The following is a 55,195-nucleotide window of genomic DNA, read 5'->3' on the forward strand; positions in this document are numbered from 1 at the left end:
GCGGGGCCGCGACCCTTCATCCGCTCGACGGCGATCTGGAACGTCGAGCGCTCCTCGACCGGCTGCGACACGATGTCGCGCGAGTCGTCGACGGGCTCCTCGACCAGATCGAGCGGCTGAGGGGCGGCGGTGAAGACCTCGATGCGCGCGGCCTCGCCGGACGTGTCGGCCGACTCGCTCGAGCGTCCACCGGTGAGCTTCGTCTTCGGGGTACCCGAGACGTAGGCGGCGCGGAATTGCACGAGGTTGTCGGTGTCGGCCTTGAGGTAACCCACACCTGGCTCCTGCGGCAAGGTGTAGGCGTCGGGGGTGCCGATGATCGTGCGGGACTCGGCGGCCGAGAACGTGCGCAGACCGATGCGGTACGACAAGTAGGTGTCGAGACCGCGCAGCTTTCCCTCCTCCAGACGCTGCGAGGCCAGCAGCAGGTGCACCTGGAGCGAACGGCCGACGCGGCCGATGTTGATGAAGCTCTCCACGAACTCCGGCTTCGCGGCCAGAAGCTCGCTGAACTCGTCGGCCACGATCAGCAGGGCCGGAAGCGGCGCGAGGTCGGTGCGCCCGCCGCGGCGCGCCTTCTCGTAGTCCGACACATTGGCGAAGTTGCCGGCGGCGCGCAGCAGCTCCTGGCGGCGGACGATCTCGCCCTGCAACGCGTCCTGGAAGCGGTCGACGAGGGCCAGCTCGCTGCCGAGGTTGGTGATGATCGCCGAGACATGGGGCATCCCCGCCATCCCGGCGAAGGTCGCGCCGCCCTTGAAGTCGACGAGCACGAAGTTCAGCTGCTCGGGGGAGTGGGTCAGCGCGAGTGCGAGCACGAGCGTGCGCAGCACCTCGGACTTCCCCGAACCCGTGGCGCCGATCATCACGCCGTGCGGGCCCATACCCTGTTGGGCGGCTTCCTTGAGGTCGAGCACGAGCGGCGCGCCGGTCGTGTCCTGACCGATCGGCACGCGCAGGCGGTCGCGTTCCAGGCGCCCCGACCAGGTGCGGTCGAAGTCGATCTCGCGCACGTCGGGCATGCCGAGCAGCTCGACGAGTTCGCGCTGACCCTGCTGGGCGCCGGGCGTCTCAGCGAGCGCCGCCGGGTTCGAGTACAGCGGCATGAGCCGGCGCGCGGTGGCTTCGGCGATGGCGATCGAGGTCGTGTCGGGGGTGAAGGTGCGTGAGCCCGACACCACGTCGATGAGCTCGGCGTGGCGATCGGATGCGGCTGCTTCCGGCATGACGATGCGCAGGACGTCGGGGTTCTCGAGCTCTCCCCAACGGCCGGGCAGCTCCACCACGGTGACGCCCAGCATCCCGTCGCCGCCGACGACCGGGTCGCCCATCGGCAGCTGCACTCCGTCGACGACGAGGATCACGTGCGGCGTCGCGCCACCGCCGCGAGCGAAGCGCGCGCGTTCCCGGAGCCCCGCGGGCAGCAGGTCTTCGAGCTCGTCCAGCGACGAGGCGATCATGCGGGCGGGGCCCAGCTTGTCGCTCGAGCGAGACGAGAGAGCGTGCGGCAGCCACTTGGCCCACTCCCAAGCGGGCAGCTGGTCGGGTCCGGCGAGGATCGCGACGACGACATCCTCGGGATCCTGCAGGGTCGCCGCACCCACGACCATGGCACGGGCAAGGGCGCGCACCGCATCCTCGTCAGGGCCGACGACTTCGATGCGTGCGTAGTCGGTCAGGGTCACGCCCAAGGGCAGATCCGGCTGGATCTCGTGGGTGAGCATGAACCGGTGGGCGGCGGACGCGGCGACCGGATCGAGCTGGGCGAGCGGCGGAAGCTCGGGAGCCTCGAGCGAGATGCACAGCGGCTGATCGCATGCGCCGATGCGGGTGAGCAGGAAGTTCTCGTCGCCGGGCTGGCGCTCCCAGACGCGGGTGCGCTCTTCGGCGATGAACGGCAGTGCCGAGGGCGAGGGAGTGACCCACGCGCCGTGGCGGCGCTGCTTGCGGGCGGCCGTGCGGACGGTCTCGCGCAGGTCGCTGAGGTAGGCGAGGTACTCGCGTCGGTTGCCGAGCACCTGGGCGTTGCGCTGTGCGCGCTGGCGCCATCCGTTGACCGCGACGAAGCCGAGGGAGGACAGCAGGAACATGCCGCCGGTGATGAAGCCGGTCGGGCCCGCGTTGGAGATCGTCACCATCACGATCGCGCCCACGCTGCCGAGCATCGGCAGCAGGGAGGTGAGCATGCTGCTGCCGCCCTCGTTCGGAACCAGCTCCGGCGGCGGCTGCACGACGATGCGACCACTCGGCACGGACGGCGGGGCCAGGCGTGGTCCCTTGCTCACGAAGCGGCTCCGATCAGTCGGCTGACGGTGAAGATGCGGTTCCCGATCCGGATGCGGGTGTCATCGTCGACGAAGGTCCGTGCGTGCGGCGTGAGAGGTGCCACCGTGCCGTCGTCGTCGAGGAGCTCGGTTCCGTTGGTCGAACCCGTGTCGGTGACCCAGAGGCCCGCGTGATCGAACTCGAGGCGCAGGTGGGTCTTGGAGACGCTGGAGTCCGGATCGCTCACCGTCACCAGAAGGTCGGTCGGCTCTGTCTGTTCGGGGCTGCGGCCGAGGTTGACGGCTACGGGCAGAGGCAGGCGGGCGCGCTGGCCGGTGTCGAAGATGAGCAGCAGTTCGCCGGTGGGGCGCTCGCCCGACTCGGGCTGATCCAGCAGCGGTGCGGCCGCGGTGGGGCCCGCCCATCCCGCGACGGCCGCGGCGGGAAGCGGAGCATCGGGCGCCGTGAGGGGAGCCGCGGGCGGCTCGGTGGGCGCGGGCGCGGCGATCGGTCCCCGGGCTCTGCTGGATTCGACCGGTGCGGGCGACCAGGGACGTGCGATGACGGTCGGGGAGGGGACGGCGACGATCTCGTCGGCACCACGCCTTCTGCTCCGACGCTCCGCTGCAGGCCGCCGCGGCACCGCGATCACGACGGTCTGCGCTGCGCGGTCGGCCCAGGATCGTCGCAGCCCGGAGCGGTCGGCGGATGCGGAGCCCTCGACCACCCATGCTCCCGCGCCGAACACCAGGGAGCCGATGCCGACCAGCAGACCGCGCACGAAACTGCGGCCGGCGCCGGGTGAGTAGGGGGCATCCAGGCGCGCGACGCGCAGCCCGAGCAGCGCCTTCCCGGGGCCGGACCCGGTGCGGGCCTGGAGCACCCACAGTGCCAGGATCGCTTCGGCTCCCACGAGCAGGCCGAATACGGCGGAGCCGCTCACGACGGCGACCGTGACCGTCGCTGCGACAACGAGCGCGATGTCGATCGTGAAGGCGGCGAGTCGTGCTCCGACTCCGGCGGGTTCGCCCGTGAACTGCGGCGGCAGACTCATGCGCCCATCATTCCACGCAGGATATCGATGCTGTCGGCGGCCAGCAGGCCCGCCGGCAGCGACAACGCGATCGCGATCCACTCGATGACGTCTCCGAAGCGCGACCAGCGCAGGGACTGCGCGCCGCGGCTCGTGGGGATGATGACCAGCGCGGCGATCGCCCCGACGGCCAGGAGGATCCCCGCCAGCACGGTCAACAGCACGGGGTTCGCCTCGCGGGTCGCCGTCAGCACCATGACGACGGCGACGGCGCCCGCGGCGAGCCGCGGCAGCCACCGCAGCAGGGGGATCGAGAAGCGACGTGCGCCGAGCAGCAGCGCCAGCACGACCGTGATGGCCAGGGCGATGCGGCCAGAGAGCACGAGCGGGTCGAAATCGTCCATGTCGGGCAGCGCGAAGGGAGCGCTCAGGGCGACCGCGACCGTGAGCACGAACGTGCCGGCCACGAGCCGGCCGGTCGAGCGCGCGACGAGGTCGCGGGCGTCGGCGGCGCCGATGGAGTGGATCTCCTCGGGCAGCTGCTGACGCACGCTCCAGCGCGTGGTCTGGTAGCGCTCGTAGTCGATGAAGATGCCGGGCGGCACATCGACGAGGGTTGCGAGCAGGATGCGCAGTGCCACGGGCGCGAGGCCGAGCGTGACGGCGGTGGGCGCGGAAAGCGGCAGCGAGAGGATGAGCGAGAAGCCCCAGACCCCGGCCAGCACGAGCAACAGGGTCGTCGCGGCCGACAGACGTGCGTGCAGCCCCGCGGGACGCCCGACGAGTGCGAGCATCCCCGCCAGCACCGCCGCCGAGAGCAGGCCGACGAACACCTGCAGCGTCGAGGTGGCGGCGGGGAACGCGGGCACGACGCCCGCGCCCGCGGCGAACGCCAGGGTGAGGACCGCGACGAGAGCGGCGTCCGTGCCGTTCGCGACACCCGTCGCGCGCACCGCGAGCGCCATTCCGGCAGTGATGGCGAAGGCCCCCATCGCGCCCGCGAGCGGCAGGCGCAGCGATTCGCGGACGGCATCGGGGGCGATGAGCGAGAACACCGCGAGCACGAGCGCGATGCCACCGAGCACCCACCAGGCGCCGGGCGCTTCGCCGCGAGAGCGGTCGCGGCGTCGGCGGCGGTCCTGCTTCACCTTCTGGGAAAGATCCACGAGCGCGAGCACCGTGCCGTCGCTGAGGTCATCCACCCGGAGCAGCGGGCTGACCTCGCGTCCGTCGACCTCGAGCAAGACGTCGCGGCCGACTTCCTGACGGATGCCGAGGCTGGCGAGCGCGTCGGCGATGCTGGCCGCGGGCGGGATGAGCAGATCGTGACGCGAAGCTCCGTCGACGATCGCAATCCGTCGGCGTTCCTCGGTGTCCGCGGGCGTCGTCACTGCTGCCCTCCAGCCGCGGTGTCTCGCCGCAGCGCCCGGTGTGCGCCTGCCATCGTCGTGCCGCCCCCACTTCTCACGTCTCGACAGCGTAACGTCCGGCGTCGCCCTGCGATGCCCGCGCGCGGATTGTCCACAGAAACGCTACGATTCTGCGCCCGCGTCGATCAGGCCTCCAGCGCCGTCGCGGCGATCGCGCGCGTGGCCTCCACGTCCCGCATCCACAGCGGCGCGACGACCGGCCGGATCCCGAGAGCGCCCACGGATGCGGCGGATGCCGCATCCTCCTCGGCCAGCAGCCAGGCGTCCAGCACGCCGCCGGTGCTGCGGCTGCCATAGTGGGCGGCCACCGCCGCCGCTGAGGTTTCGACGCCGATCGCGGCGAGGCAGACATCCGCCATACCCCGCACGACGCGTCCGCCGATGATGGGAGAGACGCCGACGATCCGTGCCGAGGTCGCGGCCAGCGCCTCGCGGATGCCGGGGACGGCGAGGACGGGCCCGATCGAGACCACGGGGTTGGAGGGGGCGAGCACCACGACGTCGGCTCGCGCGATGGCTTCGACCACACCCGGAGCGGGCGCGGCCGCATCCATTCCGGGGTTCTCGAATGCGCGGGGTGCGAGCGTGGCGCGGTGGCGCGTCCACCACTCCTGGAAGTGGAGTCGCCGGCCGTCCTCGAGGAGCACATGCGTGTCCACCTCGGCATCGGTCATCGGCAGCAAGCGGACCCCGAGCGGCCAGCGCTCCGACAGGCGGGCCACCACATCGGACACCGTCGCGCCCTCGCGCAGCCAGCCGGTGCGCGCGAGGTGCGTTCCGAGATCCAGGTCGCCCAGGGTGAACCACGGCCAGCCGGCCCCCCACGCCTGCAGCTCGGCGTTGACCCGCTCGCTGTCGCCGGCGCGACCCCAGCCGCGCACCATGTCGTTCTGGCCCGCAAGGCGGTAGAGCACGGAGTCGATGTCCGGCTGCAGGCGAACGCCCGACAGCCACAGGTCGTCGCCGGTGTTGACGATGATCGTCGCGGGGTCTGCGCCGCGGCGGCCCAGCTCCGCCCGCATCCCTTCGCTGAAGGTGGATCCGCCCACGCCGCCCGCGATGACGACGACCCGGGGCTGCTCGCTCTGTCCCATCCGACAAGTCTTCCAGAGCCGGGTTCCGGCTCGGGCACGCCGCATCGGGCGGGGCCGTTGCGCGGCCACGTATCGCGACAGTGGCGAGCACGCTCGCGTCGGGCGGCCCCGCCGAGTCGTGACCCAGCCCATAAGTCCCCGAGAACCCGTCACGTCCACGACCGGGCGCGATTACGCTGAGCGCATGCTGCCGTTCGGTTCCAAACGTCGTGAGGCGGATGCCGCCGCACGACGGGCCACGCGTCCGGAGTTCGAGGCTCGCGGGTGGCACTGGGAGGACGCCGCCCCGCCCCCGTCTATCGAGATCGCGGAGGCCGCCTTCCGCGCCACCCCGGCGAAGGAGATCTGGCCAACGGGGATGAGCGAAGTGGTCACCGGTCAGGCGCACGGTCACGACGTCACGGTCGCACGCCTGGTCGGCTATCTGCAGCGTCGCGGCAACAAGGGCAACGCGTGGGGCGACCGTTACGAGACGAACCTGATCTGGATGCGGCTGCCCGCGTCGTTGCCCGAGATCCGCTTCGGCGATCAGTCGCTGCGCGCCCGCGACGACTACGGCATCAAGCTGCCGCCGATCCCGCCCCTCGGCCCGGTCTGGCCGAGCACGCGCTGGAGCGTGGAGGGCTTCATCCCCGCCTTCGCACAGGACCTGCTCACTCCCGAGTTCGTTGCAGCCCTCGAGACCGCCCCCGAGCGGTCGCCGGTCGTGATCCGGGCGGGCGTCATCCTCACCTACGGCGCCGAAGCGCTCGACGTCGCCTCCGTCGACGCCCGAATCGCCCTGCTCGCCCGCCTCGTGGACGCTGTGCCCGCCGCTGCGTGGGGCCGGGCCGACGCTCTCGTCGCGGGCACGGGCGTCTTTCCTATCGTCATGAAGGACGGTGCGGCCCTCCGACTCGACGATCGGCTGATCGCACGCGACTGGAAGGGCTACGGTCTGCAGAAGGTCGACTGGCGAGACACGCCGACGGCCGAGGGCATGGTCTCGTTGAAGCTGGGCGAGGCTCGCGACTTGTGGGACGACGAACCGCCGAGTGCCGCGCCCACCGGGCTGACCGTCCGGTTCGGTCGCACCCTGCTGGCGGGCGCACCGATCGACCGCGGTATCCCGACCGTGAAGTCGACGATTCATCAACAGTGATGTCCAGCCCCCTGCGTGCGCGGACGCCGTTTGCCATGATGGTGTGCGTCCGTATCCTTCGCCACGACCAGGGGGTCGCGAATGTCTGATCACATCACCATCGACTTCGACCGGGTCGCGCAGTCGGTACAGGCGATCCAGCAGTCGTCGGCGGAGATTCGCAGAGTGCTCGACGAGATGGACGCCCAGCTCTCGCACCTCGACTCGGCGTGGCAGGGCCGCGCTTATCAGGCGTACGTCGGGATGCGGGTGCACTGGGAAGCCCAGATGCGTGCCATGCAGCGCCAGCTCGATGCGTACGCGCGGGTGATGGAAGAGGCCGGCGGCGCCTTCGCCGACCAGGAGCGCTCGCTGGCCCGCTCGTTCTGATCCGCGGCGTTCAGCGCTCGCGGATCTCCGACCCGTCGTCGTCCAACGAGGAGATCGGCGCGGCGAGACCGGCTCGGATCTCCGCGAGCATGGCGGAGCCGACCGCGCCACCATCGGCCTCGACGACGCTCTCGGCGGCGGCTTCCTCCAGGTTCAGAAGGGCCTGACGCAGCGTCGAGGTCAACAGCCGCGAGAGTCCGGCGGCCCCCAGGTCCAGTCCCCGCTGCTGGATGCGAACCTCCTCCAGAAGCCCGGATGACGCCACTCGGACGGTGACCTCTCCGCGAAGCGACGTGGCGGATGCGCCGCCACGTGCGGCCAACAACTCCTGCACCCGCTCCGCGGCGGCCCCCTGCTCGACTGCACGGGCGTACTGGGCCTGATGATCGGCGACCAGACGCCGGACGTCTTCGGGAACCCCGCTGAAATCGACAGAAGGATCCAGCATCACTTCTCTCCGTTATTGTTCTCGGCCGACGTGCGGACGGCGTCGACGATTCCCGGCAGATTGACGGTGATCTCCAGCGGTTCGGCGGCGCTGAGCACCTGAGAGATCGCCTTGCCGTTGATCTCGAACTCGTGCTGGAACATCGTCAGCTTGTCGACGATGTCGCTGATCTTCTTCATGACCTCTTGGATCTTCTCGACCCACTTGGCGACCTGAGGCACCCGCGTCGCGATCTTGCTGGAGCACTGCGCGACGACGGCGGGGAGGCCGACACCCACCGTGGCCATGGCGATGACGACCGCTTGGATCAGCTGCCCGACGAGGTCGGAGATGATGGACTTCACGATCTCGTAGACGATCTCCACGATCATCGCGGCATTGCGCAGACCGTTCGCGACGCCGTGGCTCGCCTGTGCGACGGACTCGACGATCTGCGTGAGCCCCTCTGCCAACTTCGCGTAGGCGTCGGCCGCGACGCCGGTCCAGCTCGCCAGGAGCGCCTGCACCGCGGGACCCCGCGCGCCGGCCACCTCCTCGAGGGCGCCGCCCAGGTTGTCCCATGTCTCACCCAGTGCGCGCACCATCTCGGGGCTGCCGGTGAGGAGCTCGAGTGCCTGGTGGAGCGGGGGCATGTAGTCGAGCAGAAAAGACGCGCAGGAGGAGGCGAGCGTCGCGATGGGGTTCACCATCATGTCCACCACGTCCAGCGCGGTGCCGGCGACGTCGAGGATCCCCCCGCCGATGTCGCCGCTGCCGAAGCTCTCCGCGGCGGATGCGATGTTGCCCGCGACCGGGACGGCATCGAGCACGGCGGCACCGCTGACTCCCTCATAGGACGGTGCGACAAACAGGTCTGCCATCTCAGCTCTCCACGCCGATCAATCGGCGGATCTGATCCGCCAGCTCGGAGTCCGCCGCCCGATAACCCAGAGCCGCGGCCTTCATCGCCATCGACTCCGCCTTCACGGCGCCCGAGAGAGCTGCCATTCCGGCCAGCGCGCTCACCTGCTGCATCGAGACGATCGGAACGAGGAACGAGCACAGCAGCCCGAACGCGGCCGGCTGCAAGGCCACGGCGGTGAGGGCCGTAGAGGAGACCTCTCCGATCCGCCCGCCGGCCTCATCGATCTTCGCCGCGTGCGTCTCCAGCGCCTGCGCCTGGACATCCAGTCTGGTCATCCCCGCTGCCCTCCGTTGTCATCGTCGGCTTCTTCGTCGCGGCTCGTGCTTCCGCGTTCGTACTCCTCGATCCGGTCGTAGAGCTCCTGGATCCGATCGCCCAGGTCTTCCCGCATCGGTGGCGCCGTGTGCGGTTGCAGCAGCGCGAGCCGTAGAGGCTCCGCCTTCTCCTGCACGTCCTGGATGGCGCGTTGGGTCGCTTCGAGCACCATCGCCGACACCTGCGCGCCGTCGTAGGCCAGCGCGTCGTCGTGCACAGTGATGTCGAGCGGGATGCCGTGATGGTCGACCGTGACCGTCACGCCCCCCTCCTCGCTCGATCCGATGCCCTGGAGCCGGGCGATCTCCGCCCCGACTTCCTCCGCTACCGCCGACAACTGCGCAGCCTGCGCCAGCTGCGCCGCGATGGCCGTGATGATCTGTGCGGCAGTTTCCACGCAGAGCCCTTCCTGGACACGATTTTCAGTGGGAGCCTACCCAGCTTCACGAAACGCCGTCGGGCCCTTGTGGATGCGGCCCCCCATGCGGCATAAGACCCGACCGTCGCGGCGGGTCAGCGTGGCGTCGCGCGTGGGTCAGCCCTGCGCCTCGGCGGCCGCACGCGCGGCGCCGGGGAGCGCTGCAAGAACCGCGGCGAGGGCATCGTCGTCGTGCGCGGCGGTGAGGAACCACGCCTCGTACACGCTCGGCGGCAGAGAGACTCCCGCATCCAGCATCGCGTGGAAGAACGCCGGATACCGCCACGCCTCCTGCGTCTGCGCGGCCGCGTACGACAGCGGCGCTTCAGGGAGGAAGGCCACGCCGAACAGCGAACCCGCCCGCGGGACGACGTGCGTCACCCCCGCCTGCGCCAACGCCCCCGACAATGCCGTCGCGACGGCGGATGCCGCGGCGTCGACCCGCGCGTACACCTCGGGGGTGGCCAGGCGCAGCGTTGCGAGGCCCGCGGCGACCGACAGCGGGTTCCCCGACAGGGTGCCGGCCTGGTACACCGGCCCCACCGGAGCAAGGGTGTCCATGACCTCGGCGCGGCCGCCGAGCGCTGCCAGCGGCATCCCTCCGCCGACGACCTTGCCGAACGTGAAGATGTCGGGGGCGTAGCGCTCGCCCGCATCCTGCTGCAGCCCCCAGAACCCCGCCGGATGCACGCGGAAGCCGGTCAGCACCTCGTCGAGGATGAGGAGCGCGCCGTGCCGATGGGCGATCTCGGCGAGAGCGGCGTTGAAGCCCGGCGCGGGAGGGACGACGCCCATGTTCGCGGCCGCGGCCTCGACGATCACGGCCGCGATGCGGTCGCCGTGCACCGCGAAGACCTCGTGCACCTGGGCCAGGTCGTTGTAGTCGATCACGAGCGTCTGGGCCGCGATGGGGGCGGGTACGCCAGCCGAGCCAGGAAGGGCGAGGGTGGCAACGCCGGACCCGGCCGCGGCCAGCAGTCCGTCCGAGTGACCGTGGTAGTGGCCGGAGAACTTCACCAGCAGGTCGCGGCCCGTGTAGCCGCGGGCGAGCCGGATGGCGGTCATCGTCGCCTCGGTGCCGGTGGAGACGAGGCGCACGCGGTCGATCGGTGCGGCGTCGCCCACGCGCACGCGGTCGGCGATCAGCGCGGCCAGCTCGACCTCGGCCTCCGTCGGCGCACCGAAGGAGAGCCCGCGGGCCGCAGCCTCCTGCACGGCCGCCACGACGTCGGGATGCGCGTGCCCGAGCAGCGCCGGGCCCCACGACGCGACGAGGTCGACGTAGCGGCGACCCGCCGCATCCGTCACGTACGGGCCCGACGCCGACGCGAGGAAGCGCGGCGCGCCGCCCACCGAGCCGTAGGCGCGCACGGGGGAGTTCACGCCGCCAGGGATGACCTCGCGGGCGTGCGCGAAGAGTTCGTCGTTACGGTCGGTCATGACTCGTCCTTCCGAGGATCTCGCCGCATCCGGTGCAGTCCGGTCCGCAGCCGGTGCGGGCGGATCGGGTGCGGTCTCAGCGGCTCTCGCGCAGCCACGCGGCCGCCTCGAGGGCCCAGTAGGTGAGGATGGCGTCGGCGCCGGCGCGGCGGATGCCGAGAAGGGACTCGGTGATCGCGCCGCGACGATCGATCCAGCCGTGCGCGGCAGCGGCCTCGATCATGGCGTACTCGCCGGACACCTGATACGCCCACACCGGGACCTCGATGGATGCGCGCACGTCGGCGAGCACGTCGAGGTAGGGGAGAGCGGGCTTGACCATGACGATGTCGGCGCCTTCGGCGACGTCCACGACGGCCTCGCGCACTCCCTCGCGGCCGTTGCCGGGGTCGAGCTGGTAGGTGCGGCGGTCGCCCTTCAGCTGCGAGTCGACGGCCTCGCGGAACGGGCCGTAGAAGGCCCCCGCGTACTTTGCCGCGTAGGCGAGGAGGACGGTGTCGGTGAAGCCTTCGGCGTCGAGGGCGGCGCGAACATGGGCGACCTGGCCGTCCATCATCCCCGACAACCCCAGCAGGTGGCTGCCGGCAGAGGCCTGCGCGATGGCCATCGCCGCGTAGCGTTCGAGGGTCTGGTCGTTGTCGACCGCGCCCTGCGGGGTGAGCACACCGCAGTGGCCGTGATCGGTGAACTCGTCGAGGCACAGATCGGTCTGCACGACGATCTCGTCTCCCACCTCCGCGACGACCGCGGCGGCGGCGACGTTCAGGATGCCCTCGGGGTCGTCCGCCCCGGAGCCGACAGCATCGCGGACGGTCGGCACGCCGAACAGCATCACCCCGCCGACACCGGCTGTCGCGGCATCCGTCGCCGCGCGACGAAGCGAGTCGAGCGAATGCTGCACGACACCGGGCATGGAGCCGATCGGCTGGGGTTCGCTCAGTCCCTCGCGCACGAACATCGGGAGCACCAGCTGGGACGGTGCCAGATGCGTCTCGCGGACCAGGCGCCGCACGGCGGGCGACTGGCGGAGCCTGCGCAGGCGATGTGTGGGAAAGCTCACGGCTGGAACTCGTCGGCTGCGTGCGGGAGCGCGAAGTGCGAGACCGCCTCGATGAGCGCGTCGACGGTCTGCCGGTCAGCCACGACCGAGACGCCGAGCCCTGCGCGCCGCGCATCGTTCGCGGTCTGCGGACCGATCGCGGCGATGACGGTCGACTCGGGGATGTCGGGGAACTGCAGCTGCACCTGTTCGGCGACCGACCCGCTCGTGACGAGGATCGCGTTGATGCGGCCTGACGCCACGTCGTGGGCGATGCGCTCGGTGACCGGCACGCCGACCGTACGGTAGGCGACGACGCTGCGCACGTCATGGCCGGCCTCGGTGAGCTTGCGGGTCAGGACGGGCTTGGCGATCTCGCTGCGCAGCGTCAGGATGCGGCGCGGCTCGGGCTCGAGCGCGATCATCTGCTCGGCCATACCGGCGGCGGAGTTGTCGCGGTCGGGAACCAGGTCGACGCGGTAACCGGCGGCCTGCAACGCCGCCGCGGTGGTCTCGCCGACGGCGGCCACCTTGGTGGAGGGGGGAATGACCGCGCGGTACGCGAAGAGCACATCCACCGTGGTGGCGCTGGTCATGGTGACCCAGTCGAAGCGGCCCGCGGCGAGGTCGGCGAGGGCGGCTTCGAGCGTCTGCTCGTCATTGGTCGGAGCGAAGTTGATGAGCGGCGCGACGACGGGCACGGCACCCTGCGAGCGCAGGGTTGCTGCCACCCCGTCACCCCAGGGGCCGCCGCGGGGCACGAGCACGCGCCAGCCCGTCAGGGGCTTGGCGGCTTCGTGCCGTCGGGGCTCTTCGTGCATGGCTTCGGCTTTCATGGTGAGACCTCGGCTGCTCCACGCTCGAGCAGCTCGCGTGCGACGTCACGCCCGGTTTCGCGTGCACCTGCGATCGGGTCGTCATCGCCGGCAGCTCTTGCACCATCGCCGCTGCCTGTCGGCCCAGCATACCCGTCCCTCACGCACAGGTTTCTCTCAGCTTCGAGCGCGCGACTTCCGTCCGCGGCGTAGACCGCGGCGCGCACCTGGAGCTGTTCGCCGTCGAGCACTGCGTGCACGCCGACCGGCGCCGAGCAGCCCGCATCCAGCCCTGCGAGCACGGCCCGCTCGATCGTCACCGCGATGCGGGTCGCGGCGTCGTCGAGCCGCCCGATGGCTGCGAGGAGGTCGGCCGGCGCGTCCAGGCGCGCTTCGACGGCGAGCGATCCCTGTCCCGGCGCAGTCGGCCACTGCGCGAGCTCGAGAGGCTCGGAGAAGAGGTCGCCGGTCGCGCCGCCGAGGCGCGCGAGTCCCGCCGCGGCCAGGATGACGGCATCCAGCTCACCGTCGCGCACGCGCGACAGTCGAGAGTCGACGTTGCCGCGCAGGTCATGCGCAACGAGTCCGGGGTTGCGACGACGCAACTGGGCGATGCGGCGCGGCGAACCGGTGCCGATGACGCTGCCGGCGGCCATCTCGGCGATCGGGGTGCCGTCGCGGGTGATCACGACATCGCGGGCGTCTTCGCGCCGAGGGGTGGCGGCGATCACGAGCCCGGGTGCCTCGGCGGTGGGCAGGTCCTTGAGGGAATGCACGAGCAGGTCGCACTGATCTGCGAGCAGCGCCTCGCGCAGACGCGTCGCGAACACGCCGCGCCCGCCGAGCTGAGACAGCGAGGCACGCGAGACGTCGCCTTCGGAGGTGATGGGAACGAGCACGACCTCGCGTCCGGACACCGTCGCGAGCAGGTCGGCGATCTGCTGCGACTGTGCGGTGGCAAGGGCGCTGCGCCGAGTCCCCAGGCGCAGTGGTGCGCTCACACCCGGCTCCGGCGTCGGCATTCGTGGGTCACGACAGAACCTCGGCGATGGCCGAGGTGGGGATGAGGCGGCCCGTGAAGAACGGGACCTCCTCGCGCACGTGGCGACGCGCCTCGGTGTAACGCAGCGCCCGCATCATGTCGACCAGATCGCTCAACTCATCCGCCTCCATGGGCAGCAGCCACTCGTAGTCGCCGAGGGCGAACGAGGCGACGGTGTTCGCGACCACTTTCGTGTACGCGGCGCCCTTGCGGCCGTGATCGGCCAGCATGGCGCGACGCTCCTCCTCCGGCAGCAGATACCACTCGTAGCTGCGCACGAAGGGGTAGACCGTGAGCCACTCGCGGGCGTGCTCACCGCGGAGGAAACCGGGCACGTGCGAGCGGTTGAACTCCGCGTCGCGGTGCACGCCCATCGCGTTCCACACCGGAAGCAGGTCCTGCAGCAGGTCGGTGCGGCGCAGGCGCCGCAGATCGCGCTGCAGGTCTTCGGCGACGGGGCCGTGCATCCAGACCATCAGATCGGCATCGGCGCGCAGCCCGCTGACGTCGTAGAACCCGCGGATGGTGACGCCGCCGGCCTCGATCAGCTCGACGAGAGCGGCGAGCTCGGTGTCGTCCGTCGCGGTGACGGGCTTCGCGGGGTCGCGGCGGAAGACCGCCCAGAGGGTGAACTGCGTGGACGTCGACTCGGGTGCGGAGCTCATGACCTCCAGTCTCACCCCGTCGTCGTCAGACGCCAAACGGCGGCGGCCGGTGCTATCCGCGATGCGTCGGTGAGGGGGAAGGGATCAGCGCACGTAGGCGCGGATGGCGCCCCACACGACGGCGCCGACGGCAGCCGCCGTGCCGATGACAGCAAGCGCCGCCGCCGCCGGCTCCTCGCGCGCGAAGCGGCGGAACTGGGCGATGCGACGTTCGGCCGCCGTGCCCACGCGGCGCGGGACGTTGGCCTTCTCCTCGATCGCGGCCAGCGTCGCCTTGAGCTCCGCACGCGCCTTCTCGACGGGGTCGGTGATGCCCAGGGGGACACCGGTGCGGGGAACGGGAACCGGAGCGGTCATTCGCCTGCCTCCTTCACGACGCGCACGTCTTCGGCGATGTGGGATGCGGGGTTGTCCTTGCCGATCCTGCGGAAGCGCAGGTACCCGAGCAGCGCCAGGACGACGGCGATGAGCAGCATCGCGCCGAACAGCACGAGGGCGGCGACCCACGGCTGCCACCAGGACGAGAGCCCGATGATGATGAACGCGCCGAGCGCCGGGATCGACCAGAACAGGATGAACAGGGCGCCGAGCATGAGGCCGCCGCCGATACCGGCGTTCTTGGCCGCCTTGCCGAGCCACTTCTTCGCGGAGTCGATCTCCGCCGTCACGAGGTTGCGGACGAGCTCGGGAACCTCGCCGACCAGGGTCAGCAGGCTCTTCTCCGACTTGTCGCGGAAGCCGCGGGGGGTGGTCATGTCACTTCCCGCCCGACGAGGAGCCGCCCGTGCTGCGCTTGGCGGCGGTGCGCTTCGCGGTCGTGGCGGGCGTGGACTTCTTCGCGGCCGATGCCGTGGTCTCTGCGGCGTCCGCGACATCCTCCGCCGCGTCGGCGCCGGCGTCGAGCGCCGCATCCAGACGCTGACCGGGGGTGCCGTCGGTCGTGACGGCCTTGGTGATCTTCACCGCGCCGCTGAACAGGGCGGTCGGGACCGCGAGCAGCGCGGACTTTCCCACCTCCTGCAGCTTGCCGACCTGCTTCTGCACGGGCGCCAGGTTCCACACCTTCTGCGCCTGCGTCTTGATCTGTTCGTAGCGCTCACGGCCTGCGCGCGTTCCGAGCACGTAGCCCGCTGCCAGTCCGATGACGAGTCCAGCTTTGCCCCTCATGGGGTCTCCTCACGTTCGGGGTGGATCAAGCGAGTGTGCGCCCAGCGTAGCGCTGTATGCCGTTCGGGTTATCCGGTTGACATGAGCGCTCACTCCTGAGAACGCGGCGACCCCCACAGCGCCGAACGGCGCAGTCGATCGGTCTCTTCGCGAGCGTCGGGGACGACCTGGGCGAGCCCGGTTCCCGACAGCCATGCGCCGACCGCGCCGAGGCCCGGAACGGCCCGGATGGCTCCGCGTGCGGCGGCGGTGTGCTCTGTGCGCCCGATCACGGATGCGGGTTGCGACTGCACCCACCGGGCGCGATGCGCACCCCGCACCGACGCCGGGTCGAGCCGAACGCCGAGGAGGGCAGACGCTTCTTCGAGCGCGAGCGCCGCGGCGGCATCGTCGCCGAGAGCGGCGGTGGCCGGGTCTTCGCCCTGAGCGCCGAACGAGACGCGGACGACGTGCACACCGGGGCCGGCCGCATCCGCGATCCACTCCCATTTCGCGCTCGCGTGGGTGAGCGCCTTCGCGCGGTGCGAGCCGGGCACCGTAAGCACGCCGGTTCCGCGCGGCGGGGTGTCCAGGCGCGGCTCGTGCACGACGAGGGTGACGATCTCGACCACCGGCGGCGCGCTGGTCATCGGCTCGAGCGCCGGAACCACCGGCACGAGCAGGCGGCGCGCCTCGTCCTCGGTGGTGGCGATCACCACGAGATCGGCTTCGAGGTGTTCCTGGTCGAGCCGCAGCGACCAGCGGTCGTCATCACGCTCGAGCACGGTCACGGCCGCATCCGTGCGCACCTCCACGCCCAGCTCCTCGAGGCGGGCGAGGAGGGCGCGCACGAGGCGGGTCATGCCGCCCCGGAGCCCGGCGACGGCGCTTCCCGGGGTGCCGGTGCTGCGCCCGCGCAGCTCGCCCACGGCGCCGCTGAGCGAACCCGCGCGGGTGAGCGCGGCGTTCAGGCCGGGGGCCGCGAGGTCCACGTCGATGTCGTCGGGGCGCGCCGAGTAGACGCCGCTCGTGACGGGGGCGACGAGGCGGTCGAGCACGGCCTCGCCCATGCGGCTGCGCACGAGGTGACCGAGGCTGCGATCGTGACCGATCGTCAGCGGCGGCCGCAGGCGATCGAGGTAGGCGCGCCAGGCGCCCGACCATCCGATGACCCGCCGCACGTTCGGATCGAACGGATTCTCCGGGATGCCGAGCACGCCACCGCGCGGCAGGGGCGCGGCGCGTCCGCCGGGAAGGCCCGCGACCCAGGCGCCGCCGGCAGCGGGGGTCACCACGTCGTCGCCGATGCCGAGCTCATCGATCAGGTCGCGCACGGTGCCGCCGCGCGTCGCGTAGCTCTCCGCTCCCACATCAACAGCGAGGCCTGCGACCTCGGCGCGGCGCAGCACGCCGCCGGGCTGCGCGGATGCTTCGAGCACCGTGACGCGGAAGCCGAGCTTGGCGAAGTCGAGCGCCGCGACCAGGCCGGCGACGCCGCCGCCGACGACCGCGACGCGTGTGGCTTCCGCCCGCGCGGCGAGATCGTCGAGATCCGCCGCGCTCACACCTGCTCCTCGTGCGCCAGCTCGACGATGCGCGTCAGCACGTCGGGGTCGGTCTCGGGCGGGACGCCGTGTCCCAGGTTGAGGATGTGGGCGCGCGCGGCGCGCCCGCGCGCGATGACGTCGCGGACATGCTCCTCCACGACCTGCCACGGTGCCTGCAGCAGCGCCGGGTCGATGTTGCCCTGCACGGTGACGCCCTGTCCGAGGATCGCGGCGGCCTCGTCGAGCGGTGTGCGCCAGTCGACGCCCACCGCATCCGTCGTGCCGTCCAGCCGCATGTCCGTCAGTAGGTGTCCGGTGCCGACGCCGAAGTGGATGCGGGGTGCGTCCGCGCCGGCGAGAGCTGCCCGCGAGTGGGGGGCGACGTACGTGCGGTAGTCGGCGACCGACAGCGAGCCGGCCCACGAGTCGAACAGCTGCACGGCGGAGGCTCCCGCATCCGTCTGCGCGGCGAGGAACGTGCGCGAGACCTCCGCGAGCCAGCCGGCCAGCGCATGCCACGACTGCGGGTCGGCGTGCATGAGCGCCCGGGCGCGCAGGTGCTCCTTCGACGGTCCGCCCTCGACGAGATACGCGGCGAGGGTGAAGGGCGCGCCCGCGAACCCGATGAGCGGGGTGTCGCCGAGCTCGTCCACGACGATGCGCACGGCCTCGCGCACCGGTTCCGCCGCAGCGGCGACCGCCTGCGGGTCGATGTCCACGATCCGGGCGACGTCGGATGCGGTGCGCACCGGGTCGGGGAACACCGGGCCGCGTCCGGGCTCGATCTCCACGGCGATGCCGGCGAGGCGCAGCGGCACCACGATGTCGCTGAAGAAGATGCCCGCATCCACGCCGTGGCGGCGCACGGGCTGCAGGGTGATCTCGGCCGCGAGATCGGGGGTCAGACAGGCATCCAGCATGCGGGTCCCCACGCGCAGGTCGCGGTACTCGGGCAACGACCGCCCCGCCTGACGCATGAACCAGACCGGGAGGCGGTCGGTGCGCTCGCCTTTGAGGGCGCGGATGAGGGGGGAGGAGGCGGGTCCGGTGGAGCTCACCCCGACATCCTCCCATCCGGTGGGTGAGCGCCACATGTCGAGCACCTGCACGTTCGTGCGCAAGCTCCCGCGGCCGGTGATTTCGACGCGGCGTACAATCGACACGTGCTGTTGTGTGTCAGCGCGAGTCACAAGACCGCGTCCTTCGAGCTCCTCGAGCGACTCAGCATCCACACCACCCGCGTCGCCCCTCTGATCGCCGAGCACGACGAGTGCGTGCAGGGTGCCGTCGTCGTGGCGACCTGCAACCGCTTCGAGGCGTATGTCGACATGGACGAGCCCGTCACGGCGGCCGAGGCCGTGGGGCTCGAGGCGGCGCTGGCGGCGATCGAGTCCGCCACGGGCGTCTCGGCCGAGGAGTTCTCCGGTTCGTACGAGGTCATCTCCGGCCCGCGTGTCGCGCAGCACCTGTTCGCCGTCGCGTCCGGTCTCGAATCGGTCGTCGTCGGCGAGGGCGAGATCGCGGGTCAGGTGCGCCGCGCACTCACCGAGGCGCGCGGCGACGGCACGACCTCTCCCGAACTGGAGCGGCTGTTCCAGCGCGCATCCGAGACGCAGCGGGGCGTCAAGAACGGCACCGCGCTCGGGCGCGCCGGCCGCTCGCTCGTGCGTCTCTCCCTGGATCTCGCGGCGGCGCGCTTCGCCGACTGGGCCACGCTGCGCGTCCTGCTCGTGGGCACCGGCTCGTACGCGGCCGCCACGCTCGCGGCCCTGCGCGAACGCGGGGTCACCGACATCACCGTGCACTCGCCGTCGGGGCGGGGCGAGCGTTTCGCCCGCAAGCACGGCCTCGCGGTCGCGGACGCCGCGGGCTTCGCCACGGCCGCCAAGCTGTCGGACCTCATCATCACGTGCACGAGCGTCGAACACCCCGTGCTCAGCGCCGCGGCCTTCGGCGACGAGCCGTCCGCCGCGCGCACGGCTCCCGGTCACGACCGGCACCGCCGCCTCGTGATCGATCTCGGCCTGCCGCGCAACGTCGACCCCGACGTCGCGACCGTCAGCGGCACCGACCTGCTCGACCTCGAGACCATCCGCCTGCACGCGCCGCTCGAAGAGCTGCAGGCGACGGATGCGGCGCGCGCCCTCGTGGCCGACGCCGCCCAGCGCTTCGCGGTCGTCGGCGAACGCCGCACGGTCGCACCGGCCGTCGTCGCACTGCGCACGCACATGTTCGAACTGCTCGAGGCGGAGATCGCCCGCGGGCGCCGCCGCGGCGACGACGAGCGCACCGAGCAGGCGCTGCGCCATCTGGTGGGCCGACTGCTGCACACCCCCACGACCCGCGCGCACGCGCTCGCCGAGCAGGGTCGCGCCGACGAGGTCTTCGCTGCGCTGGAGGTGCTCTACGGCCTCGCGCCGGAGGACGCCGCATCCGAGGACGACGGCGACGCCGCATCCGAGCTCGCCGGCTGACCCGCCGCACCCGCTGGACGCGCGCTCGCATCCGCTGATTCGCACCGCGCACCGGCCGATCCCGCCGCCCCGCCTGCCCAGCTCGCCCCGCCTGCCCAGCTCGCCCCGCCTGCCCTGCTCGCCCCGCTCGCCCCGCCTGCCCAGCTCGCCTGTCAGAGATCGACGCTCCGCCGTCGATCTCTGACAGGCGAGCGTGCCGGGCTGGTGTTCCCCTGTCACAGATCGACGCGTTGGCGTCGATCTGTGACAGGGGAACAGGCGCGGTGCACGCGCAGCGCCCCGGTACCCGCCCGCGCATCTGACCCGCCCGTCCCTGCCGCTGCGGTCCGGGGACTGGCACCATGGAGGCATGAGCGCCGAACCGCCCGCCGCCAGGGCGCCGGATGTCCGCGAGGCCATGAAGGGTCGGGTGAACTTCCGGGTGAGCGCCCCGGTCACGCTGATCGCGGGGTGCCTCTGGGACTTCGGCGAGGACGAGCTCGCCGAACGCGCCCTGGCGATGAGCGCCGACGATCACGCTGCCATCCTGCGGATCGCCGCGGTCTACGAGAACCCCCGCTACCCGCTTCCCGTGGTGGGGCGGAACATCACGCATGGGCACGTGGATGCCCTGGCGGCGATCGCCTACTTCGAGGGCGCGCTGCGGCCCCTCGCCCAGAATCGGCGCCGGCCGCAGAAGAACCGCCCGGATCGTTTCCGCACGCCCGTACCTGTCCGCGATCACGAAGGAGACGCATGAGCACCGACCTGCACATCACCGCCGACGAGAACGCCGACGCACTGCTGACGCGAGACCCGTTCGCCCTGCTGATCGGGATGCTGCTCGACCAGCAGGTCGCGATGGAGACCGCCTTCGCCGGCCCGCTCAAGATCCTCGACCGGGTCGGGACCCTCGACCCTGCGGCGCTCGCGGCGTACGAGCCCGAGGCGTTCGCCGCGGCGTTCGGGCAGACCCCCGCCGTGCACCGCTTCCCCGGATCGATGGCGGAGCGGGTCCAGAAGCTCAGCACCGAGATCGCCGACCGGTGGCACGGCGATGCGGCGGCGATCTGGACCGAGGGTGACCCCGACGGCCGCGAGGTGCTGAAGCGGCTCAAGGCCCTTCCGGGCTTCGGGGAACAGAAGGCGAAGATCTTCCTCGCGCTGTTGGGCAAGCAGTGCGGGTTCACCGGCGCCGGATGGCGCGAGGCATCCGCTCCGTACGGCGAGGAAGGCTCGTTCCGGTCGGTCGCCGACATCACGAGTCCCGAGTCCCTCACCAAGGTCCGTGAGACGAAGCGAGCCGCGAAAGCCGCCGCAAGGAGCTGAGCCCTCAGGGAAGCCATAGGCACCCCCCGGATACAGTGCTGGTATGCCGAATGGGGGAGATGCCGCGTCTGCGAGGCCCGCGCGCCGTGGGGCGGCGCGCACCGGAGCGACCGCAGCAACGCTGCTGATCGCGGCTCTCGCGTTGGCCGGATGCGGCGCGCAACCTCGTCCGGCGCCCAGCGCAACCGCGCTTCCCTCGGGCATCACGGCGACCCTCCTGCCCGCGACGCCTGCCCAGAGTGCCGACGAGGTCCGACTGTGGGTCGAGAACACGACCGACGAGAACCTCGCGCTCACCCGCATCCGCATCGACGCTCCGGGATTCGCCGGCATCGGTCGCAAAGTCGGCTCGGGAAGCATTGAGGTCGAAGCGGGGCAGAGCGCCGAGATCGTGGTGTCGCTGCCGCAGATCCGTTGCGAGGCGGACGCGAACACGCCCGCCGGAGCGGATGCGGCGCCGCTGCCCACTCCCTCGCCGTCGGCGAGCGGCGCGAGCGAGGACCCCACAGCGACGATCGGTTTCGCCCTCGGCGCCGCCATCGGTGTCGCGGTGACGCCGCTGGCTGATCCGGAGGGTGTCGTGGCGGCTCGGATCGCCGCCGCGTGTGCGGCGGCGCCCGCCGGCTGACCCCCGCAGAACGCGCGGCGGACTGCGGGACTGGCGCGGATAGAATCGGATGATCCCGCGCTGCATCTTCGATGCGCCCGCGCGCCCTTCGCACAGCGACCATTGGAGCCACCGTGGCCGAGCAGTCCCGTCTCGAAAAAGTCATCGCCCTTGCCCGCCATCGCGGGTTCGTCTTCCAGGCGGGCGAGATCTACGGCGGATCGCGTTCCGCCTGGGACTACGGCCCCCTCGGCACGGAGCTCAAGGAGAACATCCGCCGCGAGTGGTGGCAGACCTTCGTCCGCGGCCGCGGCGACATGGTGGGTCTCGACTCGTCGATCATCCTGCCCAAGCGTGTGTGGGAGGCATCCGGTCACGTCGCGACCTTCACCGACCCGCTGGTGGAGTGCCTGCACTGTCACAAGCGATTCCGCGCCGACAATCTCATCGAGGACTTCGAGGCCCGCAAGGGTCGCCCGGCCGAGAACGGCCTGGCCGACATCCCGTGCCCGAACTGCGGCACGAAAGGCCAGTACACCGAGCCCAAGGCCTTCTCGGGTCTCGTGAAGACCTACCTCGGCGTTGTCGACGACGAGTCCGGGCTGTACTTCCTTCGCCCCGAGACCGCGCAGGGGATCTTCATCAACTTCTCGAACGTGCTCACTGCGAGCCGCAAGAAGCCGCCGTTCGGTGTCGGTCAGGTCGGCAAGGCGTTCCGCAACGAGATCACCCCCGGGAACTTCATCTTCCGCACGCGCGAGTTCGAGCAGATGGAGATCGAGTACTTCACGCCGCCGGCCGAGGCGAACGAGTGGTTCGAGCACTGGGTCGAGGCCTGCTGGAACTGGTTCATCGATCTCGGCATCGACGCCGACAACATGCGTCGGCTAGATGTGCCCGAGGAAGACCGCGCGCACTACTCCGCCGGCACGATCGACGTCGAGTACCGCTTCGGCTTCCAGGGCAAGGAGTGGGGCGAGCTCATGGGCGTCGCCAACCGCACCGACTACGACCTGTCGAGCCACGCCGAGGCGTCGGGTACGAAGCTCGCGTACTTCGACCAGTCGTCGAACACGACTTACACGCCGTACGTCATCGAGCCTTCGTTCGGCCTGACGCGCGCGATGATGGCCTTCCTCGTCGACGCCTACCGCGAAGAGGAGGTGCCGAACGCGAAGGGCGGCGTCGACACCCGCACGGTGCTCAAGCTCGACCCGCGCCTCGCGCCCGTCAAGGTCGCGGTGCTGCCGCTGAGTCGCAACGAGAACCTCTCGCCCCTCGCTCGTCGTGTGGCGGATGAACTGCGCGGACGCTGGAACGTCGATTTCGACGACGCCGGCGCCATCGGACGCCGCTACCGTCGCCAGGACGAGATCGGTACACCGTTCTGTGTCACCGTCGACTTCGACTCGCTCGAAGACGATGCCGTCACGGTGCGCGACCGCGACACCATGACGCAGGAGCGCGTGCCGTTGGAGACGTTGCACGGCTATCTGGCGGAGCGTCTGCGGGGCGCCTGAGGTCAGCCGACATCGGAGCGGGCGCATGGGAGCGGACGCGGGGCGCCACTTCCCGACCGGGGGCGGCCCCTTCATCAAGCCGACCTGGATCGTGTCCACGACGGCGCCCGCATCCGTCGCGCTCGACGCCTTCACGAGGGCATTGGCTGACGCGAAATACCGCGTGACCGAATCCGCGCCGTCGTTGCGCCGATTGAAGGCCGGCTCGGCACTGCGGTTCATCGCCTCGAATCTGGTCGGCGTCGAACTCATCTCGCGGATGCGGTCGTGGGGTTTCGAGGCGCGCGCGACGATGACGGCTGAGCCGGATGCCGGGCGCACCCGCATCCTGATCATGCTCGATCGCCTCGCGCACGGAAGCGTGATCGCGGTGCCCTACACGGCCGATGCCCTCGACCGCGGGGCAGCGGCGTTGGTCGGGAGAGGTCATGAACTCGTGGTCGCTCCGTTGGTGGAAGGCAAGGGGCTGCGTCCGTCGGATGCGGGCCGGTAGCGTGGAACGAGGGCCCTCCTGCGTGCGGCCCGAGGGGAGACGGAGTATCCGTGGATGACAGCTCGGTCGTACTGACCGTCGTGATCGTCGTCGCCGTGCTCGGCGGCATCTTCGCCGCCGGTTGGCACGTCTGGTACGCCATCGGACTCTCTCGGGTTCTCCAGGAGCGCGAGACCGAACCGTGGCGTGCCTGGGTGCCGATCATGAACGAGGCGGAGCTCTTCCGGCTCGGCAATGTCGATCCCGTGAAGGCCGCGCTGCTGCTCGTGCCCTTCGTGAACGTCTACGCACTGATCCTGAAGATCATGGCCGTGCACCGGATCAACAGCGAGGCGGGCCGCGGCGCGGGAACGACCGTGCTCGGGGTGCTGCTGCCGCCGGTGTGGGCCGCGGTGCTCTCCGGCGGTCGCGCTCCTGTCGCACCCCAGCAGCCCGCGGTCGCGCCCGGCCGACCCGCACCCGTGTTCGCCGTCGCCCCGCCGGCACAGCGCCCGCCCGGCATCCCCGATGCGGTCGTCGCCCCGCCTGTGCCGCCGGTCGCTCCCGCTCCGATGGCCCCGGCGGCAGCCCCCGTGGTCCCCGCTGTCGCACCCCCGCCGCCGGCCGCGGGCGGATACGGCCCCGTACGCCGCGGAGCGAGCCCGGGAGTTCCCGCGGCTCCCGCTGCAGCGGTGCCGCCCGTGGCGGCGCCCTCGGCCCCCGCGCCCGCCGCCGCAGCGGTGCCGCCGCCCGCACCCGCCGCTGCGGTGCCGCCGACTCCGGTCGTCCCGCCGCAGATCACGCCGTCGCCCGCGCAGCCCGCACCGGTTCTGCGCTCGGGAGCGGTCGAGCCGGAGCCCGCACCTCTCACCCGGCGAGCCCGACGCGGCGCGGAGGAGACGCCTGCACCCATCGGATGGTCTCTCGCGCTGCCGTCCGGTGAGATCGTCTCCATCGCCGCAGCAGCGCTCGTGCTCGGACGCAATCCCCGCGCGACCGAGAGCGGCGTGCAGTACGTGGCGGTCACGGATGAAGCCCGCACGGTCTCGAAGGAGCACGCGCGTCTCGTCTGGGACGGCGCGGCGTGGACGATCACCGACCTCGGGTCCACGAACGGCGTCAGCCTGCTGGACGCCTCCGGCGCCGAGCAGGCCGTCGCGGCGGGGGGATCGGCCCCGGTGACCGATCGCTTCGTGCTCGGCGACGCGGTGGTGCAGCTTCGCCGAGCGAGCTGACCGGTTCTCAGTCGCGCGGTACGTCGTCGCGGTAGAGCCCGCCCCCGCGTCGCGCAGGCTGCGCGGATGTCGCCGCCTGTCTGCGCCGTGAGACGAACACCCCGAGTGCCCCGGCGCCGCCGATCGCGATGAGTGCCCCGACGGCGGCCGTGGTGCCGAAGAGGATGGCTTCCTCGTCGGGCGCGGGCTTGTGCGCCACGACGACGGGATCGGCGGCAGGTTGCTCAGGCGCGGCGGACTCGCTTCCGGGGAACGGGCTCGCAGGACCTCGAAGTCCCGGTCCCGGCTGCATCACGATGGCGTCGTACGGCTGCACGACACCCCAGCCCGCCCGGTCGTCGCGGGTGTCAGGGTCGCTGCGCACGGCCGTCGCGGTGAGACGGTAGGCCCACTCGGCGGGGGTCTCATCGGGGTGCGCCGCCGCCACGAGCGCCGCCGCCGCTGAGACGTATCCCGCGGAGTAGCTGGTGGCCGGGGCGCCGTCGGCGTACACGCAGTCGCCGCCGAGCTGTGACGTCGTGATGATGCTCTGTCCGGGAGCGGCGATGGCCACGTGCGAGCCGTGGATACTGTCGTCGGTGACGACGCCCTGCAGATCCGTGGCGGAAACGCCCAGCACCCCGGGATAGTTCGCGGGATAGCGCGGAACATCGGCGTCACTCTGAACGAAGGAGAGCACGTTGTTGCGGTTGCCCGAGCTGCCGATCACGAGACTGCCCCGAGAGGTCGCGTAGGCGACCGCATCCGCGACTTCCGGCACGTCGTCGGTCGTGCTCATCGACACGTTGATGATCTGCGCCCCGGCGTCGGCCGCCCAGCGGATGCCGGCGGCCAGCTTGCCGATCTGCGGCCCGAAGCCCGCCTCGACCGTTTGCTTGTCGTCGCTGGCGAAGACCCGCACCGAGAGGATCTTCGCCTCCGGGGCGAGGCCTTCGACACCCGAGGCGTCGAGCTTGCGCGCGGCGATCTGACCGGCGATGGCCGTGCCGTGACCGTATACGTCGGTCGACCCGTCGGGTGCCTGACCGTCGCCGACGAGATTCACTCCGCCCGCGAACGCGTCAACGAGATGGGGGTTGATCGCCAGGACGCCGGAATCCACGACCGCGACGGTGACGCCCGCGCCCCTGGTGATCGTCCACGCCAGATCGCTCTGCAGCATCGAGAGCGCCGGGGGTGCTGCTCCGATGCGTGTCGCGGCATTGCAGCCCTGCGACGACTGCGCGGATGCGGCAGGCACGTGCACGGGAACGGCGCCCAGCAGCACGCCCGCCAGGGTCGCCGCGGAGATCGCCGCTGCGACGCGTCGGAGCGGCGGCGGACTCTTCGTGTGTGCGGAACGCACGCGATCAGCTTCCCGCCGTGGGTGTGGGCAGGGGGCGGGATCCGTCCGTCGACAGGCCGGCCGCCTTCTCGGTCAATGCCGGACCGGTGCGCAGCAGATCGATCCACACGTCTGCGGCCGTGCCGATGTCGTCGGGGGTGAAGCCGAGTCGTGCGATGGTCTCCTCCGTGGCGCCGGGCAGCGCGTAAGAGGTTCCCGTGGCGTCGACCAGCGTCACCAGCGCGGTGTTCTGATCGCCGCGGCCCCCCGAGCGCACCAGGGCTCCGGCACCAGCGGTGACGCGCACCTGGGCGGTGACGTTGTCCGAGCGCGGCTGAGTGGCCAGCACGGTGCGGGTCTCGGCGTTGTCGCCGACGAGCGCGGCGCAGGGGCGGTCGTCTGTGCCGATGGAGGTGAAGCTCTGCGTGGGCCAGTCCGCTCCGCCGGCGCGCTTGTCGGCGGAAGGAAGGCTGCCCGTCTCGGCCTGTGTGACCTCGCGCACCTGCGAGGTCTGGCCGCCGAGCTGGTAGAGCTGCCAAGCGAGCGGTGTGAGCTCGGCGAGGGTGCCGTCCGATTGCACGAGAGAGCGCCTGTCTTCGGGCTCCCCCGCGGCGTGCACGACGTCACCGACCCGCAGTGATGTCCCTTGCACAGCGGCGCCCGCGTTCGATACGCGCAGGGGGCGAGGTCCGCGCCCGGCGTGAACAGGTTCAGCCAGTCGACCGGCACCTTCACCGGGTTGAGCGTGCCGATACCGGCGGCGCGCAGCACGGCGTCGCCGTCGTTCTTCGAAACCGCGAAGCGCAGTCCGTCGGAGATCACGTAGCGCGAACCGGCGGCGTCGACGACGACGGCTCGCCCGCTCGCCTCCTGAGGAGCAGCGCCACCGATGCGCACGTCCAGTGCGGCGTCGTCGGTGACGCAGGCGCCCCAGCCGCTGTTGGTCAGACCGGCGGGAGTGGGAATCTCGTCGGGTGCGCCGACGATGCCGAGCGTGGGCCCGAGACGGACACCCTCGAGGTTCTGCTGATCGGTGTCGATCACCTGGAAGTCGCTGGAGGGGAGCAGGAGGCGAGCGCTGGCCGTGTTGATGACCGGATACAGGACACCGTCCTGGGTGATGAAGCGGGACCCGGTGTCCTTGACGATGATGAGCTTGCCGTTGTCCCAGCCGTTCGGCAGCCCCGGTCGGATGAGTCCGTAGAACACGCCGACCAGGACCACGCCGACCGTAAGCGCGATGGCGGCGATGACCGCGCGAAGCGGTGCGGTGGGCTCGAGTTCCTTGCCGCCCGGCGCGCCGCTGACGAAGGCCGTGAGCAGGCGGCGGCGCGAGAAGGTCTGTGCCTCGATGAGGTCGTTCTTGGTCGCCATCGATCAGGCCAGACCCGCCGCGATGACGCCCAACGGCAGCAGGAGCGCGAGGAGCACGAGCTCGACCGTGTCGGACACCCGCGCGAGACGCGTGCGCGCCTTGGGGGAGAGGAGGGTGACGGTGACCACGATCGCTGCGGCGACGCCGAGCGCGATGAGCAGCGCCGTGCGCAGTCCAGGTTGGGTGAGCGAGATCGTCAGGCCGGATGCGGCGAGTCCTGCCGTGCCGACGGCCATGATGGCGAGCACGCCCGAGCGGGCATAGGTCTGGCGGGAGGGGAACATCATGCCGAGGAAGGCGAGGGTGCACAGGATCGCGCCGACGACGCCGTCGGAGGCGACGAGCGGAGTGGCGGCGAGCACGGCGACGCCGAGCGCGACGCGCAGGGCGACGAGGGTGCGCTGACCGCGCGCCGTGCGTGCCCGTACGTCGGCGGCGTCGATCGGCTGCGGGTCGGCGAACATGTCCGCGTCGCTCTGCGGTGAGATGACGCGGAGACGCGTCGAGCTGAGGACGAGCCACGGCAGCGTGCCGGAGAGCGTGCCGACGATTCCGATCATGAGTGCGTAGGGTGCGACCGTCCCCTCCGGGAGCAGCGCCGTGATGGCGGCCGCGATGGCGATCACTCCGCCCAACGCCACGGGGACGAGTTGCACCTCGGCGCGGTCGGGCATGAGCGCGAGCGCGGCGCCTCCCACGACGAGCATCCCGAGGCCGGCGGCGGCCAGCGGCCAGCCCCACAGGTCCAGCGACGGCGGCACGGCGAGGTATCCCGAGAGGGCGGCGAAGACGGATGCGGCGATTCCGAGTCCCTGGCCCGCCTCCAGCTGCCCGAGCCGGGCCACGACGGCGGCGACGGTGGCGAGAATGACGGCTCCGCCGCCGGCGATGAGCGCACCGAGCCCCAGCGAGGGACCCGCCGCCAGAAGGAGAAGTGCACAGAGTCCGAGGAGGGTGAGGCTGACCGCCAGAGCCGTGCGGGCGTTGTCCCGTGCTGTCCACGGCCGGTTCTGCTGTCCGGTGGCATCGATGACCGCTTCGACGATGTCGTCGTACACCCGCGGCTGTGCGATGAGCCCGCCACGAGCCAGCGTGAGGACGTCGCCATCGGACACTCCTTGTGACGCCGCGCCCTGCGCCGCATCCAGCACCGTGCCGTCAGCCTTCTGCAGCGCGTAGCCCGCATACGTCATGGTCGGATCGAGCACGCCGAGGCTCCGGGCGAAGCCGGGCATGAACTCGATGAGCGGCACATGCGCAGGCACGCCGATGTCGAGTCGGCGCCCCTCGCTCTGTACGGAGATCCGAAGTAGCGCGCGCGGCGCGCTGATCGTCTGGGCCACGGTGCGGGCTCCCCCTCCGGCTCGGGCGACAAGATGCGCTGTCCTCGCGCGCCGCCATTCTATGGTCCCGTGCGCGCGGGGCACGGTTGCTGGACGGCACAGCGCCGGTGGGTTATAACGTGAGAGAAGTCTCATGGCAATGCCCTGTGGAGAGCTTGCCCACCCCTCGAATACCTCCCTAGCTTTAGATCGGTCGGTTTCCTACGCCCTTCACCTCGCGAAGAGCGGCCGGCTGGCGGGAACGCCGATGATGAGGGATGAGGGGGAAGTCGTGGCAGATGTGATCTCCGCTGAAGAGGGTGCTCTCAAGCGCGGCGCCCAGGCAGTCAACACGGCCAAGGCCGGTGTCGACCAGCAGGTCAAGAAGGTCCGTTCCGAGATCGAGCAGGTCTCTGGATTCTGGACGGGCGCCGCAGCCGGCGCTTACACACAGCTCATGGCGCGGTGGAACCAGGAGACCACCAAGCTCAACGAGGTGCTGGTGACGCTCGAGGAGGCCCTGTCGGGCACGGAGCGCGACCAGGCCGCCTCGGAGGAGTCGCACCAGCAGACGATCTCCGGTCTCAACTCGATGATGGGCGCCTGACGCTTCGGCGCAGGCTTTCGGAAAGGAAACTTCCATGCAGTCCATGTCCGTCCGTCCCGAGCAGGTCATCGCGCTCTCGCAGCAGATCCGCGGCGGCGCCAACGGGATCAAGTCTCAGCTCGAGACCCTTGAGTCCGAGGTCGGCAAGCTCCGCGCTTCCTGGAATGGTGAGGCGCAGAACGCCTACGACGACGCTCAGCGCAAGTGGAACCAGTCGCTGATCGCCCTCAACACGCTCCTCGAGCAGATCGCGGCGAAGACCGAAGAGATCTCGCAGGGCTACGTCTCGACCGACCGTTCGGCCGCCGGGCGCTTCGCGCTCTGACGCATCTCGTGTTGCGGGTCGGCCGGTGACAAACCGCGCCGGCCCGCATCCGACTTTCACATACAGACTTACCGGGGGAACACCATGAGCTCCATCAGTCAGATCGCGTTGGACCTCGCGCAACTCGCGCAGAACATCGTCCGTCTCCAGGAGCAGGCGTCCGCGATCCCTGAGCGCGCACAGGTTGCCCAGGTGGAGGGAGCCAACCAGGAGGATGCGCAGCAGACGTACTTCAGGAGCCTTCACGCGCTGGCGACACGGATCGGCTTGAAGACTGAGGTGGTCCGGATGTATGTCGATACAAATGCGCAGGCTCTCCAGAAGGCGGCTGACGCTCTCCAGAACACCGACGGCGACAACTCGCTGGCTGCACGACGAGCCTCGGCCTTCATCGATGCATCCATCGCAGATGCCTCAGCGCAGCAGTCTTCCGCCCCGGCCCCCGCCTCGAAGTCCAAAGCCTGGTGAACCACCTCGATCGGCGAGCCCGACTTCGCCCACTTATCCATGGCCTTCTTGCGATGTCGTGTGTCGGCCTGGCTGTCTTCGGCGTTTGCACGCCCGCGGCGGCCGCGGTCGATGACGACGGCCAGTGGTGGTATCAGGCGTACGGCGTTGCGGATGTGCATGCTGAGGGTTGGACCGGTAAGGGCGTGAAGATCGCGGTCGTCGACACGCAGATCAACCCTGACCTGCCGGACTTCCAGGGCGCGGATCTGACCGTTGCTGAGGGGTCGGCGTGTCTGGGGAAGGACCCGACCTCGTCGGTGGCGAGCGCCGGCGCGCAACACGGGTCGACGGTGACCGCGATGCTGATCGGCAACGGGACGGGCGTCGCGCAGACGAAGGGCATCGTTCCTGACGCGTCGGTGACGTTCTACGGTGTGGGCGCGACCGCGGACTGTGACCCGCTGCCTGAGGTCGCGGAATCGAAGATCACGCCGATCATGTGGATGGTGAAACGCGCGCTCGACGATGGCGCGGATATCGTCTCGGTGTCGATGGTCACCGGTGATGGCAATATTCCCGATGACCGTGTTCTCGCGGAGGCCGTGGCCAGGAAGGTGCCGGTGGTTGCGGGTAACCCGAATGATGTGTTCAAGGAGGGCGCCTTCCCGGCAGCGCTGAACTCTGTCATCGGTGTGAGCGCAGTCGACTCGGACCAGAAGCTACCTATTGCTGCACTCGGGGTCGAGAACGCCGTGGCGGGGACGACGGTCGTGGCTCCGGGTGTCAACATCGCGACGATCGGCGACGGCTCCGACCCGGGTTCGTGGGATGTGTCGGGTCGTGCGACGGGAACGTCGTTGGCGACGCCGTTGGTGGCGGGGATTCTCGCGGCAGCGAAGCAGAAGTACCCCGATGCGACGGGCAATCAGTTGATTCAGTCGTTGACCCGCAACACGGGTGCCGAGGATCACGAAGTGCAGTACAGCGACACCGGCGGGTACGGGTACGGCGTCGCTTCGCTGCGTCACACGCTGAGCAAGGATCCGACACAGTACGAAGACGTCAACCCGCTGCTGAACAAGGGTGTTGGTCCGACGCAGGAGCAGATCGATGAGGCGACTGCCGCGTTGGCGTCGCCGCCAGCAACGGATCAGCCCTCGCCGGACGGGATCGGTGCTTTCCTGCCCGTGATCATCGGGGTCGGAGTTGGCATTGGCGTTTTGATCATCGCGGGGGTCATCGTGACCGTCGTGCTCGTTCGAAGAAGTAGTCGCACCCAGCGAAAGGGGCAGTCATGAGCGAATGGGAGCAGCGGCTCCGCAATCTCGCAGAGGGCCCGGAGTGGCAGATGCCGAATCTCTCGGCAGTCGCGCCCGCGTTGTCTTCTCTGACCACGTTGATGAACCGCGTTGCGAGCGAGACCGGGTTCACTGGTCAGACGGAACGTGACGCGGTCGATCAGATGCAGAAGGCGAAATCGGACATCGAGGATCTTCGACGTTACGTCGAGCAGGATCTTCCCCGAGCCATCAACGCGGCAAACACCCGCAGGCAAGAGGCGCAGCGATACCTTGACGCCCTCGACTCCGGGTCGCTGAGTGCCGAGGCGCAGCAGACCATCCGCACTGCCGCGGCGGGCGCGACCATCGTCTTCCCCGGCTTTTCTGTCATCGCTGGAGAGGGCGCAATCGCGGCGGCCAACTGGTTCCTCGGCTCGCAGCGAGAGGCCCAGGCGAGGGCTGGAGTGGAAGCCGTCAGCAACGCTCTCGATCAGGACTCCGGCGCGTTCCCAGAACTGCCGCCCATGGAGAATGTTTATGGCAGCATTCCGAACATTCCCGACGAGTTGCGCGACACGAACATCGACACGGGTGGGCCGTCAAAGCCGAGCTTCCAGAACTATCCGGATTACAACACCCCGATCGGGGTCCCGCCGGGCCAGGGCGGTGTGATCATGCCGGGTCCGGACGGTGGCGACCCGCGTTTCGTGCCGAACGACCCCGACGGGAGCGGCCCCAACGGCACGGCGCGCCCGCCGATCTACAACGCTCTGCCGGCTCCCGGTGTCATCGTGCACCCGGACGGCCCGGTCGACGGAGGCGTGGGCAACTACCCCGGCGGTGGGCTCGGCACGATGCCCGGTGGGGGGTCCGGAGGACTCGGAGGCAGCGGTTCGGGCGGGATGGGATCCGGTGGTCTCTCCAGTGGATTCATGGCGGGCGCCGGTGGCGCTGCCGCACTCGGCGGTCTGGGTAAGGCGGCCGCGGCCGGTGGTCTCGGTGGGCTTCGCGGTGCCGGTGGTCTCGGCGGCGCAGGTCTTGCCGCGCGCGGCGGTGCCGGCGGCCTTGGCGGTGGTCTCACCGCCAACGCCGGAGGCGGCGCCGGTGGTGGACTGCTCGGCAAGGGCGGTGCCGGTGGCGTCGGTGCTGGTGCAGGGGCTGCGGGTGAAGCCGCGGGCGGCTCGCGCGGTGCCACGGGCATGATGGGCGGGGGTGGGGCCGGTGCGGGCGCTGGCGGCGGAGGCCGTAGCGACAAGAAGGGTCGCGGTCTCGGCGGGCCGATCGCGCCGTCGATCGAAGACGATGCAGAGTTCGGTCCTCGTTCCGAGGGTGCGGGCGCAGGGGGAAGGGACTGACACATGAGCGAGAAGATCTCCGCAGAAGAGGGAGCGCTGCTGCGCGGTGCCGAGGCGGTCTCTGCGACCTACCTCGACATCGCCGACAGCACCCGGCGCGTGATCGCTGAGCTCGACCAGATCCAGTCGATCTGGCAGGGGGAGGCTTCGCAGTCGTACGCGCAGATGATGCAGACGTGGACGGCGGGGGCGCAGAAGATCAACCAGACGCTGGTCCACCTGGAGGAGGCGTTGCGTTCGACAGAGCGTTCGCAGAACGCTCTGGAGGAACAGCACCAGTCCACCATCGGCGGTCTGGGCGCAATGATGGGAGGCGCGTGAGATGGGCGATCTGAGCATCACTCCGGCGGCACTGACCGCATCCGCTGGTGAGTTGCGGCGCGAGTCGCAGCGCATCGAGGGTGCGCTGCGTGCGCTCGAGCAAGAGGCGAACCGCCTCCGCGGCAGCTGGGACGGCGCGGCCCGCGTGGCCTACGACAACGCGCAGCGAGCGTGGTCGATGGAGTTCGAGCACATGAAGACGGTGCTCGCCCGCATCGCCTCGGCGACCGAGTCGATCGCCGAGGACTACGTCACGACCGACCGCAACTCGGCGAAGCTGTTCCAGCGCTGACGACAGCGCGAGCCCGCGAGACGCGGGTCGATCTTGGTATCGGGGAGTGAACGCGCGCGTTCGCTCCCCGATATCGCTTCCGGGGGGAGAAGAGTTGAGAACTCGAACGCTTCGCGGCTACTTCGCGACCGCGCTACTTGTTGTCGGTGCCGCGATGATTACCACAACATCCGCGTCCGCTGCGGATGACGGGCAGTGGTGGTACGACGCGTACGGCGTGGCGGATGTGCATGCGGAGGGGTGGACGGGCAAGGGCGTGAAAATCGCGGTCGTCGACACGCAGATCAATCCGGACCTTCCCGACTTTCAGGGCGCGGATCTGACCGTCGCTGAGGGGTCGTCGTGTGTGGGCAAGGATCCGTCGTCGTCGGTGGCGAGCGCGGGGGCTCAGCACGGGTCGACGGTGACGGCGATGCTGATCGGCAACGGTACGGGGGTGGCCGGGACGAAAGGGATTGTCCCTGATGCGTCGGTGACGTTCTACGGGGTCGGCGCGACGGCGGGCTGCGATCCGATACCGGAGGTCGCGGAGTCGAAGATCACGCCGATCATGTGGACGGTGAAGCGCGCCGTCGAGGACGGTGCCGACATCGTCTCCGTGTCGATGGTGACCGACGACGGCGGTATTCCGGACGATCTCGTCCTCGCGGAGGCCGCGGCCAAGAAGGTGCCCGTGGTCGCAGGAAACCCGAACGATGTGTTCAAGGAGGGCGGCTATCCAGCCAACTTGAACACCGTCGTCGGTGTCAGTGCCGTCGGTTCCGATCGGAAGCTTCCGATCTCCGCGCTGGGTGTCGAGAACGCCGTGACCAACACGACGGTGGTGGCGCCGGGCGTCAACATCGCGACGATCGGCGACGGCTCCGATCCGGGCTCGTGGGATGTCTCGGGGCGCGCGACGGGAACGTCGTTGGCGACGCCGCTGGTGGCGGGGATCCTCGCTGCGGCGAAGCAGAAGTACCCGGATGCGACCGGTAATCAGTTGATTCAGTCGCTGGTCCGCAATACGGGTGCCGAGGATCACGAAGTGCAGTACAGCGACACCGGAGGGTACGGATACGGCGTTGCGTCGCTCGGGCACACGTTGAGCACGGATCCGACACAGTACGAAGACGTTAACCCGCTCTTGAACAAGGGTGTTGGGCCGACGCAGGAGCAGATCGATGAGGCGGCGGCCGCGTTGGCGTCGCCGCCGCGCACGGATCAGCCCTCGCAGGACGGGATCGGTGCTTTCCTGCCCGTGATCGTCGGGGTCGGTGTGGGTGTGGTCGTGCTGATTGTGGTGGGTGTGATTGTGACGGTGGTGATGGTGCGGCGCAGGAACCGGTAACGCCGAACGACCCCGTAGCGGCCCGGGCCGCATCCGGGTCAGGACTGGGAGAGACCCCGTGCGGCGTCCAGCTCCTGGCGGAAGGCAGCGAGGCCCGCGGCGGGAAGCTCGAAGCCGACGCTCGAGCCCGCGTTCACGACGAGTCCTTCGCCTGCCGGCATGCGACGGACGAGGTCGGCCCCGGTGAACGTCACCATCCACGGCGCGAGGGCGTCGAGCTCGCTCGCGAGGTCGGGGTCGGTGAACACGGCCAACACACGCTCGGAGGCGCCCGGGTAGTACACCGGCTGGAAGCCGCGGAAATCCTCGCCGGGGTCGCCGCCGCTGGGCACGTAGACGGTGGATGCGGCGAACGTCCACAGCACCGTCTGCATCGTCAGACGCTGCTCGCGCGCCTGCAGGATCGCCAGATCGACGACGGTCGGTTCAGTCATTGCCCACCTCGTTCGGGAAGCGCTCCCGCGCCTCCTCGTCTGTCATCGGACGCAGCCCTCGACTGTTGTCGAACCACCACGTGCGGCACACCTCGCAACGATAGAGCAGGTCGACCGGAGAGGTCGACGTCACGAACCGCGGTTGCCCGCCGCTGTACACACCCTCGCGGCACATCGGGCACCCGAGTTCCGTCGCGGCGCTCAATACCGCCTCACGAGCACCCACGCTCCATTCTCCAGCTTCGTCAGTACCGCATTGCTTCGCATCGCGTCGCCGCCGGCGATGAGCGTCTCACGCGTGGAGTTCACCAGATAGGCGCCCGTCCCCGTGTTGACCGCGGTGTGGCCGTACGTGGTGCTCGTGTTCGTGGGGTCGGGGTAGAAGTGCTCCCACCCGCCCGAGTCCGCCACCGTCGGGCGGCGCAACTCGCCGGGGTCGACCGGGAAATGCACGGCGTAGATGTCGCCGCCGTTGAGGTACGCGTCCTGCGCCATCGGCGCCATGCCGGTCTCGCGCGCGGCCTGCGCCGGCGTGTGGATCTTGGCCGCATCCTCGGTCGGCATGGCCCACACATCCGAGCCCGAACGACCGAGCGTCGCCGCCGAGTGATCGTAGTGCTGCACGACCTTGTCGCTGAAGACCGACGTGTGATAACCCTCGTCGATCATGCTCTTCAGATCGGCGGGCGAGAGCGGCTCGCCGACCCGCGCACGGATGGTGGGGCCGTCCGGCACACGCACCGACGGGCCCGAGCCGCCACCCTTCAGCACGCTGCTGAACAGATCGCCCGCCCGCTGCAGCAGACCCTTGAGGTCGTCGAGGAGCTTGCCGAGGTTCTTGCACGAGCGCAGCACCTTCGTGACCGTCTCGCCGACCGTGGTGGCGAGCTGGCTGACGCGCGTCGTGACCTGCCCGATGACGACGGGCGTGGCCAGCCCCACCGTCACCACCAGCTCGGCGACCCACGAGATGATCGCGCCGGCGAGCTGCGACAGCACGTCGCGCACCAGATCGTGGACGACCTGCACGATCGTCGACGCCATCTGCAGACCCGTGGACATCGCGCCGGCCCAGGATGCGGCGCCCGACAGATGCTGCGCGACATCCTGCTGGAATCGGCGATAGGCCTCCATCGCCTCGCCCGCCATCTCGTCGACCTGACCCACGACATGGGCGAGCTCCTGCGCCGAGGTCTCCAGCTGGGTCTGGATGTTCGACCAGGTCTGCGCGAACGCGGCGACCTCGCCCGCGTTACCGGCGAAGTCGTTGAGCCAGCCCTTCAACGGTTCGAGATGATCGATGATCCAGCCGAGACCCGCCCCGATCAGCGACCCCAGCGGGTCGATCGCCGTCGCGGCGACGTCGATCGCGAAGCCGACGCCCGCGAGTCCCCCCTCGACCCAGGACCCGGAGTCCACCGCGGCGACCAGCTGGCTGCCCGAATCCAGCAACCCCGCGCCGCTGAACGGCGTCGCCGTATCGATCGGCGCCGCCACCAGCACGTTCGCGGTGCTCATCCGAGTCCCTGACCGAGTGTGTTGATGCCCTGCACGACGTCATCCTCGAACGACGCCATGTCGTTGCCGACGCCACGCAGCTCGGTCGCCGACCGGCGCAGCATCTGCTCGGCAGAACCGATCGCCTGCTGCGCCATCGCCGCTGCGATCTGCGCCGGCGGAACGAGGAACGCGCACAGCACCCCGAAGGCGCCGCCGCCCATGTTCGTGGAGCCGGCCGCGTCCCGCGCTACCGAGACATCGGAGGCGACGAGCTCGACCCGCGATGCCTGCGCGGCGATCAGATCGCCGTCGAGAGCGATGCGATCCGCCATCACGACCACCGCACATTCGTGCCGCCGCCCTGCGGCAGCGCGTCTGCGATCTCGGCCCGCAGCCGTTCGGTGGCGCCGGCCTGCTCGCCGAACAGGTCCGCGGCGATGCGCACCGCCTGCTCACCCGCCTGGCGCTGTGCGGCGCGGGCGGTGTCGACGAGCAGACGAGACAGAGCCTGCGGAGACAGTTCCATGGCCGCATCCGACAGGTCCGCATCGAGCAAGCGGCCCGAGGCGTCGACCGTCACGCGAAGCTCGCGCCGGGGCGAGCTGGCCGTGGCGCGCACATCTGCGACGTCGCGCTGGAACTGCTGACCGCGCTTCGCCTGCTCCTGGGCGGCTGCGATCTGCTGCTCGACGCGGGCGATCGACGCGTCCGCATCCCGCATGAAATCGTCGCTCACCTTTGGCACGTTACGCCTCTCGGCGAGGGCCTCCCTGCGAAAGGGAGGTACCTGTGGAGAACCGAACGGATCGGGGCCCGAGACCCAACGCGGCGGCCTCAGCGAGCTGCGCCATCGTGTCGACATCGCGGCGCAGGGTCGACTCCTCCGGTACGTCCAGACGCACGCATCCGAGCGCCAGATGGCGCGCCAGGGAGTCCGCGCCGAACGCGCTCTCCCACGCCACTCCCACCCGTGCGGTGACGAGGGTCGAGCCGGTTCCCTCGGCGTCGGCGACCACGGCACGATCGACGGATGCGGCCGCATCCAGCGCTCTGCGCAGGTCGACGGGGCGGAGCGCCGGCAGGTCGCCCAGGAGCGCCGCGCGCGGCGCATCGGCTGCGGGCATGCCCAGGGCGATCGCCGCGTTGAGGCCGCGCGGTTCCGTCTCGGCGACCACCGTCACGCCGCTGATCGCGGCCGCATCCGCTGCCGTCCGCCGATCGGCCGTCACGACGACCACCCGCGCGACCGCGGCGGCCGCCGCCACTGTGTCGAGTCCGATCGCCCGCACCAGGTCGGCGCCAGCCCCCAGCCTCGACTTGCCGGATGCGGCCGCCTTCAGCGGCACGACGACCGTCCAGTCGAAGTTCACGCGAAGCGCGCGCGCAGACGCGGAAGGATCTCCTCGCCGTAGGTGCGCAGGAACTGCTCCTGATCCTCACCCGGATCGTGGAACACCAGGTGCCGGAAGCCGAGGTCGACGTAGCGGGCGATCTGCTCGACGTGCTCGTCAGGATCGGTCGAGACGATGAAGCGGGATGCGGCGCGCTCGATCGGCAGGTCCGCTGCCCGCCGCTGCATCTCGATCGGATCGTGGATGCCCATCTTCTCCTCGGCGCTGAGCGCGAGCGGAGCCCAGAAGCGCGTCTTCTCCAGCGCCGTCTCGCGGTCGGCGGCGTAGGAGACCTTGACCTCGATGAGGGTGTCGACGTCGTCGCTGGAGCGCCCCGCCTTCTCGATGCCCTCGGCGAGGGCGGGAAGCAGCGTGTCGGTGTAGAGCTTCGGGTCCTTGCCGCTCGTGGTGATGAAGCCGTCGGCGATGCGGCCGGCCAGACGTGTGGCCGCAGGCCCCGCCGCGCCGATGTAGATCGGCACGGGCGTCGTCGGGCGGTCGTAGACCGTCGCGTCGCTCACACTCCAGAAGTTGCCCTCGTACGTGACGCGCTCGCCCGCCCAGAGCTTCTCGATGAGGGTGATGGCTTCCTTGAGGCGCTGGAAGCGCTCGGGCGGGTCGGGCCAGTCAAGTCCGAGGGTCACCTCGTTGAGCGCCTCACCCGTGCCGACGCCCAGGATCACCCGACCCGGGAACATCACCCCGAGTGTCGCGAACGCCTGCGCCACGACGGCCGGGTGGTAGCGGAAGGTGGGCGTGAGCACACTCGTTCCCAGCAGCACCCGCGACGTGCGCGCTCCCACGGCGCCCAGCCAGGGCAGCGCCGCCGGGGCGTGGCCGCCCTCGTGCATCCACGGCTGGAAGTGGTCGGAGATGAAGACCGAGTCGAACCCGACCTCCTCCGCCAGCACGGCGAAGTCGGCGAGTCGATCGGGGGAGAACTGCTCGGCCGAGGCCTTGTAGCCCAGACGCAGGGGAACGGTCATGACTCTCCTCTCGCCCGCGACGCATCGCGGTGCAGCGGGGCCGGCAGGAACTCCGACCCGTCGGTGGAACCCAGCATGGCGCGGAACGCGTCGACGGTGTCGGGCCACAGCAGAGTGAGCCTGCCCGACCGTGCGTCGACGTACCAGTTGTCGCAGCCCCCGGTGAGCCAGGGACGGGATGCGGCCGCCGCATCGATGCGGGCGGTGTAGGCCACCTCCGCATCCGGACGGAGACGCAGAATGTCGTCGCCGGCGCGGTCGAGGCAGCGAGCCACGTACTCCGCCTGCGCCTCCAGCATCAGCAGCGACGAGTTGTGCCCGAGCGACGCGTTGGGGCCGTTGAGCACGAACAGGTTCGGGAAGCCCGCGACCACGGTGGAGGCGTACGAGGTCATCCCCTCGCCCCAGTGCTCGGCGAGCGTCTCGCCCTGCTCGCCCGTCACGAGCTGCGCGTACGGCTGCTCGGATGCGGCGAAGCCGGTCGCCAGCACGAGCATGTCGGCCAGGTAGCGGGCGCCGGATGCGGCGATCAGCTCGCCGTCGTCCACGCGCGCGAGCGCCGACGGCTCGAACGCGACCGCATCCGAGGCCACGGCCGGGTAGAACTCGTCCGACAGCAGCACACGCTTGCAGCCGAACGCGTAGTCCGGGGTCAGTGCACGGCGGAGCGCCGGGTCCGCCACCTGTGCGTCCAGATGGGCGAGCGCGACCGCGCGGGCGGCGCGCGCCGCATCCGCATCACCGGAGCGCGAGGCGAAGCGTTCCTCGCCCTCGCGGTACAGCTCGTCGCGCAGCCGCGCGAGCTCGTCCGGATGCTGGGCGAACCGGCGGCGGTCGGCCGCCGTGTAGTCCACGTCGCCGCGCGGCACGATCCAGGCCGGCGTGCGCTGGAACAGCACGACCTCGGCGCCCTGCGCGACGAGCGCGGGAACCAGCTGCACGGCGGAGGCGCCCGTGCCGACCACGGCGATGCGCCGGCCGGCGAGCGGGGCGGTGTGGTCCCAGCGCGCGGAGTGGAACAGTGGACCCTCGAAGCTCTCGAGTCCCGGGATGTCGGGGATCGACGGCTCCGTCAGCCGCCCGCACGCGAGCACGAGGCGGCGGGCGCTCACATCCTCGCCGCGTCCGGTCTCGACGAGCCAGCGCTCGCCGTCCCACGCCGCGGATTGCAGCGGCGTGTCCAGCAGCAGACGCTCGCCGAGCTGCTCGGCTTCCGCGATGTGCTGCAGGTAGCGGTGGATCTCGTCGCCGCGGGCGAACAGCCCCGACCAGTCGGGCCATGGGTGGTTCTCGAGGCCGTACAGGTGTGAGGGCACGTCGCACGCGACGCCGGGATACGTGTTGTCGCGCCAGGTGCCGCCGACCGAGCTGCCCCGGTCGAGCACGGCGAACGACTCGCGCCCGGCCCGCCGCAGCGCCGACGCCATCGCGAGCCCGCCGAAGCCCGCGCCGACGACCGCGACGTCGACCTCGCGCGTCATCGCACCGCCGCCTTCCGCTCGTCCGACGGCTCGCCGTAGACCGTGGTGCGCTGGCGCAGCGGGCGGAAGAGCCGCCGGGCGATCCGCGTCGCATCCGTGAGCGGAAGTTGGTTGCCCGCCTCGATCCCCGCTTCGGGGCGCACGCGGCCGTCGAGCAGCGTGCCGCCGAGGTCGTCGCCGCCCGCCTGCAGCAGTACGGCGCTCGTCTCGAGGCCGTGCCGCGTCCATGGGATCTGGACGTGCGGGATGCTGCCCGACAGGAACAGGCGTGCGACCGCCGCCATCGCGCGGTGCTCGTCGAGCGCCGATCGTCCCGCGACCAGGCCGATGCCGCCGGTGGGGCCGGGGAGGGGGATCGGCACGAACTCCGTGAACCCGCGCGTCTCGGACTGGATGCGGCGGAGGGTACCGAGGTGCGCGATGCGCTCCGCCGCGGTCTCGACGTGGCCGTAGAACAGCACGCTCGTCGAGCGGAGTCCGGCGCGGTGCGCGGCCGTGATGGTCTCGATCCAGCGGTCGATCTCGAGATCGCCGGGGGCGATGAGGCCGCGGACACGCTCCGACAGCACCTTCACGCCCGTGCCGGGAACGCTGTCGACACCCGCATCCCGCATCGCGGCGAGGGCCTCGTCGAGCGTGAGGCCGGTGCGGGCCGCGAGATCCTGCACATCCTGCGGACGGTAGGCGTGCAGGTGGATGCCGGGAGCTCCGGCGCGCGCGGCCCTCACGATGTCGAGGTACGCGGTCGGCGCCTCGTGCGGGTCGATCAGACCCTGGATGCACAGCTCCGTCGCGCCCAGGTCCCATGCGTCGGCGGCGATCGCCGCCGCATCCGCGAGGTCGAACTGCTCCGGCGTCTGCGCGCCCGCCGCGCGGAAGCCCGTCGAGGTGAGGTTGCGGTTGACGGCGATCGTGATCGCCTCGCCGACCGTATAGCGACGCACGTCGTCGGCGATGCGGGTGAGGTCGTCGAGGGCGGTTCCCGTCGCCTCGAGCAGCCGCTGCCATTCGGTATCGTCCAGCGCGAGCGGGTCCGCCGCCGCCCTCTCCGCCATCTCCCGCACGGCACCCGTGCCCGTGCCGCCGGTGCTCGCGCCGTCCGTCGTCCCGTGTTCGGGGGACTCTTCTTGGGGCTCGGAGCCCGCCGGGGCCGCGTTTCGGGTCCCTGGCACAGGAGGGGTGGTGCGGGCGAGGTGGGTGGCGGGGTCGGCGAGGGCAGCGACCGGGGCGTGCATCGCGGGGTCGAGCCACGTGTCGGGGTCGGCGAGGTACTCGGGATGCGCGGTCAGGCGCTCGCGAAGTCGGTAGCCGAGGGATGCGGTCGCCGCCGCCAGATCGTCGACGTGCGGCCACGGGCGCTCGGGGTTCACGTGGTCCGCGGTCAGCGGCGACACCCCGCCCCAGTCGTCGATCCCTGCGCCGACGAGCAGAGCGAACTCGGTCGGGTCGGACAGGTTCGGCGGCACCTGGATCCGCATCCGCGCGCCCATGACGAGCCGCGCGGCGGCGACGACGGTCGCGTACTCGAGCAGGTCCGCATCCGGGGCGTCCTGCATCGCAGTGCGCGGCTTCGCGCGGAAGTTCTGCACGATCACTTCCTGGATGTGGCCGTGCCGCTCCTCAGCATCGCGCAGCGCGATGAGGGACTCAGCCCGGTCGTGGGGGGTCTCGCCGATGCCGACCAGGATGCCGGTCGTGAACGGGATGCGGGCGGCTCCCGCGTCCTCGATCACCTGCAGCCGGAGCGCGGGATCCTTGTCGGGCGAGCCGAAGTGCGGCTGCCCGGGTGTCTCGAACAGTGCGCGGGAGGTCGTCTCGAGCATCATCCCCATCGACGGGGCGACCGGGCGGAGCTGATCGAGCTCGTGCGCGTGCATGACCCCCGGGTTCAGGTGCGCGAGCAGGCCGGTCTCGGCCGTGACGAGGCGGGCGATCGCGGCGACGTAGTCGAGCGTGGATGCGTACCCGTGCTCGTCGAGCCAGGCGCGCGCCTCGGGCCAGCGATCCTCCGGGCGGTCGCCGAGGGTCAACAGCACCTCTTTGCACCCGAGCGCCGCGCCCTGACGCACGACCTGCAGCACCTGCTCCGGCGACATGTAGGCGGGCTTGTTCTTCTTCAGCAGCTGGCCCGGAGTGTCGACGAAGATGCAGTAGTGGCACCGGTCGCGGCAGAGGGTCGTCAGCGGCACGAAGACCTTGCGCGAGTAGGTGATGACGCCGGGGCGCCCCGAGAGAGCGAGGCCCTCATCGCGCAGAGCGGATGCGGCGGCGAACAGGAGATCGCGGTCGACGCCGTCGGCGGTGACGAGGGCGAGTACCTCATCCACGCTCAGTCGCGCGCCCGCGCGGGCGCGGTCGATCACGTGGGCGACGAGCACGGGAGCCGTCTCGGGCCCCACATCTGACCGGAGGTCGGTACGAGGCGTGGGCACCGCTACAGTCTTCCACCGCCGTACGGGGTCGGGGTCGCACGAGGCTGGCGGATCGTTGTCCGTCTGTGAGCAAATTCGCTGCCGCCGTCGGAGCGTCGCTGGCAGACTGGGATCATGGTGACGCTCATGCTCGACTCGGGACACCTCGAGATCGTGCTGTCGGGCGCCGAGAAGGCGCTGGCATTCCGCAGGCGGAATGTGACGCTCGACCGCGCCGCGATCTCGCGGGTGCAGCTGACCGACGACCCGTGGACATGGCTGCGCGGTGTCCGCTCGCCCGGTACGTTCATCCCCGCGACCCTCGCTATCGGCACGTGGCGGTACGCCGGCGGCAAGGACTTCGCCGTCATCCGCAAGAACCGCCCCGGCGTGGTCATCGACATCGAGGGCGACACCGAGTTCCAGCGGCTGGTGCTCGGCACCCGGCACGGCGAGGCGCTCGTGCGCGCGCTCCGCGTCGACGCGGGCGACGACCCGACCGACGTCGTCGAGCTCGCGTCCAGCTGAGCGCGGCGCCCGCTCGCATCCGCCGAGCGACGCTCATTCGCGCGTAAGGGAGCGCACGGGAGGGCCGGCAAGAGGATGCGGGCCGCCCCGCCGGGCGCGGGTCAGCCGACGTCGCGGCGCCAGCTGGCGAAGTAACCGAGCACGGTGAACAACAGGCCGTAGGCGAGCAGCACGAGGCCGCCGACCCACCACTCCAGCGGCTGGCCCGCATCCCCTCCCGCGCTGGCTGAGAACAAGCTCGCGCCGACGAGGGTGTCGCTCGCGGCGCCCGGCAGGAACCGCGCGACGTCGCTCAGACCCGAGACGAAGGCGCCGCCGAAGCGCAGCAGGGGCTCGATGAACTGCGTGAAGGCCAGCACGATCACGATCGCCGCGACCTGATTGCGCACCACGAGACCCACGCCGATGCCGACCACGACCCACAGCACGAAGGCGATCACGATGCGTCCCAACATCGCCCACGTGTCCGAGGAATCGAGGCCCGTGTGCTGCCCGAACCCGGCCAGGATGCCGGCGGCGGGGCCGACGGTGACGATCAGCGCCAGGGCGGCGTAGACCAGGCCCATCACGGCGCCGGCCAGGACCTTCGCCGTGAGGACCCGTCCGCGCTTCGGAGTGGTGAGGAAGGTGGGGGTGAGCGTGTTGTGGCGGAACTCCCCGGTGACGAGCAGTGTGCCGATCAGCAGCGGGAACACGTATCCGACGGATGCGGCGAGGCTGTAGATCAGGGCGCTGACGTCGCCCGGTACGCCCGTCGCCGTGAGGCCGCCGCCGCTCGAGGGCAGGGCGCCGCTCGCGGCCAGCGCGAACACCACGGACAGGCCTGCCGCGGTGAACCCGACGTAACCGGCGAGGACGATACCGAGGATCCACCAGATCGAGGTGGTGAACTGCTTGGTCAGCTCGGAGCGGGTGACGTTCGCAAGGCTCATGCCCGGCCCCCTTCCTCGCGGTGGTCTGCTTCCGGATGCGGCTCGACCTCATCCATCGGCTCGGTGATCTGGATGGCCTCGGTCGGCGCGGGATCTGCGTCGGAGGCCTCGCCTTCCGCCGGCTCGGAGTCGGATGCGCGAGCCTCGGCGCTCTCAACGGCGGGCGCGGGATCATCGGCGGCAGCACCCTGCTGCTCGTCCGGCGCCGCGGTCTCCTCGACCGGCGCGGTCTGATCGGCGGGGGCGATCTCGGAGGCAGCGGCGGCATCCTCACGAGCGGCCTCGGCGGCGCCCTCGGGAACGGGCGTGTCCAGCGGCACCTCCACATCGGGCGCCTCGGTGATCTCCGACGTCTCCGGGGCGGGATCGTTCTCGGGCGCGAGCGGGGCTTCTTCGTCGACCGCGGGGATGGCCGCGACCTCGCCCACCGGCGGGTGCACCCGTGTGCCGTCGACCAGGGCGAGGAAGATCTCCTCGAGCTCGGGGCCGCGGCGCTGCAGACCCGACAGCGCGATGCCGGATGCGGCGGCGAGTGCGCCGACCTCGACGGGCTCCGCTCCCCGCACCGTGAGCCCCGAGCGCAACACCTCGAACGAGTGCCCGGCGCCAGTGAGTGCGGCCTCGAGGGCGGCGCGATCGGGGGCATCGACGACCGTCGCGTACTCGTCGGGGTCGGCGAGGTCTTCGATGCCGCCGTCGAACACGAGACGTCCGCGGGCGAGGATCAGCAGGCGATCCGCGGTCTGCTGGATCTCCATGAGCAGGTGCGAGGAGACGAGCACCGTCCGGCCTTCGTCGGCGAAGGCGCGCAGCAGCATCCGCATCCACTTGATGCCTTCGGGATCGAGTCCGTTGGAGGGCTCGTCGAGCACGAGCACGCCCGGGTCGCCGAGAAGCGCCGTCGCCAGGCCCAGCCGCTGGCGCATGCCGAGCGAGTAGCCGCCGACCTTGCGTCCGGCGGCGTCGGAGAGGCCGACGAGTGCGAGCGTCTCGTCGATGCGGCCGGTCGGCAGCCCCGCCGCCTGGGCGTAGACCTTCAGGTGGTTGGCCCCGCTGCGGCCGGGGTGGAAACTCGACGCTTCGAGCGCGGCGCCGACGGTGCGCAGCGGATGGCGCAGTTCGCTGTAGTGCGATCCGCCGATCGTCGTCGTGCCGGAAGTAGGCCGGACGAGCCCCAGCAGCATGCGCAGCGAGGTGGTCTTACCGGCGCCGTTCGGGCCGAGGAATCCGGTCACGAGGCCGGGTTCGATACGCGCGCTCAACCGGGAGACGGCGTCGATCGCGCCGAATCTCTTGGTGACCTCGGAGAACTCCAGGATCTGGCCGTCGGGCATGGGAACCTCCGTCAAGGTCAGAACGTTTCTCCATTCTGGCGGAAATCCGCGGAGAATCGGGGATCGACTCTCGCCCATCCCGTGGCGGCGCTCCTGCGGCGCTAACGTGGCGGGCATGAGCGGTGCGGATGCGACGGTGCTGGTGCGGTCGGATCAGGGGGTGGGGCGGCTGACGCTCAACCGTCCGCGCGCGCTCAACGCGGTCGACATCGAGATGGTGCGCCGGCTCGCCGCGGCCCTGGACGCGTGGGAGCACGACGCCGATGTCGAGGTCGTGCTGCTCGACGGTGCGGGCGAGCGCGGCTTCTGCGCGGGCGGCGACGTGCGTCTGCTGCGCGAGCAGGCGATGAGCTCCGACGCGGAGCGCGCCGCCGACTTCTTCCTCGCGGAGTATGCGCTGAACGCCCGTCTCGCCGAGTATCCGAAGCCGGTCGTGACGATCGCCGACGGGATCACGATGGGCGGCGGCGTGGGGCTCGCCTCGCACGCCGGGCACCGCGTGGTCACCGAGCGCTCGCAGCTGGCGATGCCCGAGACCCGCATCGGGTTCACTCCCGACGTCGGGGGCACCTGGCTGCTCGCCCACGCCCCCGGGCGCATCGGCGAGTACCTCGCGCTGACCGGCGGCGCGATGGATGCGTCCGACGCGATCTACGCGGGATTCGCCGATCACCTCGTTCCCGCCGACCGCATCGACGCCTTCCGTGACGCACTCGAGACCCGCGCGGATCCGCAGGGGCCGGCCGAGTTGGTGCTCCTGTTCGACGAGACGCCGGAGACCTCCCGCCTCGAGAAGGCGAGGCCCTGGATCGACGACGCGTTCTCCGCCGATTCGGTGACGGAGATCCTCGCGCGGCTGCGGGCGCATCTCGACCCGGATGCGGTCGCCACCGCCGAACTGATCGCCTCGCTCTCACCCACCGCGCTGACCGTGACGCTCGCCGCCGTGCGGCGCGCACGGCGCAGACAGTCGCTCCGGGAAGTCCTGGAGCAGGAGTACGGGCTCGTGATGTGGTTCGCTCTCACCCAGCCCGACCTCGTCGAGGGCATCCGCGCCCAGCTCGTGGACAAGGACCGGTCCCCGCGCTGGCATCCTGCCTCGCTCGACGACCTCGATCCCGGTCTCATCGACCAGGCGTTCGCCTTCCGACCTCCGCGGGCGCTCTGGAGCTGATCGTGGCTGCGCGGGAGAAGCGGAAGCGCCGGGCCTACTCGATCGGCGTCGCGCTCGATGGCTTCTTCTTCGTCTTCGCCGGCCTCGCCTCGATCTGGCTCGCCTACCTGAGCTTCACCGAGACCTTCCGCGTCGGATGGTGGGGCATCCCGCTCGCGATCGCGTTCTGGGTTCTCCTGGCCTACCTCGTGCTGCCCAGGCTGCACCGCATCCTGACGATGATCTACGTGCCCGACTACTTCATCGGCCGCACACGCACGAGCGACGGACTGCTCGGCGACCCCGTCAACCTCGCATTCATGGGCAGTGCCGAGCAGATCGAGGAGGCGCTGCGTCGCGCCGGCTGGACGAAGGCCGATCCTGTGACCCTCGCCTCGTCCCGGCGCATCATCACGTCGACCCTGACCAGGCGCAGCTACGACGAGGCCCCCGTCAGCCCGCTGTTCCTGTTCTCGCGTCAGCAGGACTTCGCCTACCAGCAGGAGGTGGACGGCAACCCCGCACAGCGGCACCACGTGCGCTTCTGGCGATGCCCCGACGACTGGCTGCTGCCGGGCGGGCGCCGGGTGGACTGGCTGGCCGCCGGCACCTTCGACACCGCTGTCGGACTGTCGCTGTTCACGCTGCAGGTCACCCATCGCATCGATGCCGACACCGACATCGAGCGCGACCACATCGTGCAGACGGTGACCGCGGCGGAGCCTCGCGTGAGGGTCGACGTGATCGCCGACTTCTCCACCGGCTATCACGCCCGCAACGGCGGCGGCGACAGCATCCGCACCGACGGCGACCTGCCGATCGTGGACGTGCGGGAGGTGACGGCATGAGCGAGAGGGTCCCCCGCAAGCGGGCGGCGTTCGAGTCCCCGGCCCGCCTCGCTCGCCCGCTGGCCTACGACCCGCAGATGCCCCGCCCCGCCGCGACCGTAGCCGGAGGGCTCCTCGTGCTGCTGCGCGTGCTTGCGGGCGTGTTCTGGCTGCTGGCGATCACCCTCGAGTGGCGTCAGATCGTACATGAGGCGTCGGTCGTGATCGACGGTGTGCCGCTGAGCGAAGAGGAGCGGGCCCTCGGGCTGGGGTTCGTGTGGGCCGTGGGCGGCGCCGTTCTGCTGTTCGACACGGTCATGGCGATCTTCGTCCTGCGCGGCGGCAACCGCTCACGAGTCACCGTGCTCGTCTTCTCGGTGCTCTCGATCAGCTTCGCCTTCTCGACCTGGTGGGTGCAGGGGCAGGACATCCGCATCAGCGGCACGCTGTTGAACCTCGGCCTCGACATCCTGGTGCTGCTCGCGCTGTCGAGTCGCAAGGCCGCCGCCTACGCGCGACGAAACGAACGCCGCTGAGCTCACGGCACCCGAACAGGCGCGGGCCGGTAGCCTGGACGCTGCCGTGCGGCAGGTGAAAGCGAGGCGGCGTGTTCGACAGTCCCCTCTCCGCATCCGCGTACGACATCCTCCAGGTCGCGTCCGATGCCGACGACGAGACCCTTCGGCGTGCGTTCCGGGTGCGCCTGCGCGAGACGCATCCCGACACCGGCGGCGACGCCGTGCGCTTCGTCGAGGTGCAGCGCGCGTGGGAGCTCGTGGGCACGCCCGAGGCCCGAGCGGCCTACGACCGCGGCCGGGGTGCGGTGAGCGCGGCACCCGAGGCGGAGGGCGCGTGGACCCCGCCGCGCGCGCGGCAGGACACCCGCCCGCGCGCCCGGTCGGCGGGTCACCCCGGCGGATGGCGACGCGAACGGTATCTCACTCTCATCCGCGAGTGGGTGGGGCGCGGTACCGAGGTGCCCGATCCTTACGACGCGCAGCTGGTGCGCTCCGCGCCGCGCGATATCCGGCGCCTTCTGGCGGACGCGCTCGCCGAGGAGGCGACCGCGCGCATCGTCGCCGACCTCGGCATGGGCTACAGCGTCTGGCACGACGTCGCCGCATCCGGTCGCGGCGGCGACCTCGACGAGAAGCTCGACCACATCGTGCTCGGCCCGAGCGGCCTGTACGGGGTGCTCTCGGAGGACTTCGGCGGACCTGTCGGCTTCCGCCGCGGCGAGATCATCGGCCCGGCCGTCGTCGGCGCTCCCGTCAGCGACCTGCTCTCGCGGATGCGGGTCGTCGCCCGCGCGGCGCGGGTGCGCTTCAGCGGCGCCATCGTCGTGCTGCCCGACAACGACCTCGCCCAGCAGATCACCGAGCTCGGCGCCGTGCGCGGCACGCCCGTCGTCGTCGCCGGCCGCTCCGCGCTGGCCACCGTGCTGCGTCGCGGCGTGACCGGCGCGCGCGACATCGGCGGCAACGAGGTGTTCGACGTGCGCACGCGCCTCGACGCCACCGTGCGCTTCGTCTGATCGCACGTCGGGTGTCGCTCTCGAACGGGATCGACGGCGCGCCTCAGCTCGGTGGCGGCGCGGTCGTGTCGCGCACGACCACCTCCACCTCGATGAAGATCTTCTCGCCGCTCAGCGGGGCGGACGACCGAGAGGTGATCCTGTCCAGCAGCAGATCGGCGGCCTGCTTGCCGACCGACACGACGTCCTGGCGGACCGTGGTCAGGCCCGCGTACTTCGCTGTCGGGATGTCGTCGAAGCCGACGACCGAGCAGTCCTGGGGCACGCGGATGCCCTCCTCGCGGAGGCGGCGGATGGCTCCGAGCGCCTGGTCGTCGTTGGCGGCGGCGATGCAGGTGAAGGCGACCCCGTTCGCGAGCGCCTGCCCTGTCAGCTCGTAACCGGAGCGTTCCGTGAAATCGCCCTGCAGAGTCAGTGCCTGCGGGAAGGACTCGCTGACTCCGGCTGCTCGCGCGGGAGAGGAGCCGAGGTCTGCAGGGCCGCGGAGCACGAGGATTCGTTGATGGCCCAGCTCGGTGAGATGGGCGCCCACCAGTCGGCCCCCCGCGACGTTGTCGGATGTCACCGCCGGAATGTCGCTGCCGGGGAGGTCCTCGTCGGCCAGGACGACTGGGAAGTCGGCCGCGAGTGCGGGTACGAGGGCGTCGGTGCGGGGGGAACCGGGAACATAGACGACCCCGTCGAGGGTGGCGTTGCGAAGGAGATCGACGAATCGAGGCGTGCCGCTGTCTGCTCCGCGCGTGCTGCACAGGATCATGCCGACCCCGCGCGTGGCCGCTGCTGCCTCCAAGCCTGCCGCGACACCGCTGAAGTACGACATGGACAAGTCGGGGACGATGAAGCCGATGAGGCCGCTGTCCCCGGACTTCAGCTGCCGCGCGGCCGCGGCCGGGACATAGCCGTGGCGATCGATCACGGCCCTGATGCGGTCGGCGGTACGGGCATTGACGGGCCGCTTGCCCGACAGCACATGAGAGACCGTCGTGACGCTGACTCCGGCGATGGCCGCGATCTCCTGCATCGTCGCTCTCTTGGTGCTCACGCGATCAGTATGCCGCACAGGTTCCATGCAAGTCTTTTTGCATCACAGCTTTCGAAATGAGGAAAACGAGCGCGGATGTTTCCCGGGGGTTTCGCGTCCTGAAAATCTCGATTTCTGAGCCGGATTCGCACTGTCGAGATGTCTAGGCTCAACTTCCACCGACCCCGTGCGGAGTCTTAGCAAATCGTTTTGTGTTGCGGGAGTGCAATGAGAGATATCGACCTGGCCCAGGCCGCCCAGCGCGTCGCCGTGCCCGTGAGTGCGGTGATCCTGGCTCTGGTCGTCGGCGGCGTGCTCATCGCGGCCTCCGGGCAGTCGCCGTGGGACGCCTTGGGTGCGGTGTACCAGTCCGCGTTCACGTGTTCCGCGAACTTCTGCAACATCGCCAACGTGCTCACCACGGCCGCGCCGCTGATCATGACCACGCTGGGCGCCGTCATGGTGCTACGGGCCGGGCTGTTCAGCATCGGGCAGGAAGGGCAGTACGCGCTCGGGGGCCTTGCCGCGGTGTGCGTGGGGACGATGATCCACCTGCCCGCGGGAGTGCACGCCGGCGTCGCGCTCGCGGGCGGCGCCGTCGCCGGTGCGCTGGTCGGGATCGTGCCCGCGCTGTTCCGGGTCTTCCTTGGTGCGAACGAACTGATCGTCAGCATCATCGTCAACTCGATGGTCGCCCTGTTGATGTCGTACCTGGTCAACTACCCGCTCCGTGACACGGGGAGTAGTGCGTCCTACACCGCTCAGGTCGACGAGACCGCACGACTGGCGATCTTCGATCCGTCCACGAAGCTCGGCATGAACATCGTGATCGCGGTGGCTTTCGTCGTCCTCGTGTGGATCTACATGTCGCGCACGACATGGGGCTACGAGCAGCGTATGGCCGGCGAGGCACCGCTTTTCGCCCGGTACACCGGCATGCGCACTCGGATGGCCGTCATCCGGGCCGCGGCTTTGGGCGGAGCCCTCGCCGGGATCGGCGGCGGCTTGCAGGTGCTGGGCATGAACTACCGCGTCATCGACGGGTTCATGGACGGTACGGGCTTCAACGGCCTCACGGCGGCGATCCTGGGCGGCACGACGGTGATCGGCGGCGCGATCGCGGCCTTCCTCTTCTCGGGCATCACCGTGGGCGCGATCAACGGGTTGCAGATCCTGCTCGGGATCCCACGCGAGATCGGTGCCGTCATCCTCGCTCTGATGATCGTGCTCGTCGCGGTCCAGGCGCCGCTGGCCACCCGGATCGAGCTGTGGCGCAACAAGCGCCGCGGCGCTGCGGAACTCGCTCGTCGCACCGGCGACGGCGAGCCTCCGATGGCTTCGCCGAGTGCGATGCAGGGCACCGCGACCGAGCGAGGAGCGCACTGACGATGGACTTCCTCACCACCTTCTTCACCTCGGAGATGATCCACAACGGCGTCCGCCTCGGGACGCCCATCCTGCTGGGAGCGATCGCCTCGGCGCTCAGCTCGCGCGCGGGCGTTCTGAACCTCGCCATCGAGGCGAAGATGCTCGTAGGCGCTTTCACGGGACTGCTCGCGCTGAACGCCACGCAATCCGCTCCGCTTGCGCTCCTGATCGCTGCGGCTGCCGGCGCGCTCACCGGGCTCCTGATGGCGTGGGCTCACCGCCTCGGCGTCGATCTGGTCGTGTTCGCGATCGGACTCAACATGCTGCTGCTCGCGCTGTCGGTCTACCTCATGCGCGTGCTCTTCGGCGGCACGGGGGTCTGGAAACCCGACGTGCAGACCCTTCCCGACATCACCATCCCCGTCATCCAGGACATCCCCGTGCTCGGCGCCTTCCTGTCCGGTTACAACGCCCTCGTCTACCTCGCGCTTGTGCTCGCCGTCCTCTACGGACTCCTCTTCCGCCTGCGTTCCGGGCGTCACCTCCTCGCGGTCGGTGCGGCGCCCAAGGCCGCGGCATCGGCGGGTATCTCGGTTCCGAAGGTGCAGACCTGGAGTCTGATCGGCGCCGGAGCCCTCGCGGCGCTCGGCGGCGCATTCCTGACCGTCGGGGAACTGGGCCTGTTCGCCCGCGACATGACGGACGGCGCCGGGTGGATCGCCATCACCGCGGCGCTGCTCGCGGTGAACCGTCCGCTGTTCCTCGTTCCGGCTGCGATGCTCTTCGGGTTCTCGGATGCGGTCGCCATCCGCCTGCAGAGCACGAGCGACCTCCCCAACTCCGTCGTCCAGCTCATTCCGATGGTCGCGACCCTCACGGTGCTCGGTCTGGTCGGGTATCGGGGTCTGCGCTCGTCGCGCACAGTCGGCCGTCCGATCCGAAGGCGTCGCAGTCGCGTCGCGGCCTGACCTGCGCAGACGTCGCGCGAACCCGACCTCACACCCGAACCCGTCCCGTCCGAACCCCAACCCAGACCAGGAGCCCGACCATGCACACGACCTCGCGACACCGCACTCTCGCTGTTGCCGCCGCCCTGACCGCGGCAGCAACGCTCGCCCTGACCGCCTGCAGCTCGGGTGGATCGGCGCCCGCAACCTCCTCCGGGAGCGACTACAGCGCCGTGCTGGTGGGCGGTGTGGCCGGCGACCTGTCCTACACCGACTCGGCGCTGAGCGGCCTCGCCGAAGCCGCGGACACCCTCGGCGTGAGCACCAAGCACATCGAGGCCCCCGACCCGTCGCAGGGCGAGACGCTTCTGCGTTCCGCGATTCAGACCTCGCCGGACCTCGTGATGTCGATCACGCTGCCGCTGGATACCGTCATCTCCATCGCCGAGCAGTACCCCGACCAGAAGATCGGCATGCCGGACCAGTCGGCGGACGGCGCGGATCTGCCCGACAACCTCGAGCTCTACACGATCAACACACACGAGGGCAGCTTCCTCGCAGGACTCGTCGCGGGGACGATGACCACGACCAAGAAGGTCGGCGCAGTGGTGGGTGGCGAATCTCCCGCCCTCAACCAGTTCGCATGGGCCTACGAGCAGGGTGTGAAGACCGCATGCGCCGATTGCTCGGTGCAGCTGAGCTACCTGAACTTCGTCTTCAACGATCCCGCGCTGGGCAAGTCGACCGCGCTCGACATGCACTCCGACGGCGTTGACGTCATTTACCAGGTCGCCGGCGGCACCGGAACCGGGGTCATCGAGGCGGCGAAAGAGCAGGGCTTCTTCGCCATCGGCGTCGACAGCGACCAGGATTCCGTGGCACCCGGCACCGTCATCACCTCGATGATGAAGCACGTGGACGCCAACGTCCTCAAGATGATCTCCGAGGCCAAGGCCGGCGATTTCACCTCCGGTGCGAAGCTCGTCGGCCTCGCTGATGGGGCCACTGGCCTGTCGTGGGACGAGGGATCCACCGTGTTCGCCGACGCGCACCCGGAGCTGAAGACTCAGATCGACGCGGCGAAGGCCTCGGTGGAGGAGTACAAGGGGAAGATCCTCGACGGCTCGTTCGCCGTCTGCGACGCGCTGAACGACCCCGACGCGGCCGCCTGCGCTCCGTTCAAGAAGTGACCCGGTGACGGGCGTCGCCCCGGGGGCGGCGCCCGTCCCTACCGAAGGGCTCGACACATGATTGCGTTCCTGCGCTTGGAAGGCCTGCGCAAGTACTTCGCCTCGACCGGCGTGCTCGCCGTCGCCGATGTGTCGCTGGACGTCGGACGCGGCGAGGTCGTCGCCCTCGTCGGCGAGAACGGCACGGGGAAGACGACGCTGATGAACCTGCTGTTCGGCGCATTCCCCGCGGACGCGGGCCGCATCCTCATCGACGGTGAGGAAGTGTCCATCAGGAGCGTGCAGGATGCCCTGGACCACGGCATCGGCATGGTGCAGCAGCACTTCGCGCTCGTCGACTCGTTCACGGTCGCCCAGAACGTCACCCTCGGACGAGAGCCCGTCACCCGCGGGCTCGTCGACGACGCCGCAGCCGAGCGGGAGGTGCGTGAACTCTCCCAGCGTCTGGGATTCCCGATCGATCCCGCGGAGCTCGTCGCCGCGCTTCCCATCGGGTTGCAGCAGCGCGTCGAGATCCTCAAGGCGCTCGCCGGCGACACGCGCCTGCTCATCCTGGACGAACCGACCGCGGTGCTCACCCCCGCCGAGGCTCAGGAGCTCATCGCCGCGGTGCGCCATCTCGCCTCGCTCGGCACATCGGTCGTCTTCATCAGCCATAAGCTTCCCGAGGTCCTTGCCGTCGCCGACCGCGTGGTCGTCATGCGGCGTGGACAGATCGTGGGGGAACTTCCCGCCGCCGAGGCATCCCCGGCCGTCATCGCGAGGATGATGGTCGGCCGCGACGTCCTGCTCGAAGCCGACATCGACGAGGTGGAGGCGGGCGAACCGGTTCTGGAGGTGCACGGCGTCACCGCCGCGCAGATCAGCGCCGGCGACGCCGGCCTGGAGAGCCTCTCGCTCACCGTCCGGTCCGGCCGCATCGTCGGGGTGGCGGGCGTCAGCGGCAACGGCCAGGGAAGTCTCGTGGATGTGATCACGGGGATGCGCAAGGCCCCGAGCGGGCGGGTGCGCATCGGCGGCGTCGACACGACGAATCGAGGCCCCCGCGCGACCCGTGCCGCCGGTCTGGCGCATATCGCCGAGGACCGGATGTCGATGGGGCTCAACCGCACCGCGACGTTGGAGGAGAACGCGATCGCGGACTCCTATCGCTCGAGACGTTTCTCGCGTTTCGGCGTTCTGCGCATGCGGGCGATGGGGGAGTTCGCCTCTCGGATCATCGCCGACTACGTCGTCCGCGGTGGCGCCCCGCACCGTTCGGTGGGCAACCTCTCCGGCGGCAACATGCAGAAGGTCGTCATCGGACGCGAACTCGGTGGCGAGCCGAAGGTCGTCATCGCGAATCAGCCCACGCGAGGTCTCGACGTCGGCAGCATCGAGTTCGTCCACCGCGCACTCCTCGAGGCACGTGCCCGGGGAGCAGGCATCCTGCTCGTATCCGCCGAGCTCG

Annotated in this window: 59 protein-coding genes and 1 pseudogene (2 of these 60 running past the window's edge); 26 read left to right on the forward strand and 34 right to left on the reverse strand. The window is 70.4% G+C overall.

The features are described from left to right. From eccCa to cofD, 4 genes are all read right to left on the reverse strand, one after another. Positions 1 to 2,285, reverse strand: the 5' portion of a protein-coding gene (eccCa, locus tag ACYVJS_RS08995; protein ID WP_460739611.1) for a type VII secretion protein EccCa. Its footprint begins 1,687 nt before the window's first position; 2,285 of the gene's 3,972 nt are visible here — the first part of the coding sequence; its start codon is at positions 2,283 to 2,285; its stop codon lies beyond the left edge, outside the window. Continuing rightward, complete coding sequence (locus tag ACYVJS_RS09000) at positions 2,282 to 3,319, reverse strand: RDD family protein (protein ID WP_460739612.1); 1,038 nt, start codon at positions 3,317 to 3,319, stop codon at positions 2,282 to 2,284. Before ACYVJS_RS09000 ends, eccCa begins: the two co-directional genes overlap by 4 nt. Then, the gene (locus ACYVJS_RS09005) at positions 3,316 to 4,689 is read right to left on the reverse strand and encodes a hypothetical protein (protein WP_460739613.1); all 1,374 of its coding nucleotides are present in this window, start codon (positions 4,687 to 4,689) and stop codon (positions 3,316 to 3,318) included. The genes ACYVJS_RS09000 and ACYVJS_RS09005 overlap by 4 nt, the downstream gene beginning before the upstream one ends. Positions 4,690 to 4,853: 164 nt before the next feature. Next, positions 4,854 to 5,822: a 2-phospho-L-lactate transferase gene (gene cofD / locus ACYVJS_RS09010; RefSeq protein ID WP_460739614.1), complete on the reverse strand. Its 969-nt coding sequence runs from the start codon at positions 5,820 to 5,822 to the stop codon at positions 4,854 to 4,856. A 184-nt stretch (positions 5,823 to 6,006) separates the two neighbouring features. Here cofD and ACYVJS_RS09015 point away from each other — a divergent pair, with 184 nt between their 5' ends. Both ACYVJS_RS09015 and ACYVJS_RS09020 read left to right on the forward strand, forming a co-directional pair. Continuing rightward, on the forward strand, positions 6,007 to 6,963 hold the full coding sequence (locus ACYVJS_RS09015; protein WP_460739615.1) for a hypothetical protein: 957 nt from the start codon (positions 6,007 to 6,009) through the stop codon (positions 6,961 to 6,963). Between the two features lie 81 nt (positions 6,964 to 7,044). Continuing rightward, positions 7,045 to 7,332 carry a WXG100 family type VII secretion target gene (locus ACYVJS_RS09020; protein ID WP_460739616.1) on the forward strand — a complete coding sequence of 96 codons (288 nt, stop codon included), beginning with the start codon at positions 7,045 to 7,047 and terminating at the stop codon, positions 7,330 to 7,332. 10 nt (positions 7,333 to 7,342) lie between these two features. On the opposite strand, the gene ACYVJS_RS09025 is transcribed toward ACYVJS_RS09020, so the two are convergent. From ACYVJS_RS09025 to hemE, 14 genes are all read right to left on the reverse strand, one after another. Next, the gene (locus tag ACYVJS_RS09025; protein ID WP_460739617.1) at positions 7,343 to 7,780 is read right to left on the reverse strand and encodes a hypothetical protein; all 438 of its coding nucleotides are present in this window, start codon (positions 7,778 to 7,780) and stop codon (positions 7,343 to 7,345) included. Beyond that, complete coding sequence (locus ACYVJS_RS09030; protein ID WP_460739618.1) at positions 7,780 to 8,640, reverse strand: WXG100 family type VII secretion target; 861 nt, start codon at positions 8,638 to 8,640, stop codon at positions 7,780 to 7,782. The genes ACYVJS_RS09025 and ACYVJS_RS09030 overlap by 1 nt, the downstream gene beginning before the upstream one ends. A gap of 1 nt (position 8,641) precedes the next feature. Next, complete coding sequence (locus tag ACYVJS_RS09035) at positions 8,642 to 8,959, reverse strand: type VII secretion target (RefSeq protein WP_460739619.1); 318 nt, start codon at positions 8,957 to 8,959, stop codon at positions 8,642 to 8,644. Beyond that, positions 8,956 to 9,396, reverse strand: coding sequence for a YbaB/EbfC family nucleoid-associated protein (locus ACYVJS_RS09040; RefSeq protein WP_460739620.1), 441 nt, complete (start codon positions 9,394 to 9,396; stop codon positions 8,956 to 8,958). The genes ACYVJS_RS09035 and ACYVJS_RS09040 overlap by 4 nt, the downstream gene beginning before the upstream one ends. Before the next feature lie 138 nt (positions 9,397 to 9,534). Next, positions 9,535 to 10,857, reverse strand: coding sequence for a glutamate-1-semialdehyde 2,1-aminomutase (gene hemL, locus ACYVJS_RS09045; protein WP_460739621.1), 1,323 nt, complete (start codon positions 10,855 to 10,857; stop codon positions 9,535 to 9,537). A gap of 76 nt (positions 10,858 to 10,933) precedes the next feature. Next, entirely contained in the window at positions 10,934 to 11,917 is a 984-nt protein-coding gene (gene hemB, locus ACYVJS_RS09050) for a porphobilinogen synthase (RefSeq protein ID WP_460739622.1), read from the reverse strand. Then, on the reverse strand, positions 11,914 to 12,732 hold the full coding sequence (locus tag ACYVJS_RS09055; protein WP_274287092.1) for a uroporphyrinogen-III synthase: 819 nt from the start codon (positions 12,730 to 12,732) through the stop codon (positions 11,914 to 11,916). The genes hemB and ACYVJS_RS09055 overlap by 4 nt, the downstream gene beginning before the upstream one ends. After that, positions 12,729 to 13,712: a hydroxymethylbilane synthase gene (gene hemC / locus ACYVJS_RS09060; protein ID WP_460739623.1), complete on the reverse strand. Its 984-nt coding sequence runs from the start codon at positions 13,710 to 13,712 to the stop codon at positions 12,729 to 12,731. The genes ACYVJS_RS09055 and hemC overlap by 4 nt, the downstream gene beginning before the upstream one ends. A 28-nt stretch (positions 13,713 to 13,740) precedes the next feature. Beyond that, positions 13,741 to 14,418, reverse strand: coding sequence for a hydrogen peroxide-dependent heme synthase (gene hemQ / locus ACYVJS_RS09065; RefSeq protein WP_460739624.1), 678 nt, complete (start codon positions 14,416 to 14,418; stop codon positions 13,741 to 13,743). Positions 14,419 to 14,502: 84 nt separating this feature from the next. After that, complete coding sequence (locus tag ACYVJS_RS09070) at positions 14,503 to 14,775, reverse strand: hypothetical protein (protein ID WP_460739625.1); 273 nt, start codon at positions 14,773 to 14,775, stop codon at positions 14,503 to 14,505. Next, positions 14,772 to 15,173, reverse strand: coding sequence for a phage holin family protein (locus ACYVJS_RS09075; protein ID WP_243226567.1), 402 nt, complete (start codon positions 15,171 to 15,173; stop codon positions 14,772 to 14,774). Before ACYVJS_RS09075 ends, ACYVJS_RS09070 begins: the two co-directional genes overlap by 4 nt. Position 15,174: 1 nt before the next feature. Then, positions 15,175 to 15,585: a hypothetical protein gene (locus ACYVJS_RS09080; protein ID WP_460739626.1), complete on the reverse strand. Its 411-nt coding sequence runs from the start codon at positions 15,583 to 15,585 to the stop codon at positions 15,175 to 15,177. Positions 15,586 to 15,674: 89 nt separating this feature from the next. Further along, entirely contained in the window at positions 15,675 to 17,129 is a 1,455-nt protein-coding gene (gene hemG, locus ACYVJS_RS09085) for a protoporphyrinogen oxidase (RefSeq protein ID WP_460739627.1), read from the reverse strand. After that, a complete protein-coding gene (gene hemE / locus ACYVJS_RS09090; RefSeq protein WP_460739880.1) occupies positions 17,126 to 18,205 on the reverse strand; it encodes a uroporphyrinogen decarboxylase in 1,080 nt (359 codons plus the stop codon). The genes hemG and hemE overlap by 4 nt, the downstream gene beginning before the upstream one ends. Before the next feature lie 69 nt (positions 18,206 to 18,274). On the opposite strand from hemE, the gene ACYVJS_RS09095 reads away from it, so the two are divergent. The 7 genes from ACYVJS_RS09095 (at position 18,275) to ACYVJS_RS09125 (ending at position 24,727) form a co-directional block, all read left to right on the forward strand. After that, on the forward strand, positions 18,275 to 19,585 hold the full coding sequence (locus ACYVJS_RS09095) for a glutamyl-tRNA reductase (RefSeq protein ID WP_460739628.1): 1,311 nt from the start codon (positions 18,275 to 18,277) through the stop codon (positions 19,583 to 19,585). Between the two features lie 349 nt (positions 19,586 to 19,934). After that, a complete protein-coding gene (locus ACYVJS_RS09100; RefSeq protein ID WP_460739629.1) occupies positions 19,935 to 20,324 on the forward strand; it encodes a hypothetical protein in 390 nt (129 codons plus the stop codon). Then, on the forward strand, positions 20,321 to 20,893 hold the full coding sequence (locus ACYVJS_RS09105) for an HhH-GPD-type base excision DNA repair protein (protein ID WP_460739630.1): 573 nt from the start codon (positions 20,321 to 20,323) through the stop codon (positions 20,891 to 20,893). Before ACYVJS_RS09100 ends, ACYVJS_RS09105 begins: the two co-directional genes overlap by 4 nt. Positions 20,894 to 20,936: 43 nt before the next feature. Beyond that, entirely contained in the window at positions 20,937 to 21,521 is a 585-nt protein-coding gene (locus ACYVJS_RS09110) for a hypothetical protein (RefSeq protein ID WP_460739631.1), read from the forward strand. A 113-nt stretch (positions 21,522 to 21,634) separates the two neighbouring features. Then, positions 21,635 to 23,020 (forward strand): glycine--tRNA ligase, encoded by a 1,386-nt coding sequence (locus ACYVJS_RS09115; RefSeq protein ID WP_460739632.1) that lies wholly within the window; start codon positions 21,635 to 21,637, stop codon positions 23,018 to 23,020. 25 nt (positions 23,021 to 23,045) lie between these two features. Then, entirely contained in the window at positions 23,046 to 23,513 is a 468-nt protein-coding gene (locus tag ACYVJS_RS09120) for a hypothetical protein (protein WP_460739633.1), read from the forward strand. A gap of 50 nt (positions 23,514 to 23,563) precedes the next feature. Next, positions 23,564 to 24,727 carry an FHA domain-containing protein gene (locus ACYVJS_RS09125; RefSeq protein ID WP_460739634.1) on the forward strand — a complete coding sequence of 388 codons (1,164 nt, stop codon included), beginning with the start codon at positions 23,564 to 23,566 and terminating at the stop codon, positions 24,725 to 24,727. A 7-nt stretch (positions 24,728 to 24,734) separates the two neighbouring features. On the opposite strand, the gene ACYVJS_RS09130 is transcribed toward ACYVJS_RS09125, so the two are convergent. From ACYVJS_RS09130 to eccD, 4 genes and pseudogenes are all read right to left on the reverse strand, one after another. Then, positions 24,735 to 26,072 (reverse strand): S8 family serine peptidase, encoded by a 1,338-nt coding sequence (locus ACYVJS_RS09130; protein WP_460739635.1) that lies wholly within the window; start codon positions 26,070 to 26,072, stop codon positions 24,735 to 24,737. A gap of 4 nt (positions 26,073 to 26,076) precedes the next feature. Further along, positions 26,077 to 26,703 (reverse strand): type VII secretion protein EccB, encoded by a 627-nt coding sequence (locus ACYVJS_RS09135; protein WP_460739886.1) that lies wholly within the window; start codon positions 26,701 to 26,703, stop codon positions 26,077 to 26,079. A 35-nt stretch (positions 26,704 to 26,738) separates the two neighbouring features. Then, positions 26,739 to 27,425: pseudogene (locus tag ACYVJS_RS09140) on the reverse strand (type VII secretion protein EccB); the annotation flags it as partial. 3 nt (positions 27,426 to 27,428) lie between these two features. Then, on the reverse strand, positions 27,429 to 28,769 hold the full coding sequence (eccD, locus tag ACYVJS_RS09145; RefSeq protein WP_460739636.1) for a type VII secretion integral membrane protein EccD: 1,341 nt from the start codon (positions 28,767 to 28,769) through the stop codon (positions 27,429 to 27,431). Between the two features lie 271 nt (positions 28,770 to 29,040). Between eccD and ACYVJS_RS09150 the strand changes: the two genes are divergently transcribed. The 8 genes from ACYVJS_RS09150 (at position 29,041) to ACYVJS_RS09185 (ending at position 34,708) form a co-directional block, all read left to right on the forward strand. Then, on the forward strand, positions 29,041 to 29,355 hold the full coding sequence (locus ACYVJS_RS09150; protein WP_137418805.1) for a WXG100 family type VII secretion target: 315 nt from the start codon (positions 29,041 to 29,043) through the stop codon (positions 29,353 to 29,355). 34 nt (positions 29,356 to 29,389) lie between these two features. Continuing rightward, positions 29,390 to 29,680 (forward strand): WXG100 family type VII secretion target, encoded by a 291-nt coding sequence (locus ACYVJS_RS09155; RefSeq protein ID WP_234073807.1) that lies wholly within the window; start codon positions 29,390 to 29,392, stop codon positions 29,678 to 29,680. A gap of 84 nt (positions 29,681 to 29,764) precedes the next feature. Next, positions 29,765 to 30,148: a hypothetical protein gene (locus tag ACYVJS_RS09160; RefSeq protein WP_460739637.1), complete on the forward strand. Its 384-nt coding sequence runs from the start codon at positions 29,765 to 29,767 to the stop codon at positions 30,146 to 30,148. A 53-nt stretch (positions 30,149 to 30,201) separates the two neighbouring features. Then, positions 30,202 to 31,428, forward strand: coding sequence for a S8 family peptidase (locus ACYVJS_RS09165; RefSeq protein ID WP_460739638.1), 1,227 nt, complete (start codon positions 30,202 to 30,204; stop codon positions 31,426 to 31,428). Next, positions 31,425 to 32,765: a hypothetical protein gene (locus ACYVJS_RS09170; protein ID WP_460739639.1), complete on the forward strand. Its 1,341-nt coding sequence runs from the start codon at positions 31,425 to 31,427 to the stop codon at positions 32,763 to 32,765. The genes ACYVJS_RS09165 and ACYVJS_RS09170 overlap by 4 nt, the downstream gene beginning before the upstream one ends. 3 nt (positions 32,766 to 32,768) lie before the next feature. Beyond that, the gene (locus tag ACYVJS_RS09175; RefSeq protein WP_137418809.1) at positions 32,769 to 33,086 is read left to right on the forward strand and encodes a WXG100 family type VII secretion target; all 318 of its coding nucleotides are present in this window, start codon (positions 32,769 to 32,771) and stop codon (positions 33,084 to 33,086) included. Between the two features lies 1 nt (position 33,087). Further along, complete coding sequence (locus ACYVJS_RS09180; RefSeq protein WP_460739640.1) at positions 33,088 to 33,378, forward strand: WXG100 family type VII secretion target; 291 nt, start codon at positions 33,088 to 33,090, stop codon at positions 33,376 to 33,378. A gap of 46 nt (positions 33,379 to 33,424) precedes the next feature. Then, positions 33,425 to 34,708: a S8 family peptidase gene (locus ACYVJS_RS09185; RefSeq protein WP_460739641.1), complete on the forward strand. Its 1,284-nt coding sequence runs from the start codon at positions 33,425 to 33,427 to the stop codon at positions 34,706 to 34,708. A gap of 38 nt (positions 34,709 to 34,746) precedes the next feature. Here the strand turns inward: ACYVJS_RS09185 and ACYVJS_RS09190 are convergent, their stop codons facing one another. The 9 genes from ACYVJS_RS09190 to cofG all read right to left on the reverse strand — a co-directional run bounded on the left by ACYVJS_RS09190 (position 34,747) and on the right by cofG (position 42,932). Continuing rightward, the gene (locus tag ACYVJS_RS09190) at positions 34,747 to 35,142 is read right to left on the reverse strand and encodes an SseB family protein (RefSeq protein ID WP_460739642.1); all 396 of its coding nucleotides are present in this window, start codon (positions 35,140 to 35,142) and stop codon (positions 34,747 to 34,749) included. After that, on the reverse strand, positions 35,135 to 35,275 hold the full coding sequence (locus ACYVJS_RS09195; RefSeq protein ID WP_307320390.1) for a hypothetical protein: 141 nt from the start codon (positions 35,273 to 35,275) through the stop codon (positions 35,135 to 35,137). The genes ACYVJS_RS09190 and ACYVJS_RS09195 overlap by 8 nt, the downstream gene beginning before the upstream one ends. Before the next feature lie 68 nt (positions 35,276 to 35,343). Beyond that, complete coding sequence (locus tag ACYVJS_RS09200) at positions 35,344 to 36,660, reverse strand: hypothetical protein (protein ID WP_460739643.1); 1,317 nt, start codon at positions 36,658 to 36,660, stop codon at positions 35,344 to 35,346. Then, the gene (locus tag ACYVJS_RS09205) at positions 36,657 to 36,974 is read right to left on the reverse strand and encodes a hypothetical protein (RefSeq protein ID WP_460739644.1); all 318 of its coding nucleotides are present in this window, start codon (positions 36,972 to 36,974) and stop codon (positions 36,657 to 36,659) included. The genes ACYVJS_RS09200 and ACYVJS_RS09205 overlap by 4 nt, the downstream gene beginning before the upstream one ends. Beyond that, positions 36,974 to 37,378: a YbaB/EbfC family nucleoid-associated protein gene (locus ACYVJS_RS09210; protein ID WP_460739645.1), complete on the reverse strand. Its 405-nt coding sequence runs from the start codon at positions 37,376 to 37,378 to the stop codon at positions 36,974 to 36,976. Before ACYVJS_RS09210 ends, ACYVJS_RS09205 begins: the two co-directional genes overlap by 1 nt. Positions 37,379 to 37,388: 10 nt before the next feature. Next, positions 37,389 to 38,012 carry a 2-phospho-L-lactate guanylyltransferase gene (gene cofC, locus ACYVJS_RS09215; RefSeq protein ID WP_460739646.1) on the reverse strand — a complete coding sequence of 208 codons (624 nt, stop codon included), beginning with the start codon at positions 38,010 to 38,012 and terminating at the stop codon, positions 37,389 to 37,391. After that, the gene (fgd, locus tag ACYVJS_RS09220; RefSeq protein ID WP_460739647.1) at positions 38,009 to 39,019 is read right to left on the reverse strand and encodes a glucose-6-phosphate dehydrogenase (coenzyme-F420); all 1,011 of its coding nucleotides are present in this window, start codon (positions 39,017 to 39,019) and stop codon (positions 38,009 to 38,011) included. Before fgd ends, cofC begins: the two co-directional genes overlap by 4 nt. Next, positions 39,016 to 40,500, reverse strand: a complete 1,485-nt coding sequence (locus ACYVJS_RS09225; protein WP_460739648.1) for a flavin-containing monooxygenase — start codon at positions 40,498 to 40,500, stop codon at positions 39,016 to 39,018. The genes fgd and ACYVJS_RS09225 overlap by 4 nt, the downstream gene beginning before the upstream one ends. Then, on the reverse strand, positions 40,497 to 42,932 hold the full coding sequence (cofG, locus tag ACYVJS_RS09230) for a 7,8-didemethyl-8-hydroxy-5-deazariboflavin synthase CofG (protein WP_460739649.1): 2,436 nt from the start codon (positions 42,930 to 42,932) through the stop codon (positions 40,497 to 40,499). Before cofG ends, ACYVJS_RS09225 begins: the two co-directional genes overlap by 4 nt. 114 nt (positions 42,933 to 43,046) lie before the next feature. On the opposite strand from cofG, the gene ACYVJS_RS09235 reads away from it, so the two are divergent. After that, complete coding sequence (locus ACYVJS_RS09235; protein ID WP_460739650.1) at positions 43,047 to 43,439, forward strand: hypothetical protein; 393 nt, start codon at positions 43,047 to 43,049, stop codon at positions 43,437 to 43,439. A 101-nt stretch (positions 43,440 to 43,540) separates the two neighbouring features. Here ACYVJS_RS09235 and ACYVJS_RS09240 read toward each other — a convergent pair whose 3' ends face one another. Together ACYVJS_RS09240 and ACYVJS_RS09245 are read right to left on the reverse strand one after the other, a co-directional pair. After that, positions 43,541 to 44,371 carry an ABC transporter permease gene (locus ACYVJS_RS09240; RefSeq protein WP_460739651.1) on the reverse strand — a complete coding sequence of 277 codons (831 nt, stop codon included), beginning with the start codon at positions 44,369 to 44,371 and terminating at the stop codon, positions 43,541 to 43,543. After that, positions 44,368 to 45,705: an ABC transporter ATP-binding protein gene (locus tag ACYVJS_RS09245; RefSeq protein WP_460739652.1), complete on the reverse strand. Its 1,338-nt coding sequence runs from the start codon at positions 45,703 to 45,705 to the stop codon at positions 44,368 to 44,370. Before ACYVJS_RS09245 ends, ACYVJS_RS09240 begins: the two co-directional genes overlap by 4 nt. Before the next feature lie 115 nt (positions 45,706 to 45,820). On the opposite strand from ACYVJS_RS09245, the gene ACYVJS_RS09250 reads away from it, so the two are divergent. The 4 genes from ACYVJS_RS09250 to ACYVJS_RS09265 all read left to right on the forward strand — a co-directional run bounded on the left by ACYVJS_RS09250 (position 45,821) and on the right by ACYVJS_RS09265 (position 49,219). Further along, the gene (locus tag ACYVJS_RS09250; RefSeq protein ID WP_460739653.1) at positions 45,821 to 46,879 is read left to right on the forward strand and encodes an enoyl-CoA hydratase/isomerase family protein; all 1,059 of its coding nucleotides are present in this window, start codon (positions 45,821 to 45,823) and stop codon (positions 46,877 to 46,879) included. Between the two features lie 2 nt (positions 46,880 to 46,881). After that, positions 46,882 to 47,706, forward strand: coding sequence for an LssY C-terminal domain-containing protein (locus ACYVJS_RS09255; RefSeq protein ID WP_460739654.1), 825 nt, complete (start codon positions 46,882 to 46,884; stop codon positions 47,704 to 47,706). Further along, positions 47,703 to 48,221, forward strand: coding sequence for a hypothetical protein (locus ACYVJS_RS09260; RefSeq protein ID WP_460739655.1), 519 nt, complete (start codon positions 47,703 to 47,705; stop codon positions 48,219 to 48,221). The genes ACYVJS_RS09255 and ACYVJS_RS09260 overlap by 4 nt, the downstream gene beginning before the upstream one ends. Positions 48,222 to 48,292: 71 nt before the next feature. After that, positions 48,293 to 49,219 (forward strand): J domain-containing protein, encoded by a 927-nt coding sequence (locus ACYVJS_RS09265; RefSeq protein WP_460739656.1) that lies wholly within the window; start codon positions 48,293 to 48,295, stop codon positions 49,217 to 49,219. A 43-nt stretch (positions 49,220 to 49,262) separates the two neighbouring features. Here the strand turns inward: ACYVJS_RS09265 and ACYVJS_RS09270 are convergent, their stop codons facing one another. Beyond that, positions 49,263 to 50,261: a LacI family DNA-binding transcriptional regulator gene (locus ACYVJS_RS09270; protein ID WP_460739657.1), complete on the reverse strand. Its 999-nt coding sequence runs from the start codon at positions 50,259 to 50,261 to the stop codon at positions 49,263 to 49,265. Positions 50,262 to 50,468: 207 nt separating this feature from the next. On the opposite strand from ACYVJS_RS09270, the gene ACYVJS_RS09275 reads away from it, so the two are divergent. From ACYVJS_RS09275 to ACYVJS_RS09290, 4 genes are all read left to right on the forward strand, one after another. Then, positions 50,469 to 51,626 (forward strand): ABC transporter permease, encoded by a 1,158-nt coding sequence (locus ACYVJS_RS09275; RefSeq protein ID WP_460739658.1) that lies wholly within the window; start codon positions 50,469 to 50,471, stop codon positions 51,624 to 51,626. Positions 51,627 to 51,628: 2 nt separating this feature from the next. Then, a complete protein-coding gene (locus tag ACYVJS_RS09280; protein ID WP_460739659.1) occupies positions 51,629 to 52,576 on the forward strand; it encodes an ABC transporter permease in 948 nt (315 codons plus the stop codon). Between the two features lie 80 nt (positions 52,577 to 52,656). After that, the gene (locus ACYVJS_RS09285) at positions 52,657 to 53,745 is read left to right on the forward strand and encodes a BMP family ABC transporter substrate-binding protein (RefSeq protein WP_460739660.1); all 1,089 of its coding nucleotides are present in this window, start codon (positions 52,657 to 52,659) and stop codon (positions 53,743 to 53,745) included. Positions 53,746 to 53,802: 57 nt separating this feature from the next. Continuing rightward, positions 53,803 to 55,195: the 5' portion of an ABC transporter ATP-binding protein gene (locus ACYVJS_RS09290; RefSeq protein ID WP_460739661.1), read on the forward strand. It continues 164 nt past the right edge of the window; 1,393 of the gene's 1,557 nt are visible here — the first part of the coding sequence; it begins with the start codon at positions 53,803 to 53,805; the stop codon falls past the right edge of the window.

The organism is Microbacterium neimengense (genome assembly GCF_054782995.1).

Excerpts from the sequence above, each read along its gene's own strand:
- ACYVJS_RS09175 (WP_137418809.1), top strand. The coding sequence starts at position 32,769 with ATGAGCGAGAAGATCTCCGCAGAAGAGGGAGCGCTGCTGCGCGGTGCC.
- ACYVJS_RS09235 (WP_460739650.1), top strand. The coding sequence starts at position 43,047 with ATGGTGACGCTCATGCTCGACTCGGGACACCTCGAGATCGTGCTGTCG.
- ACYVJS_RS09225 (WP_460739648.1), bottom strand. The coding sequence starts at position 40,500 with ATGACGCGCGAGGTCGACGTCGCGGTCGTCGGCGCGGGCTTCGGCGGG.
- ACYVJS_RS09240 (WP_460739651.1), bottom strand. The coding sequence starts at position 44,371 with ATGAGCCTTGCGAACGTCACCCGCTCCGAGCTGACCAAGCAGTTCACC.
- ACYVJS_RS09165 (WP_460739638.1), top strand. The coding sequence starts at position 30,202 with ATGTCGTGTGTCGGCCTGGCTGTCTTCGGCGTTTGCACGCCCGCGGCG.
- ACYVJS_RS09075 (WP_243226567.1), bottom strand. The coding sequence starts at position 15,173 with ATGACCACCCCCCGCGGCTTCCGCGACAAGTCGGAGAAGAGCCTGCTG.
- ACYVJS_RS09205 (WP_460739644.1), bottom strand. The coding sequence starts at position 36,974 with ATGGCGGATCGCATCGCTCTCGACGGCGATCTGATCGCCGCGCAGGCA.
- ACYVJS_RS09200 (WP_460739643.1), bottom strand. The coding sequence starts at position 36,660 with ATGAGCACCGCGAACGTGCTGGTGGCGGCGCCGATCGATACGGCGACG.
- hemE (WP_460739880.1), bottom strand. The coding sequence starts at position 18,205 with ATGTGGCGCTCACCCACCGGATGGGAGGATGTCGGGGTGAGCTCCACC.
- ACYVJS_RS09070 (WP_460739625.1), bottom strand. The coding sequence starts at position 14,775 with ATGACCGCTCCGGTTCCCGTTCCCCGCACCGGTGTCCCCCTGGGCATC.
- ACYVJS_RS09080 (WP_460739626.1), bottom strand. The coding sequence starts at position 15,585 with ATGAGGGGCAAAGCTGGACTCGTCATCGGACTGGCAGCGGGCTACGTG.
- ACYVJS_RS09190 (WP_460739642.1), bottom strand. The coding sequence starts at position 35,142 with ATGACTGAACCGACCGTCGTCGATCTGGCGATCCTGCAGGCGCGCGAG.
- ACYVJS_RS09110 (WP_460739631.1), top strand. The coding sequence starts at position 20,937 with ATGCCGAATGGGGGAGATGCCGCGTCTGCGAGGCCCGCGCGCCGTGGG.
- ACYVJS_RS09155 (WP_234073807.1), top strand. The coding sequence starts at position 29,390 with ATGCAGTCCATGTCCGTCCGTCCCGAGCAGGTCATCGCGCTCTCGCAG.
- ACYVJS_RS09170 (WP_460739639.1), top strand. The coding sequence starts at position 31,425 with ATGAGCGAATGGGAGCAGCGGCTCCGCAATCTCGCAGAGGGCCCGGAG.
- cofD (WP_460739614.1), bottom strand. The coding sequence starts at position 5,822 with ATGGGACAGAGCGAGCAGCCCCGGGTCGTCGTCATCGCGGGCGGCGTG.
- ACYVJS_RS09000 (WP_460739612.1), bottom strand. The coding sequence starts at position 3,319 with ATGAGTCTGCCGCCGCAGTTCACGGGCGAACCCGCCGGAGTCGGAGCA.
- ACYVJS_RS09015 (WP_460739615.1), top strand. The coding sequence starts at position 6,007 with ATGCTGCCGTTCGGTTCCAAACGTCGTGAGGCGGATGCCGCCGCACGA.
- ACYVJS_RS09055 (WP_274287092.1), bottom strand. The coding sequence starts at position 12,732 with ATGAAAGCCGAAGCCATGCACGAAGAGCCCCGACGGCACGAAGCCGCC.
- hemQ (WP_460739624.1), bottom strand. The coding sequence starts at position 14,418 with ATGAGCTCCGCACCCGAGTCGACGTCCACGCAGTTCACCCTCTGGGCG.
- ACYVJS_RS09100 (WP_460739629.1), top strand. The coding sequence starts at position 19,935 with ATGAGCGCCGAACCGCCCGCCGCCAGGGCGCCGGATGTCCGCGAGGCC.
- ACYVJS_RS09020 (WP_460739616.1), top strand. The coding sequence starts at position 7,045 with ATGTCTGATCACATCACCATCGACTTCGACCGGGTCGCGCAGTCGGTA.
- hemL (WP_460739621.1), bottom strand. The coding sequence starts at position 10,857 with ATGACCGACCGTAACGACGAACTCTTCGCGCACGCCCGCGAGGTCATC.
- ACYVJS_RS09285 (WP_460739660.1), top strand. The coding sequence starts at position 52,657 with ATGCACACGACCTCGCGACACCGCACTCTCGCTGTTGCCGCCGCCCTG.
- ACYVJS_RS09030 (WP_460739618.1), bottom strand. The coding sequence starts at position 8,640 with ATGGCAGACCTGTTTGTCGCACCGTCCTATGAGGGAGTCAGCGGTGCC.
- ACYVJS_RS09250 (WP_460739653.1), top strand. The coding sequence starts at position 45,821 with ATGAGCGGTGCGGATGCGACGGTGCTGGTGCGGTCGGATCAGGGGGTG.
- ACYVJS_RS09180 (WP_460739640.1), top strand. The coding sequence starts at position 33,088 with ATGGGCGATCTGAGCATCACTCCGGCGGCACTGACCGCATCCGCTGGT.
- ACYVJS_RS09280 (WP_460739659.1), top strand. The coding sequence starts at position 51,629 with ATGGACTTCCTCACCACCTTCTTCACCTCGGAGATGATCCACAACGGC.
- ACYVJS_RS09160 (WP_460739637.1), top strand. The coding sequence starts at position 29,765 with ATGAGCTCCATCAGTCAGATCGCGTTGGACCTCGCGCAACTCGCGCAG.
- ACYVJS_RS09035 (WP_460739619.1), bottom strand. The coding sequence starts at position 8,959 with ATGACCAGACTGGATGTCCAGGCGCAGGCGCTGGAGACGCACGCGGCG.
- ACYVJS_RS09025 (WP_460739617.1), bottom strand. The coding sequence starts at position 7,780 with ATGCTGGATCCTTCTGTCGATTTCAGCGGGGTTCCCGAAGACGTCCGG.
- ACYVJS_RS09120 (WP_460739633.1), top strand. The coding sequence starts at position 23,046 with ATGGGAGCGGACGCGGGGCGCCACTTCCCGACCGGGGGCGGCCCCTTC.
- fgd (WP_460739647.1), bottom strand. The coding sequence starts at position 39,019 with ATGACCGTTCCCCTGCGTCTGGGCTACAAGGCCTCGGCCGAGCAGTTC.
- ACYVJS_RS09105 (WP_460739630.1), top strand. The coding sequence starts at position 20,321 with ATGAGCACCGACCTGCACATCACCGCCGACGAGAACGCCGACGCACTG.
- ACYVJS_RS09275 (WP_460739658.1), top strand. The coding sequence starts at position 50,469 with ATGAGAGATATCGACCTGGCCCAGGCCGCCCAGCGCGTCGCCGTGCCC.
- ACYVJS_RS09260 (WP_460739655.1), top strand. The coding sequence starts at position 47,703 with ATGAGCGAGAGGGTCCCCCGCAAGCGGGCGGCGTTCGAGTCCCCGGCC.
- ACYVJS_RS09245 (WP_460739652.1), bottom strand. The coding sequence starts at position 45,705 with ATGCCCGACGGCCAGATCCTGGAGTTCTCCGAGGTCACCAAGAGATTC.